The following is a 57,671-nucleotide window of genomic DNA, read 5'->3' on the forward strand; positions in this document are numbered from 1 at the left end:
AGCAAGTAACTTGGACCAGTGTTGATCATTTAGCATTGTTCGAGGCATAGCGAGTGTAAAATTGGGTTTGGCGATTTAATTTTACTATCTCGCTATTTTTTTAATCAACAAATGTCAACAGACCCTATATATTTAATAGAATACTTAAAATAGTTGCCTGTATTTTAGATAAGTCCAATCTTTTTTAATTTTCGAATAATTTTTCGATAATAAAAAAACTTAACTTTACTCACTATTTTGTTAGGAATTTTAACACCTTTTTCTTTTGCCAATTCAATTAGACTTTGTGCAAAAATATCTTTTTTTGAATCTTGAATAAGTTGTGCAATATAAAAACCTTTCACTTTTTTATACTTTTTAATATCAAAGATATTTTCATATTTATTTAGATTTCCTGAAAGATCTAAAGCAAACAAAGTTCTTAGGCATTTATTGCAAGTTGAACAATTTTCATGTGTATCATCACCACTTACACATACATTTAAATATCTATACGTTGGCTCGTAGTTTGATATATCTACTATTTTGTCAACACGTGAGTAGGCAGCACCCTCTTGATAAAACTCCGTACTTTCTGTTGATAATAAAGGTAATAAAATAGGATCACAATAAATACCAATATCTTTATCTCTATATTTTTTTGAGAAATTTATAATCTGAGTGTAATTAAATCCAGCAGATGCATAATAATATTTTGAAAAATGTTTTTGTAGTACTAGGACACCAGCACAGCCTGTCAAAGTATGTATCTTTTCATGCCCCCAGGGATGAAAAGTGTGTAAATTAGAATCTATAGGTATGTAATCAAGATTTACTTCTTTGGGATAGTTTTTAAGGTGGTTATATCTTTGCAAATATTTTACCTTTGCACTTTCCTCCTTACTGCCATGAGAACCTACATTTAAAAATAAAAGTGTATTTACTCTTAAACCTATATCATTTTGTTTAACAAATAGCTCATGTATCGCATTAAAAGAGTCTACACCACCAGAAAATCCTGTACCAATACCTGTATTATCAAAAAATTGTTCACTTAGTTCCTTCGCACTAACTTTTATTTTTTTAGCAGTAGGGCAAAATGAAATGAGTAATGGAATGACATATTTATTTATGTTAAAAATTAATTTTTTAGACACAATGCCATCAATATAAAGATCTTCTCCACACATCATTGCTGGAAAAAGCATCCCTACAAGAAATGCGTCCATTTGAGTGGTACAAACATGTTGTTCATACAATTCTGGTACAGAAAACCAAAGATTTTTAGATCCTAAGACACTACTTTCTATAGTGGCTGATAATATTAATTTATCGTTTTGGTGAGTAACCTCAATACTTTTAATATACATGTTTTTTACACTAACTATAAAGTGGCTGAATTTTATATATTTTTACTTTTTTTTACAAATAAATGTTCGCTATTTATCCATTAGTATATTAATTACTTTTTTATATCCATTGAGCATAACGGCGATTATATAAACTCTAAAGTATCTAACTTGGATCGTTTTTTTTATTTATCTGTGGGATTTAAAGCGGTTTTGGTGGTTTCAGTCTAAAAAATAAAGCCCTCAATTGAGGGCTTTATTTAGATATCAATTAATGTAGGAACCATGTGTAGTAGCCCCACAGCATAAGTGGCCAAGCGAGAAAGGGGCTAAAAAGCCATTTCCAGAACCAATGGTGTGGCGTAAAACCCACACCATGCACAAAACCACCTGAAATACCTATCATGATGAACATCAGCGCTCGATGGCTATATCCACCATTGTCATCCAGCATAACAGCAGGATGTACAAGTAACACGGCTGCCAAAGGAAAAGCTAACAGGCAGGAAATGACCATTGCAAATTTATTTGGCTTCTTTTCTACAAGTGATTTTTCTACAGCAGCATCAGTCATTTGTTATTCCTCATCTAGATCTTGATGATGTTCGATGTAAAGCGCACTAAGTACACCTGCAAAACATGCCATCAAAATACCGAGAATCCAAGCAAAATACCACATCGTCTTTTCTCCTTAGACACAGCCTTAGTATAGGCTGTGTGAATTCTCTTCAATATGTTTGTTAGTAACCACGCCCCACATTTTGTAGTAACACCAAGTTGTGTAGCACAGGATAAGTGGGACAAAAATACATGCTGCAACTGTCATCACAGTTAGGGTATTTTTACTTGATACCGCATCCCACATAGTCAAACTTACAGTTGGGTTGATGCTCGATGGCATAAGGAAAGGGAACAATGCAAAACCAGCAGTTAAGATTGCACCAATGACTGCCAAGCTTGAACCAAGGAAGCTGAAACCTGCTTTACCTTTACCTGCGGCAAGGATGATGATCAGCGCACCTAAAATAGCCATGATTGGCGCAATCATAGTAATTGGATAAGTACTGTAATTGTTCATCCAACCTGGGTTGGCATTGGTGATCACTTCTTTAGCTAATGGGTTTGCAACGCCATTAGTGTCAAACGGTTGAGCTAATGTGTAGCCTTGGATATTACCGAAGTATAACCATGCGCCTGCCAGTAAGAAGCAAACTAAGAATACGATACCCATAAGCTGGGTTGCTTTTGCAGAGCGTGCGCGCAGATCGCCGTCTGTACGAAGCATGAGCCATGCACCACCGTGAGCGCAAAGCATAGATAAACTCACGATACCGCAAACTAAAGCGAATGGGTTAAGCAGTGCAAAGAAGCTCCCTGTATAAGTCGAGCGAACAGTTTCGTCCATAGTGAATGGAACACCAAGGAACATATTACCAAACGCAACACCAAATACGAGGGCAGGAACGGCACCACCAATTGCTAAACCCCAGTCCCAAGAATTACGCCACTTGGTATTTTCAAGTTTAGAACGGTAGTCAAAACCGACTGGACGTAAGAAGAGAGCGAAGAGTACCAGTAACAGCGCCCAATACATGCCTGAGAATGCAGTTGCATATACCATTGGCCATGCTGCAAACAGTGCACCACCGGCAGTAATAAACCATACTTGGTTACCGTCCCAGTGTGGGGCAATCGTATTGATTGCCGCACGACGTTCTTCGTCTTTTTTACCTACGAATGGCATGATCGCCATTGAGCCCATATCGAAGCCATCGGTGAGGGCGAAGCCGATCAGTAGGACACCGACTAAAACCCACCAAATGATTTTGAGTAATTCATATTCGATCATGCTTGAGCCTCCTCATTTGCCTTTTTTGCAGCTTCAAGTTTCTCGAAGTGGTATTTACCAGTATGTAGAGAACTTGGGCCAAGGCGTGAGAATTTAATCATTAAGTACATTTCAATGATCAGCAGTACAGTGTAGAACGCTGCCAATGCAAGGATAGAACCCCATACATCACCTGTACTTAAGCTAGAAGCTGAAAGATGTGTAGGTAGAACTTCACCGATAGTCCAAGGTTGACGACCAACTTCGGCAACATACCAACCTGTTTGTGCAGCAATCCAAGGTAATGGTAGAGCAAACAAAGCAAATTTTAATAACCAAGGTTTGTTTTCTGCATTACGTTTACCGACAGCAAAGGTAGCAAGTACGAACAAAAGGAGCATTAAGAAACCAGAAGCAACCATTGCACGGAATGCCCAGAACAAGCTTGGAACATGTGGAATAGTGTCTTTTGCAGCAGCTTTGATTTGATCATCAGAAGCATCGACCACTTTGTCTGTGTATTTTTTCAGAAGCAGACCATAACCCAAGTCTTTTTGAGACTCAGCAAATGCTGCTTTAAGTTCAGGAGACGTATCGCCTGCACGAAGTTGTTCTAACTGTGAGTAAGCCACCATACCGTTACGAATACGCGCTTCGTGTTGTACGATCAGGTCTTTAATACCTGTCACTTCTTTATCAGTTGAACGTGTTGCGATAATCCCCATGACATAAGGAATTTTGATCGCGTAGTCAGTAGACATGGTTTCTTTATTTGGAATACCGAACAAAGTAAATGGCGCTGGAGCTGGGTGAGTGTCCCATTCAGCTTCAATCGCAGCTAGTTTAGTTTTTTGTACGTCACCAATTTCATAACCAGATTCATCACCCAGTAAGATCACCGAAAGTGTAGACGCTAAACCAAAGATAGCAGCGATGGCGAATGAGCGACGCGCAAATGGCAAGTCACGCTTTTTCAATAAGTAGTAACTTGAAATTGCCAGTACGAAAATAGCACCAGTCACATAACCTGCAGATACGGTATGCACGAATTTAACCTGAGCCACGGGGTTGAAAATCAGCGCACCGAAGTCCACCATTTCCATACGCATGGTTTCATAGTTAAAAGCAGAACCAACAGGGTTTTGCATCCAACCATTGGCTACTAAAATCCATAGTGCAGACATGTTCGAGCCAAGTGCAACTAACCAAGTTACAGCCAAATGCTGAACTTTGGATAGGCGATCCCAGCCGAAGAAGAATAAACCAATAAATGTTGATTCAAGGAAGAATGCCATCAGACCTTCAATGGCTAATGGTGCACCGAAAATATCACCGACATAGTGCGAGTAATACGCCCAGTTAGTACCGAACTGAAACTCCATGGTCAAACCAGTAGTAACACCTAATGCGAAGTTAATACCGAAGAGTTTTCCCCAGAATTTAGTCATGTCTTTATAAATTTCTTTGCCAGAAATCACATAGGTGGTTTCCATAATGGCAAGAATAAAAGCCAGACCTAAAGTCAGCGGAACAAAAATAAAGTGATACATCGCGGTCATTGCAAATTGGAACCGCGAAAGATCGACCACGCTTTCAGAAATCATCAACGTGTCTCCTTGATTTGGGAAGGACTGCCAGCAATATGCTCGGCAACTTGATTGTCAAAGTTTTTAGGGATGGTAGGGGCGTCGAACCAGATGTTCTTAATGATCATTAAAATAATCACTTTAATTATTAGTATTGCGGTTATTTCTCTGACCACACGACGATTTAAATCTTTGAATTTTAAGCTCATGGAGATAAGCCTATTCTTTAAACTTGTACTATATTATTAACAAATATACACAAAAAGCAAATAGGTTGAACAGTTAAAATAAAAATATATTATTAAAGTGTTTTAATACAATAACTTAATCGTTTTAATGATTTAAAAATAAACTAATTCTGTTATTTAAATACCTGACTAAAATACTTATATTTAAACTTTTTAAACCCGACTAAATTACTTATGTATCTAATTTAAATTCTGACTAATTTACTATATTTACTAAAATTTACATTGTGAATAATGAGAATCTTTACTAATTAAATATAAGTAGGTTAAGTCTTGAAGTGCGACACCACCTCGCTATTAAATAACCCGAATCATGAATAAGCCCAGATATATCATGATAAATTGAGGCTTGTTTTGATGTGGGCCGCATTCTTCAGTGTATAAACTTCTGTCTGCGGACATATCGCAGCAATTGCCTCAGGAAGCTTTTACGTCCATCAATGCAGGCGATCAGAATGTCTGTCACTATTCTGCAAATCTGTGAATACGCTGAACATTCATTAGCACCTTCACTTTTTGAAAGGTAAAGACCTAGCCGTTCTTTATGGTCCTCGGCATGTAATCCCAGAATGGTAAAACGGCTTTGTTGACAGAAATACCTTCATTCTTGATCTTTTTTGTTAAAAACACGACATTTTAATTGGTGAATAATACTTGTAATGAATGGTATTGAGCCACACAAATGGATATACGGCAATATCGAGAAGACGCCGTTACCAAGCATGTAATTCAGGGATTAACTTGTCTGTAATATTGGTAATGCCACCCTTGGAAAGAACCAGTGCATACATATCGGTAATTTGTTTCTGAATATTGCGGTAGCCCGTACGGAGTGCATATAGCGAAATGACTTTGTTGTCGATCTATTTATGGAGTTAGGTTTGATTTTTCTTGACGAGTTGAGGCTCAAAATCGTCAGCACGATCCCGAGGTATTTCCAGTTCAAATGAACCGTAAGATGATTTTACAGTCTTACGAGAATAGCTATTCCTACAATTGGCTAGTGGGGGCTTCTAAATTCAATTTCAGCATTTAAAGCTGCTTCTGTCAGTTGTTTGAGGGGTGGGGTTAAGATACCGTTTTCACCAGTGAGGAGGGCTTGACTGTAATTGTTTTTAAAAACAGCTTTGAAATCAAAGTTGCTTGCCATGATGTGTCATTTCTTGTTTGATTCAGTTTATTGAAATGACACAGATTTTTGAATACTATTGAAAAAGCAGGTATTTATAACGTATATAAGTCCTACTTTTGCTAATCAAAGCGCAATATTGTATACTTCTGCTTAACTCGAAGCGGGTAATGTTCCTGCTTATCTTTTTTTATTTAGCTGATTGTGATTTATCTGTATTCAAGCTTCTGACTTGAATCATATCTTTGTAACTACAGAATTATTATTCCAAACCCGATTGATTAATCTCTTTGTTCTGTCACAAAAAGCTCACATGTTGAGTAAATCTTTTGAATATTTTAAATACTTGGCAAACTGCCAAAGCCGTAAATGGCGATGAAATTAATGTAAAAATGGTGCCTTTAAAACGTCAACAAAATACCAATGCTGGTTTAATTTGGGTTGATGTTGGGCAAATGGTTGAATTAGAAACAGGCGAGACATTTAACCTGAATCTAGATGGCAAAAGCTTCTATACTGGCCCAAACCAGCTATATCGCTTAGCCTAAAAGCAAAAAACAGCAGATGATCTGCTGTTTTTTTTTTGCTTAATTTAAAGTCTACGTTTGCATGGTCTGGATGCGTATATTAATCAAATATGATGGTAAGTTTTTCTAAAGGCTAACGATTAGAAAGCTATGGACTAGTAAGACCAAATTTTTAATTTTAAATCACTCACAGATGGGTTTTCACCAATCTCTAATATTTGAGCTTGTTCTGTACGCCAGTCCCCTAAAACGATACGAGGTTTGCCATGCACATCGTGTATTTGGGGGCGGTGGGTATGTCCATGAATCAGTAGATCGGCATGCTCTAAAGCTTTTTCTACAGCTTCGGCATTTACATCCATGATTTCATAAGATTTAACTTGCTTGGTTTCTGTACTTTTTTTGCGGAAGCCATTGGCGATTTTTTGTCGAATGCTAAGCGGTAAGCTCTTTAAGAAACCTAAAAGCAAAGGATTACGAATCACTTTACGAAACTTTTGGTAAGACACATCATCGGTGCAAAGTAAATCGCCATGTTCGAGGCGAATTTTATAGTTGCTAATGTGGAGATAATCAACGTCTTGTAATAATTGACCGTGAAATTTATCTAAAAACTTTTGACCCAATGCAAAGTCACGATTACCTACTTGGAAATAAATTTGATTTCCCAAAGCAGTAAAATCTTTAAGCGCTGCAATGATTTCGTCTAACCATGGGGCAGTAAAGTCATCACCAATCCAAGCATTAAACCAATCACCTAAAATATACAGCTGGGTATTTTGAGTTTTGTATTGTTCTAACAAAGCTAAAAACCCCCGAACGAGTCGAGGGTGTTCAGGTGACAAATGTAAATCAGCGATAAACAGATAGGTCACGAATCTTTTCCTTATTCTAAAAATCCCTCCCAGCCTCCCTTTGGAAAAGGGAGGAGTTCCGACATTTATTTCATATTGAAACTCCCTCCTTTATTAAAGGGACTTGCGCAGCAATGCTACTCAGGGAGAATTTAAAAATTATTCAGAAATGATTTTAGCTGATTCGATTACAACGTTCTCTAGAGGAACGTCTGCGTGGTAGCCACGGTTACCAGTACGAACGCTTTTGATTGCGTCAACAACGTCAAGACCTTCAACTACTTTACCAAATACTGCATAGCCCCAACCTTGCGCTGTTTTACCAGTGTGATTAAGGAAAGAGTTGTTTTTCACGTTAATGAAGAATTGAGCTGAAGCAGAGTGAGGTGCTTGAGTACGTGCCATAGCGATCGTACCAACATCATTGCTTAAACCGTTGTCAGCTTCGTTTTCAATAGAATCACGAGTTGTTTTTTCTTTGAAGTTTTCATCCATGCCGCCGCCTTGGATCATGAAACCATCAATAACACGGTGGAAAATCACGCCGTCATAGAAACCATCGCGAACATACTGTAAGAAGTTTTCAGCAGTTTTAGGTGCTTTTTCAGTGTTAAGCTCAAGAACAATACGACCTTTATTGGTGTTTAATTCGACTTGAGGAAAACTCATTGTGTAATCTCCTGTACATGGACATGAAAGCCATGGGTTTTTTGGTTGTGAGAAGCATAAGCAAACTGTAAACTACAAGGCAAGTAAAAACGTTACTTTCTTTGTTAAAAATAAAGAAAAGCGTTTTAATTATCCTAATTTTATCTTTATAGAAGTGATTTTATTACCATGAAGCCAAACGATGTTGTTTCATCCCTGCCTAACAATCCGACAACCAAGAACAATGCCCCTGTCGAAGCTGCGCAGCAGGAACAACAGCCAGGCTTAGATTTTGTACGTCAAGTCATTACCGATGATTTATCTGCAGGTCGTACAGAACAAGTTGTAACACGTTTCCCACCAGAGCCAAACGGCTACCTACATATTGGTCATGTAAAAGCCATTTGTCTGAACTTTGGTATTGCTCAAGAATTCGCGGGTCTATGTAACCTCCGTTTCGACGATACAAACCCAGATGCCGAAGAACAAGAGTATGTAGATGGTATTGCCAATGACGTGAAATGGCTAGGTTTTGAGTGGAACGGCGAGCCGCGTTATGCATCGAGCTATTTTGATCAGCTTTACACTTGGGCAGTTCAATTGATTGAACAAGGTGATGCCTATGTGGATTTGCAAAGCCCTGAAGAAATCAAACTAAACCGCGGTAATTTTGTTGAGCCGGGTAAAAACTCGCCGCAACGTGATGCTAGCGTAGAAGAAAACTTAGCGCGTTTTGAACAAATGCGTAATGGTGAGTTGGGAGAAGGTCAGGCAGTACTACGTGCCAAAATTGACATGACTTCACCTAACATTCATATGCGTGATCCTATTTTGTATCGTATTTTGCATTCTGAACATCACCAAACTGGTGATAAATGGAAAATGTACCCAATGTACGATTATGCGCATCCATTATCAGATGCCATTGAAGGAGTTACGCATTCACTGTGTACACTTGAGTTTGTTGATCACCGTCCATTCTATGACTGGGTTGTAGAAAAAGTTAAATCACCATCTGTACCACGTCAGTACGAATCAAGCCGCTTAAATGTGGATTACACCATTACCTCTAAGCGTAAATTACGTAAATTGGTTGAAGGTGGTTTTGTGAATGGTTGGGATGACCCACGTATGCCGACCGTTGTGGGTATGCGCCGTCGTGGCTTTACTCCAGAAGGTCTACGTGACTTCTGCAAACGTGTAGGTGTAACGAAAGTTGATGGCAGTATCGTAGATGTTGCAATGCTTGAATACTGCATCCGTCAGTCTTTAGAAAATACTGCTTCGCGTGGCATGGCTGTGTTGAATCCACTCAAAGTGACTTTAACTAACTTGCCTGAAGCGATGGATTTGGTGCATGCACGTCATCCAAACGTAGACATGGGTGACCGTATCATTCCGTTAACTCAAGACATTTACATTGATCGTAAAGACTTTGAAGAAGTTGCACCTAAAGGCTTTAAACGTCTGATTCCGGGCGGTGAAGTGCGTTTACGTCATGCGTATGTGATTAAGTGCGATGAAGTGATTAAAGACGAGAACGGTGAAGTGGTTGAATTGAAATGTTCAATTGACCCTGAAACTTTAGGTAAAAACCCCGAAGGCCGTAAGGTGAAGGGCGTTGTACATTGGGTTTCTGCAAGCAAAGGTATTGCTGCGGAAGTTCGTATCTACGACCGTTTATTTACTGAGTCAGACCCTGAAGTGGGTGATGACTTCCTTGCTAACTTAAACCCTGAATCGCTGAAAGTGGTTCAAGCGGTGATTGAGCCTGCATTGGCAGAAGTAAAACCTGAAGACCGTTTCCAATTTGAACGTGAGGGTTACTTTGTTGCAGATCAGTTTGATCATACAGCAGAAAAACCGGTGTTTAACCGCATCCTAGATTTGAAAGACAGTTTCAAACCGGGTAAATAAAATCTTAGATTTTTAAAGGGATTCATCTTTGAATCCTATATAGATTAAGATCAAGTAGGTTAAAATTAAGCTCAACTTCGGTTGGGCTTTTTTCATGGTTGAGATGGTTCATTAAGGCAGTACAGAGGGAAAATAAGTGATCATTCGAAATAAAAATAATAGCTTTAAACTTTTATTTGCATGGCATGGCACGATACTCCCAAAAGTTATGCCTGCTTTAGCCGTCGTGGTGAGTTTGTCGGCGATTTTGGTGTATCTAAGTGCTGCGCACTACCTGAATACCCCCGAAGTTCCTGCCATCGGATTTACCATCTTTGGGGTGATTCTGTCGATTTTTTTGAGCTTTCGAAATACTGCCTGTTATGACCGTTGGTGGGAAGGTCGCAAGCTTTGGGGCTCATTGATTGCCAATACACGCCACATGATTCGTGATAGCCATGTCCTTGAAGATGAGCAAAGAACCGTGTTGATTTACCGCATCATGCTGTTTTGCAATTTGTTACGTGATCGCTTACGCCATGAATCACAAGATATTGCACATTTTAAAGATGGTGCAGCTTTGACGGATCAGCAATGGCAGCAATGTCGAGACAATATCAATGCGCCACAGTATTTACTTGAAATTATTCAAAAAGATTTAGTCAAAACTTATAAACAATGTCAGATTACAGATATTATTTACAGCACGCTTACACGTCATACTGTAGCAATGGGTGATATCCATGCAGGCTGTGACCGTATTATGACCACGCCACTACCATTTTCCTATTCGGTGCTTTTACATCGCGCGGTGTATTCATTTTGTCTGATTTTGCCGTTTAGCCTAGAGGCCAGTTTAGGGATTTGGACACCTGTTATTGTGGCTTTGATTGCATATTTATTTTTAGGTTTGGATGCGTTAAGTGCAGAGCTAGAAGAGCCTTTTGGCTTGCAGGAAAATGATTTACCGCTGGACTCGATTGTACGCAATATTGAGCGTGAAATGTTTAGCAGCCTAGAAGTTGAACTTCCGCCGCTGATTAAGACATTTAACAGTAACCTAAGATAAGTTCTTGGCCTAATTTTTAGATAAATTGGGCGATACGTACCAAGCATACTGATGCTGAAAAAAATCGTCCAAGTGTTGCATAAAGGCCTGTACTTTAGGCGGCACAAAATGTCGATGCGGAATTACCACATAGATTGCTGTGCTTTGAACAGGGATTGCAGGTAGAACTTGGATGAGTCGGCCAGATTGTAGATCGTCCTCCACATGCCAGATGGAGTGGTTCGAAATGCCTAAACCTGCAAGTGCTGCTTGGCGTACGCCTTCACCTGAGTTGATATGAAATTGCCCTGAAACAGGTATTTTTATGCTGTGTTGATCTTGGAAAAATGTCCAATGCTGCGAAACGCCCTTTGGGTATTTCTGCAAAATGCATTGGAGCATAGAGAGCTCTTCTAGAGAGCGAGGTTCGCCATGTTGTTTGATATAGCTAGGCGAGGCACACAAAATACGACGGTTTAAGCTGAGTGGTTTAGCAATCAGCGATGAGTCTTCTAGCTGTCCAATACGTATCGCAACGTCGATACCTGCGGAGACCAAATCTAAATTTTGATCGGTCTGTTCAATATCTAAAGTCAATGTTGGGTGTAGATTGGCAAAGGCTGCAAATACTGGCCCTAAGATACGATTTCCAAAAACTTCTGAACAGGTGATTTTTAATGTGCCACTGAGTTGTTGTGGTTCAGGCTGAAATTGGCCTAGCAGAGAATTAAATTGTTCGAGTAAGGGAAAACCTTGCTGCAATAAAACAGCACCCTCCTGTGTTAAATGTAGTTGCCATATAGTGCGATGAAATAAGCGCAGCCCTAAACTTTGTTCAAGTCTGTGTAGACGGCTACTAGCGACAGAAACAGAGAGATTGGCTTCTTTGGCAGCTTGACTGATTGAACCCAGTGCCGCCATTCGTGTGAATAAGTCGAAATCTTCAGTTAGCATTATCAATATAATCAAGAAAGTCTTTCTCGATATTCAGGGTTTTTCTGATAAATATCTGTGCCTATTCTGTGTATAAATTAAACACAGGAAATCACCATGAACTATCACAATCTAGGGCAATCTGGCTTACAAGTTTCAGAGTTCGGCTTTGGTGCAGGTACATTTGGCGGGCAAGGCCCTATTTTCTCTGCATGGGGGCAATCGAGTTTAAATGATGCCCAACGTATGATTGATCTGTGTATTGATCAAGGCGTGAATTATTTCGATACCGCAGATGCTTACTCAAATGGTGCCTCAGAGCAGATGCTCGGTGCATTACTTCAATCAAAACGCCAAGAGGTGATTATTTCCAGCAAAGTGGGTATCCGATTGAACGATGGAATCAATCAAGGTGGATATTCTAGAAGCTATTTAATACAAGCTGTGGAGGCGAGTTTAAAGCGTTTAGGCACAGATTATATTGATGTGCTGCAACTACATCAGTTTGATAGCACGACGCCACTTGAGCAGCTGATGCGCAGTTTGGATGACTTGGTACGTAGTGGAAAAGTTCGCTATATCGGTGCGTCGAATTTTTCAGGCTGGCAGCTCATGAAAGCTCAGTCGATTGCCCAACAGCAGGGCTATGAAAAGCTAAGTGTGCATCAAGTCTATTATTCTTTGATTGGACGTGACTATGAATGGGAGTTGATGCCTGCGCAGCATGATCAACAGATTGGTGCAGTGGTATGGAGTCCGCTAGGCTGGGGGAGATTAACAGGAAAATTTGATCGTGAGCATGCGATTCCAAAGCAAAGTCGACTACATGAGACAGCACAATTCGCACCACCAGTTCAACACGAAAAGTTATTTGCAGTGTTAGATGTAATGCAAGAAATCGCCATGGAAACAGGGCACTCTATTCCACAGATTGCATTGAATTGGCTGAAAACCAGACCGACAGTGTCTAGCATTTTGATAGGCGCACGTAATGAACAGCAACTGTTGGATAACCTTGCGGCGAAGGAATGGTCATTAAGCTTAGAGCAGTTAGCCCGATTAGACGCAGTCAGTGCAGTGTATCCACCTTATCCATACTATCCCTATTGGAATGGGCAATTTACAGAGAAGAATCCCACGCTAGTGACATCAGCCTCTATTTCAGAACATACAGCAGAATAGGGCAATAACAATTCAGTGGTAGGCAATGATCAGTTCTCTGTGCTATCACTGAATAAAATTATAATATGAAGGAATGCTGATGAGTGTCGTGATTGAAACCCAGATGTTAATTCGTAAGTCCATCAATATCGTATTTAATGCTTTTGTTGATCCTTTAATAACACAGCATTTTTGGTTTAGTGCATCGAGTGGATATCTAGAAGAAGGTAAAACGGTGCAATGGACTTGGCAAAAATATAATGCAGTCGCCGATGTAGACGTGCTGAATATTAAGGAAAACAAATTAATTCAAATACAGTGGGGAGAACCAAAAACTCAGGTCGATTTTATTTTTGAGCAAATTAGCCCGATGGAAACCTATGTCCGCATCAAAAATTCAAAGATTCCTCTGCAAGGTCAGGCATTGATTGATTTTATTATCGATAGTACAGGTGGTTTTACAACGGTTTTGGATGCAGCCAAAATTTATTTAGAACATGGCCTGCAAAGCAATTTGGTTGAAGACAAATTTCCACCTTTTAGCAATGCGAACTTTTAGCAATGTGAAGAGTGACCAAGATTAAGTATTACATCTGATACGCTAAAATAAAAAGCTTGTGTATTGGCACAAGATTTCTAAGCAATGTGCTGATGTACTGAAATTTGATAAAGCCACAGTTCAATGATGCTGCAGTGAATTAACGATTCTTATGTTCTTCACGCTTTAAATAGGTATAAACCGGCATCTGCATTTTGGCTTTTTCGCGCAGTTTCTTTTTGATATAGAACACCAGTGCAAAGCAAGTGGTGGTCACGGTCAGCATCATGCTACTCATAAAACTCATCAGAGAACTGACATACCCAATCGTGGTGAGTCGGTTCATCATACGAAACACCTGAGGACTACTTTCAACACCGGTAATGGCCCAAGTGCATAAGTGTTCACAGTTATTAATAATCAGATGATAGTTGTTTTCATGCATACGTGAGCGCATACGACGCACCACTTTACGCCCTTTAAACTTTGGATTGCTGTACGACTGAACGATGATTTTTTTGCCGTGGCTGAAATTTTCGATAGAGGTCATTTCAATCGGATGTTTTTTGAAAAGGTGTGCAAAACCCGAGTAGTGAATGACTCTACCGCGGCCGGCATATATGCCATGATGGCTATAACCGAAGTGTTTAACAATCAGATGTGTTCCAAGAGGAAAACCATCTTTCTGCACATGCATGTATTTACCAGTCCTACTTTATATCCGAATTATTTTTAAAGATTAGTCTACTTTTAATCTGTGAATTAATCGACTATTTTAGCGATGATTTAGCTAAAATTTGTTCGATTTTTAACGTGCACTATGGATAGGGTCATGCTTGGTCTTCAATCAACCTCAATGTTTAAAAAAATGCGCTTTATGATGCTGCTCGGTCTGATTTTCTCACCGACTATTTCCTATGCCAATATTCAAGCGAAACGTGTCAGTCAGCCTATTGCAGTGGATGTGGTTGAAATTTCGGATTTGAGTAAACTAGAGCTCTATTTATATGATGCAGAGCAGCAGCCATATCGAGACCTACAGCGTTTAAAGCAGTCATTAGCGCGTAAGTGTAATACGATGAACTTTGCAATGAATGCAGGGATGTATCATGCAGATTTAGCGCCTGTTGGTCTTTACGTTGAAAATGGGCTGCAGAAAAAAGCCTTGAATCGTGCAACACGAGGCTTTGGTAATTTTTTAATTCAGCCGAATGGTGTTCTGGCATGGAATGACAAGCAAGCGGTGATATTAACTACACAAAAATATGCTTCCACAGATTTTAAGGCACGTTATGCAACGCAGTCAGGTCCAATGCTGGTGGTAGATGGAAAAATCAATCCAAACTTTATCCCACAGTCAGATTCATTGAAAATCCGCAATGGCGTGGGGATCAAAAACGGCAAGTTGTATTTTGTGATCAGTCGTGAAGGGGTGTCATTTTATGCATTTGCACAATATTTTAAGCAGCAATTATCGATTAACAATGCCTTGTATTTAGATGGATCTGTGTCTAGTGCAGAAATCCAAGCGTTGAATAGACATGATTCAAGTTTGAAACCTTTAGGGCCAATTGTAGCGTATACAACAGCATCTCAATGCAAACAATAAAAGCCCGAATAATTGGACTTCATCTGTACAGTGTTTAGATTGATAGCAACTACTGTTTATTTGCCGACTAAACCTAAAAAGGTACTTTGGGTTTGGCACATTTGAATGGCTTGTTCTTTAGATTGTTTTTTAATACTTTCTTCAAACTGTTTTTTCTGTTCTTTGATTTGTTCTTCGTTTAAGCCCATTTGTTTCGACAAGGCTTCGAGTTTGTCCCAAGATTCTTCGCATTCTTTGGGAATTTGGCTACAAGCACTTAGACTAAGTATGCAGCAGGCGATTAGGCAATTTGTTAATTTATTCATGTGCATTCCTTTAGTTTTTATATCAATGCTGTTTAGAGGTCTTCGGCATCATATTTGATGCAATATTAGGTTTTATTGTCGTGTGTTTAAAATTAGATATTGCTGATTTGCCATGGAGCATAGCATAAAATTTGTAAATAGCGATGTGGCCGACTCACAAAACCTGATCTGTAAATAAGTGGCATCCTTTTGATTAGTCTAAAAATGAAAAAGGCACTCTGTAAAACAGAATGCCTTGTTTGAACATTGAATGTTCAGACTCTACTGTAGAGGTAGATGCTGGATTTCATTTAATTCCTTACGGCTATAACCGCGCGAAGCGAGTACTTTTTTAATACCGAGGATAACATCTTCATCCGTTGCCTTTGTAAGAGCAGCAATAAGCTGTTCATTGGTTTTACAAGAGCAATCATTTTCAACACAGGCAATTTGATTCTTATGCCCGTTTTGCTGTTCATTAGCGAACAACTTATGCCAAAAACTCATAGAGCCTTCATTTGCGACCTAACATAGGACGAAATATAACCAATCCAATAAATAAAGCAAGACTACTAAAGTGAAATTTTAGCCACTTGAATCATCATTTTTTCGATTGGACTTTTAAAATCTTTAACTTATTTGTTTTTAAAGCTGTTCATAAATATGCATGTGACGAGAAAATAAAGCTTTTTTAGCATATAAAAAAGGAGCTTTTAGAAAGCTCCTTTTATGACAGCAACATGACTTGAAATAATTTGTTTAAATCTTCTCAAGAAATACGCCAGACTCTACATGGTGTGTGTAAGGGAACTGATCAAACAAGGCAAATTTGCTGATTTTATGCGTTTGTGAAAGTAGTTTGAGATTGTCATGCAAAGTATCTGGGTTGCATGAAATATAGATAATGCGTTCAAAACGTTGCAACAGTTTTAGTGTTTCATCATCGATACCAGCACGCGGTGGATCGACAAATACCGTATCGAAGTTATAGCTTGAAATTTCAATCTCAGCTTCTTCAAGGCGGCGGAATGTACGTTCAGCATTGTAGGCTTGGGTAAACTCTTCAGCTGAAAGACGAGCCACTTGGATATTATCAATACCATTTTGCTCAATATTCCACTGCGCGGCATAAACTGAAGACTTGGCTAATTCGGTTGCCAAAACGCGATTAAAGCGTGTTGAAAGAGGCAGCGTGAAATTACCATTACCACAGTAGAGCTCAAGTAAGTCTTTGTCTGAGTGATCCGCAACCTGACACGCCCATTCCAGCATTTTTTGACATACGCCGGCATTTGGCTGTGTGAAGCTACTTTCAATTTGTTTATACTGATATTTACGGTCAAATACTTGGAGTTCTTCAACCACATAGTCATCAGTTAAAATCACGCGCTGACCACGACTACGACCATAAATCTTGATGTTGAGCTTTGCAGACAGGGCTTTGGCAGCAATTTCCCATTCAGCATTGAGTGGGCAACGGTAAACCAATGAAACCAGCATTTCACCTTTCAGGGTTGCTAAGAAATGAACCTCAAATAAACGGCTCGATAAGATCTCTTGTGCCTTGAGTTCATTTAATAATATTGGCATTAAGTCATTAATGCTTTTATCTGCAATAGGGAAATCTTTAATTTCTACAACTTGTTTTTCATTGTCTGCATTGCGTTCAAACATTGCATAGAACATATCATTTTCAGTATGCCAAATTCGGAATTCCGCTCGCATACGAAAGTTTTGTTCAGCAGAAGGAAAAACTTCTAAAGAGGGAGGGTTGTATTCTGAAAATTGAGCCGTAATGCGGGCAACTTTGGCATCAAGTTGTTGCTGATAAGTTGAAGTCATATGCAGTAAAAAATCGCAAACATATTAAAAAAAGTCATGTTAGCAAAATTCACCTTATAAGACTAAATTAATTCCACTTTTGGCTGTATTTATCTGTAGAGAAGATGAATCTGAATACGCTAAACAGAACTTTTATCGAGGGGAAGTTAAAAAAACGCTCAATCTTTATGGAACATTCATAAAGATTGAGCTAAGTGAGGAACTGATTAGTTGGAGTTCAATTCAGTGTTTAATTCATTGTCATTAAGCTGGCATTACCACCGGCTGCAGCTGTATTGACACTAGTTGCACGCTCAATCACGAAACGTTCTACAGGGATGTCATATTGGCCTGAAGCTAAATGCGTAATGCCAATAATTGCACCTTCACGAGACGCGATGACTTGTTGAATTTTTAATAACTCAGTTTGTTCACCATGGTGTAAAACCGCATCAAAATTGCCATGATAAATATCCGTGATCACTTTAAATTGGTCCACGAGGATTTTCGGCATGCTATTTAAGTGTTTTAACACAAAAGTATTGTCTGCAAGTACCACGGGTTGACTACCCACCGATAAAATCGCAGCAATTTGATTCAGTTGATCTGCATCATTATTGGCTAGTGAAAGTACACCTTTACGTGCCAAAATGGCATATTGGTTGTTTTCACCGGTTGGGCCTTGTAGCTCAAAACTTTGTCCAGCGGCTATGGCCTGCGGTGCTTGAATCGCAATGCCTGAAAAATGCTGCTTCGCCCAAGTGTTAAAAGCTTCATATGCAGGGAAGTGTGTAGCTTGCGTTTCTGCCTGAGCCGCATAAGGTGTAGCCAGTTTTTTCACAGACACTTGATGCATTAAACGGTAGAGATATAAAGGACCGCCCGCTTTTGGACCTGTACCTGATAAGCCTTCGCCGCCAAAGGGTTGTACACCAACCACAGCACCTACAATATTACGGTTAATGTACAGGTTACCGACTTCTGCATGACCGATAACTTTTTGAATCGTGTCATCAATACGTGTATGCAAGCCCATGGTTAAACCATAACCTTTGGCATTAATTTGTGTTAATAGGTTTTCAATCTCACCATATTTGTAGGTGATTAAATGCAATACTGGCCCAAAAACTTCGCGTTCTAAATCATTTAAATTTGGCAGTTCAATCAAAGTTGGTGCAACGAAGGTTCCCGTACTTAAGGCATTGCTATCAGCATTAAACATGATTTGATGTACTGGATAGCCTTTGCTACGCATCTTCTCAATATGTTTTTCAATATTTTGCTGTGCTTCAAGGTCGATCACTGGGCCAATGTCAGTTGCTAATAGTGCGGGATTTCCGACACGAAGTTGCTTCATCGCACCTTGTAACATGGTACGGACAACGTCCACATTATCTTCTTGTACACAGAGAATACGTAGGGCAGAACAGCGTTGACCTGCACTGTCATAGGCAGAGTTAACGACATCCAATACCACTTGTTCTGTCAATGCTGATGAGTCAACAATCATGGCATTTTGACCGCCAGTTTCAGCAATCAATACCACGCTTTCGCCAAATTGGTTTAAGCGCTGTGCCACGGTTTTTTGCAAGATACGTGCGACTTCCGTTGAGCCAGTAAACATGATGCCTTGGACACGTGAGTCCGCGCTGAGTTTGGCACCAATGGTTTCGCCACGGCCAGGAAGGAGTTGCAATACATCGAAGGGAACACCTGCTTCCCATAAAATATGTACAGCTTGAGCAGCAATCAGTGGCGTTTGTTCAGCAGGCTTGGCAATCACGGTATTACCTGCAACCAAGGCTGCAGCAATTTGACCTGTGAAAATAGCAAGCGGGAAGTTCCATGGGCTAATGCACAGCACAGTGCCAAGAGGTTCAATTTGCGTATTTTCTGCTAGATCAATCATTTGAGCTGCATAATAACGTAGGAAATCTACAGCTTCACGGACTTCAGCAATAGCATTGGCATAAGTTTTACCACTTTCACGTGACAACAACACCATGAGAGATTGCAATTGTGCTTCCATCAAATCTGCCGCACGATTTAAGCATGCTGCACGCTGATCTTTGTCTAAAGTTTTCCATGAAGCTTGGGCATTTACAGCATTATTGAGAGCGATTTCCGCTTGCTCTAGACTAGCTTCACTGACACTGCCGACCACATCACTACGGTTTGCAGGGTTTGTAATGTTGATACTTGCAGTATGAATTTCTTCTAAATTAGCGCCGATTGCACTAGCATGCCACTGGGTATGTGCATGCTGTACTGCCGTGGTATTGAGCTGAGATAAGTCGCGATCATTGGCTAAATCGAGTCCTTTTGAGTTGCGACGTTCTGTGCCATACAAATCTTGCGGAAATGGGATAGAAGGATGCTTAGCTCCAGTGATACCTTCTTTTTCAGCCGTCGCTAATATCGTCTGTCTTGGATTTTCAATTAAATCTTCAATTTTTAAATTTTTATCTGCAATACGGTTGACGAAAGAGGTATTCGCACCATTTTCCAGTAAACGTCGAACCAAATAGGCCAATAAGGTTTCATGGTTACCCACTGGTGCATAAATACGACAAGGCACACCCAGTTTGTTATCAGACTTCGAACCCACCACTTGTTCATAGAGGGGTTCACCCATGCCGTGAAGGCACTGAAATTCATACTGGCCTGGATAGTAAAGCTCTGGCTGTGCTAATTGGTAGATCGTAGCAACGGTTTGCGCATTGTGTGTTGCAAACTGAGGATAAATTTGCTCAGGTGCTGCCAAGAGTTTTTTAGCACATGCAATATAAGACAGGTCGGTATGAACTTTGCGCGTAAATACAGGATAGTCACTCATACCTTCAATTTGCGCTTTCTTAATTTCGCTGTCCCAGTATGCACCTTTCACTAAGCGGATCATTAAACGTTTTTGGCTACGCTTAGCGAGGTCAATAATATGGTCGACCACATAGAAACAGCGCTTTTGGTAGGCTTGAATCACAAATCCAATACCTTTCCAGTCTGCTAATTTAGGCTCAAAACACAGGCGCTCAAGTAGTTCCAAAGAAATTTCTAGGCGGTCAGTTTCTTCAGCATCAATGTTTAAACCAATATTGTAATGCTTAGCTAATACAGCAAGTTCTAGCACTTTGCCATAAAGTTCGTTATGTATACGGTCGATCTGTGAACGTTGGTAGCGTGGGTGTAGGGCAGACAATTTGATCGAAATACCTGCGCCGTTATAAACATCCTTACCTTCAGAGGCTTGACCAATCGCGTGGATCGCATCGGTATAGTCTTGATAATAACGTTCTGCATCAGGTTCAGTTAATGCTGCTTCACCTAACATGTCATATGAATAACGGAAGCCTTTGTCTTCTAATACTTCTGCATGTTTAAGCGCTTCATTGATGGTCTCGCCTGTAACAAACTGTTCGCCCATCATACGCATAGCCACGTCGACAGCTTTACGGATAATGCCACGTCCACTGCGTGCTAAAATACCGGTGAGTAGGCTAGACAGACTTTTTTGTTGAGGGGTTTCCATTAGTTTACCCGTCAGCATTAAACCCCAAGCAGCAGCATTTACGAACATGAGGCTACTTTGGCCAACATGATCTTTCCAGTTACCTTGGTTGATTTTATCTTTGATCAGTAAATCACGTGTTGCTTTGTCTGGAATACGGAGTAGCGCTTCGGCTAAACACATGAGCGCGATGCCTTCCTGAGAAGACAATGAAAACTCTTGTAGCAAGCCTTGCACAATGCCTGCTTTACCTGTACCGCTTTTACGTTCACGTAATGAATGGGCTAAGTCAAAAGCCAATTGTTGAATTTGATCGCTGATCGGGGAAGGGATTTCACTGTGTGCTAATAAGTTTTCAATACACTCAGTTTCAGCACGACGCCATGCTGTATTAATCGATTGTTCAAAGCTATTCTTGTCTTTAAATTCAGTGATGTAGTCATCGCTTCCCGTGACTTCAAATACTTTTCCATTCATGTTTCAATTTTCCGTGTCAAAGTTCTATGACGAGCAAATAAATCTTGAGCTTGATCCTTTATTTAATTTATCATCACAGAATATTTAGCGAATAACTCACTATAGTTTTAATAATATTTAGAGAAAAATTCAGATGAGTAGCCCATATTTGAGCTTAGACCGTATAGATATTCGAATTTTAGAGCTGCTGCAAGAAGACGGAAAATTGTCCAATATTAAGCTTGCGGAAATGGTGAATTTATCACCCACTGCGGCGTTGGCACGTGTGCAAAAATTATCGAAAGAGGGCTTTATTTTAGGCTATGAAGCACGTTTAAATCCGGTCTTACTCAACAATGGATTTGTGGTTTTTGTGGAGATTTTACTAGATAAAACTACACCCAATGTATTGGAAGATTTTTCGGATGCAGTGCGTCAAATTCCAGAAATCGTAGAATGTCACATGATCAGCGGTGGTTTTGATTTTGTGGTGAAAATACGCTGCGCAAATATGGAAGAATTTAGAAAAATTTCAGGGCAGGTACTTTGGCAATTACCTGGTATCAAGGAAACGCGTAGTTATCCTGTGATGGAAGTGATCAAAGAAAGTATGCAAATTAAGCTGAAACCTGCGGCTCGGCCGAAGTAGCTAATCATCAATAATTGAGTATAAAAAAGGGGCATTTAGCCCCTTTTTAGTGTCAAAAATTTTAGATTTCAGACATTTCTTTTTGATATTGCGCTTCGGCTTTTTCAAAGCGTTCAACCACATCCGCCTCTGGTGCTTTACCCAATAAGCTCACGACAACGATACTGATTGCAGAGAAAATAAAGCCTGGAATGATTTCGTATAAACCAAGGTGGCCTAAGTAGTTTTTCCACACGATGACAGTCACAGCACCTACGATCATGCCAATGATTGCTCCGTTAAGCGTCATACGTTTCCACAGCAATGAAAGAATAATCAGCGGGCCAAATGCAGCACCGAAACCTGCCCATGCATAAGCCACTAAGCCTAAAACTTTACTTGCAGGGTTCATTGCAAAGGTGATTGCAAATACAGCAATTGCCAAGACCATCGCACGTCCAATCCAAACCAATTCTTTTTGCGATGCATTTTTACGAATAAAACCTTTGTACAAATCTTCCGTCAAGGTTGTTGAACATACCAATAACTGACAGCTAAGTGTGCTCATCACCGCAGCTAAAATTGCGGCTAAAATAATCCCTGCAATCCACGGATTGAATAGAATTTTAGTCAATTCCATAAATACCGTTTCAGGGTTGGCATTAACGACGCTTGCCAGTTCTGAGTGAACTTGGAAGTAAGCAATACCGATATAACCGGCTGCTACAGCACCGCCTAGACATAGGATCATCCATGTCATTCCAATGCGACGTGCATTTGGAATGGTTTTAACAGAATCGGCTGCCATAAAGCGAACCAAGATATGCGGTTGACCAAAATAGCCTAAGCCCCACGCCATGCTGGATAAAATCGCAACTGTACTTAAACCTTCAAATAAATTAGAAGCTTGTGGGCGAGCTGTTTCCAAAACAGCAGCAAGATTTTGACTGTTATCACCTAAAGCAAGGTAGGCGATGATCGGTGTGATCAGCAGTGCAAAGATCATCAGACCCGCTTGGAAAGTATCGGTCCAACTGATCGCTAAGAATCCACCAATACAGACATAGCTGATGGTTGCAATTGCACCAATCCACAGTGCTGTTGTGTAGTTCCAACCGAATAAACTTTCGAAAAGTCGTGCGCCAGCCACCATGCCAGAAGCACAGTAAATCGCAAAGAACACTAAAATCACTACAGCTGAAATGATACGTAAAATCTTTTTACGGTCTGCAAAACGGCTTGTGAAATAATCGGGCAGGGTCAGGGCATTATTTTGATATTCGGTATGAACACGCAAGCGACCAGCAACGATCAGCCAGTTCAACCAAGCACCGATAATTAAGCCGATTGCAATCCAAGCTTCGGAAAGACCAGATAGATAAATTGCACCAGGGAGACCCATGAGTAGCCAACCACTCATGTCGGATGCACCTGCTGAAAGTGCAGTCACAACACTTCCTAAACTTCGTCCACCTAAAATGTATTCGTCAAAGTTATGCGTAGCTCTGTAGGCATACAAACCAATGGCAAGCATTGCAAGAATATAAAAAATAAAGGTGACTAATGTCGGGTTTAAATGGCTCATAGGCGGTTCATCCTTAATGAAAGCAAATCATCTCTGTCCTAGATGAAAATTTGTACTTCTGTCGTAAGTCGCAGATTCAAGCACGATTTAAAAATTACACTCTGTAACCTTTAAGCATATTTTATGTATGTTTTGCGTAAATGATATTTTTTCTTATTACAAATCGAATTTTTTATTGTGCTGCTGAAATGTTGTACAGAAGGGAATTTAAATTTTGAAATGTAAATCTACTTAAGACTTTTCATCACAAAAAGAGAACTAATGAAATTAGGTAAAAATTACACAATGTTACATGGTGAACAAGAAATGTGCATTTGAAATATTTGGTTGCAAATGTGCATCACATCATCTGTAGTGAGATGATTTGAACAGGTCGAATATGAGGTATGCACAGTCTTGGTGCGTAATTAGAGGGAATGCGCAGTGACAACGGTTCAAATGGAAAAAACGAGAATAGAGCATGATTTATTGGGGGATAAAGCAGTCCCGCAGTCATGTTATTACGGTATACATACATTGCGTGCCATCGAAAACTTTCAAATATCAAAGCAGCATGTCGGACAAAATTTAAACTTTGTACGCGCTATTGCTCAGGTAAAAAAAGCGTCAGCAGAAACCAATTATCAATTTAACTTAATACAAGATGATATTCGCCAAGCGATTCAGCAGGCGTGTGATGCATTGATTGTTCATCCTGAACAATGGGCAGATTCATTTCCAATTGATATTTATCAAGGTGGAGCAGGCACTTCTATTAACATGAATGCCAATGAAGTCATTGCCAATATTGCCCTTGAGTTGCTCGGAGATGCGAAAGGCAGTTATCAAAGGATTCATCCCAACGACCATGTCAATAAGTCACAATCGACTAATGATGTCTATCCAACAGCGCTGCGTCTAGCGACATATAGTGCTTTTAATGCTTTATTTGTGGTGCTAAATCAACTTATAGGAAGCTTACATCTCAAAGCTGATGAGTTTAAACATGTCATCAAAATGGGGCGTACACAGTTACAAGATGCAGTTCCGATGACTTTGGGGCAAGAGTTCCGAGCATTTGCAACATTATTAAAAGAAGATTTGAAGTTGATTGAGCAAAATCGACAGCTTCTATTGGAAATTAATTTAGGTGCGACGGCAATTGGCACTGGCGTGAATTCTCCTGCGGGTTATGCAGCCAAGGCCGTTGAAAATCTAGCTCATTTGACCGGTCTAAAATTGCAAGGTGCAGAAGACTATGTCGAAGCAACCAGCGATTGTGGCGTATTCATTTTATTATCAAGCTGCTTAAAACGTTTAGCTGTCAAACTTTCTAAAATTTGTAATGACTTACGTCTTTTAAGTTCAGGGCCACGAACAGGTTTAGCGGAAATTCGTTTACCTGAGTTACAAGCAGGTTCCTCCATTATGCCTGCAAAGGTCAATCCTGTGATCCCTGAAGTGGTCAACCAAATTGCATTTCGAGTAATGGGGAATGATTTAACCATTACTTTGGCCGCAGAAGCGGGGCAATTACAATTAAATGTCATGGAGCCGGTGATTGCATTGTCCATGAATGAATCAATTGAGCTTTTGGTGAATGCGGTGAAAACTTTAGACAGCAAATGTATTCAAGGGATTCAGGCAAATGAGCAAGCATGTTTTGATGCTGTGATGCGTAGTGTAGGAATTGTGACCTTACTCGATCCATATTTAGGTCATGCAAAATGTGATGAAATCGGCAAGCAATGTATTGCCGAAAATAAAACCATTCGCCAAGTGGTTTTAGAGCAAGAGCTGTTAACTGTAAGTCAATTGGATGAAATTTTCTCGATTGAAAATTTAGTTTCTGAAGTGACACCATTTAGTATGCCACTCGCTCAAGTGAGTTAAATGCTTATTTAAGACTTTTAAATAGCCTAATGATGAGTAAATGACGAAGGTTAATCCTTCGTTTTTTATTTGAAAATGATCAGTGGTAAATCTTGAAGACTATTCTGATGGCAGTGATGTATTAAGTATCTATTAGATACTTAAATTCTAAAAGTAAGTATTGGTTGAGAATAGAACGCTATATTTACTTAGGATAGTAATTATAGTTCTATATATAGTCATGAAGGTTTGGATGAAAAATTTAGTGCATAGATAAAGTCAGAAAAGCTTTAACTTGCCCCAAAAAGGACGTAATCGAAGTACAATAGGTTTTTATCATGTTGTAGATAGTCAGATGTTTAATAAGTTAGTCGATTTATTCAAAGGCGCTAAAGAGTCGCCTGAGCAACTTTACTTAGAACAACACCACATTCAATATGATGAAACTCAGGGCTATATCATTGAAGGCGTAGTTTTAAATACTTTGTCTGAACGTATGGAATATTTGTCGAATAGAAAAATGACAAATTTCGATGATTTAAAACAGCTCTATGCGACTGCAATGATTATCAATGAAAAAATAGACTTGGAAATTGCAAATCAACGCTTTGTTGCACGATTAGGCAATACTGAAGAAAATCTGTTGCAATTTAAACATTATGTCAAACTATTGAATGATTATTATCGTCAATTCATCCGTGATCGTAAGTAAGTGAATGGACTGCAGTGTTTGAGTTTGATGTGTGCGTTAAGGGTACTCATCAATAGAAAATACAATCACAAATCCATATTGGTTAAAACACTGTATATAGTTGCTTAAATCTCGGAATGTAAAAAGCATCGTGTTAATATGATCACTAAGTGATTAAAACATTAAAAGCTATTTACATCATGTTCCAGCAAGAAATTTCACAACTCAATCTTAAACAGCTCAAAGCTGGCGAAAAGCGGTGGGTCGGAAACTTACAAGGCTCATCTGCTGCATTATTATTTAAAGAAATTAGCAAACAATCCAAACAGTTGTTTGTGATTGTAGCACGTAATAATCAGCATCTCGGGCAGTTAGAAAGTGAGCTGGAATTTTACGGAATTAAGCCGACTATTTTCCCTGATTGGGAAATTTTACCTTATGACCGGCTGTCGCCACATCAAGACATTGTTTCTGAACGCTTGGCGATTTTGTCTAATATGCCACAGCAAGGCGTGTTGTTGGTTTCGGCAACAACCTTGGCGCAGCGAGTTGCGCCTGCATCTTGGGTATTAGGTGAACACTTTGATATTAAAGTAGGTCAAAAATTTGATATCGAACAACAAAAATTAAGATTAGTACAAGCGGGCTATCACTTGGTGGATACCGTTTATGATCATGGTGAATTTGCAGTACGCGGCAGCATCATGGATATTTACGCTTCGGGGCAAAGTTCACCGATTCGTATTGACTTATTTGATGATGAAATCGATACCCTCAAATTCTTTGATCCTGAAACTCAGCGAACCACCCAAAACTTAGATTATTTTACGGTTTTACCTGCAAAAGAATTTCCATTAAAAGAAGCACGTTCACTGTTTCGTGATCGATATGCGGAAAATTTTCCGACAGCAAATCCAAAGAAAAACCCAATTTATCAAGATGTACAAGATGGTATAGCTTCACCGGGTATTGAGTTTTATTTTCCGTTGTTCTTCTCTGAACAAGCCATGAGAGAGCAAAGCACCCTGTTTTCGTACTTACCTGAGAATGGCATTGTCATTACAGACAGAGCCATAGATGACACATTGATTCAGTTTTGGTCAGACATTGTGCGTCGTTATGAAGACCGTCGTCATAATGTCGACCAACCGATTTTGCCGCCAGAGCAGATTTTCCTACAACCAAATCAAGTGTTAGAACAATTAAATCTCTGCCGTCGTATCGTGGCTTCGCCTGAGGCTTTTGATGAACGCAATGGCGTGATCAATCTTGCAGCTGAGATTCCACCCCGTTTACCTGTCGATCCAAAACGTGAAAAGCCATTTTCTGCGGTTAAGCAATATATAGATGCGGCAAATTATCCAGTGTTATTGGTGGCTGAAAGCGCAGGTAGACGTGAAACCTTAAAAGATGCATTGCGTCCAAGTTTGGGTGATATCCCGACGGTCGAAAGTTTTGATGATTTTATGCATTCTATGCATGCGATTGCGATCACCAATGCGCCCTTAGATCGTGGTTTATTGCTAACTGACAAACTCAGTGTAATTTCTGAAAATCAGCTTTATGAACACCGTGTGGTTCAACGTCGTCGTAAACGCCAACAGGAAGTATCAGAAGAGTTTCTTGTTCGTAGTTTAACCGAGCTAAGTATTGGCGCACCTGTGGTTCATATTGATTATGGTGTGGGGCGATATGCAGGTTTAATTACCTTGAGTATCGATGACCAAGACCATGAGTTTTTGCAGTTAGACTATGCCGATGCAGCTAAGGTGTATGTCCCTGTAACAAACCTGCATTTAATTAGCCGATACAGTGGTGGTGACCCAGATCTAGCACCATTACATAAATTGGGCACAGATGCATGGTCTAAAGCCAAACGCAAGGCTTTAGAGCAGATCCATGATGTGGCGGCAGAACTTTTACATATTCAAGCCCGTCGTCACTCGAAGCCGGGTTATGGATTTGAACTAGATCAAAGTCTGTATATGCAGTTTGCCAGTGGCTTCGCCTATGAAGAAACTTTAGACCAAGCCAATGCTATTGAAGCGACACTGTATGACATGCAACAAGCGAAGCCGATGGATCGCTTGGTTTGTGGTGATGTCGGTTTTGGTAAAACAGAAGTGGCCATGCGTGCTGCATTTGTGGCAGTACAAAATAACAAACAAGTGGCTGTACTTGTGCCAACCACGTTGTTGGCGCAGCAGCACTACGAGTCTTTCAAAGACCGTTTTGCGGACTGGCCTGTACGTATTGAAGTCCTTTCACGCTTTGGTTCATCAAAATCACATACCAAAACCATTGAAGACCTCGCAGAAGGCAAAGTGGATATTGTGATTGGCACACATAAAATCTTGCAGGAAAGTGTGCAATTTAAAAATCTCGGCCTCATGATCGTGGATGAAGAGCACCGTTTTGGTGTACGTGATAAAGAGAGAATTAAAGCCTTACGTGCCGATGTTGATATGCTAACGCTAACTGCAACGCCTATTCCACGTACGCTGAATATGGCTTTTAGTGGTATGCGTGATCTATCTATTATTGCAACGCCACCTGCCCGTCGTCTTGCTGTGAAAACTTTTGTGCAAGAACACACTGGGGATTCGATTAAAGAAGCCATCTTGCGTGAACTATTACGTGGCGGGCAAGTGTATTTCTTACACAATGAAGTCGAGACCATTGAACGTACGGCAGAAACTCTACGTGAATTGGTTCCTGAAGCCCGAGTTGCGGTAGCACATGGTCAAATGCGTGAGCGTGAGCTAGAGCAAATCATGCAGCAGTTCTATCACAAAGAATATAACGTGCTGGTGTGTTCAACCATTATTGAAACTGGGATTGACGTGCCAAACGCCAATACCATTTTGATTGAGCGTGCAGATAAACTGGGACTTGCGCAGTTGCACCAATTACGTGGTCGTGTCGGTCGATCGCACCATCAAGCATACGCCTATTTACTTGTACCTTCGCTCAAAGGCTTAAAGGGTGATGCTGAAAAACGCCTAGATGCCATTTCTCGTGCATCGACTTTGGGTGCGGGCTTCATGTTGGCTACAGAAGACTTAGAAATTCGTGGCGCAGGTGAGTTGCTGGGTGAACAGCAAAGTGGCTCAATGCAAACCATCGGTTATAGCCTGTATATGGAAATGCTTGAAAAAGCCACCAAAGCCATTCAAAAAGGTAAAACGCCTAACTTTGACTCTCCATTGTCATTAACGGCTGAAATTAGCATGCACATGCCAGCCTTAATTCCAGATGATTATTTAGGTGATGTACATCAACGGTTATTGTTCTATAAACGCATTAGTAATACGGATACTCAAGAGAAACTCGATAACATTCGTATGGAGTTAATTGATCGTTTCGGCTTGCCGCCGCAAGCAGTCAAGCAATTATTCTCTGTCCATCAGTTGCGTTTAAAAGCGGAACAATTGGGTATCACAAAAATTGATATCAGCTCACATGGCGGCAGTATTGAGTTCTCGCCAGATACACCAGTTCAAGCCATATCGATCATTCAAATGATGCAAAAGCATCCGACTTTCTTCCGAATGGAAGGTGGACAGCGTCTAAAAGTGATGGTCATGCTCGAAGAATATGACAAACGCATTCAATTTATAAATGACTTATTAGACAGTTTGCTGAAGGAATTGGCGCCAAATCAATAGATTTGGCGTATAAATTGCTTGTTTATAATGAGTAGATTTTCATGCGTGTTTTTTATATAGAAGAAACGCTTGATTTTTTTGAAAAATTTATTAGAGTCATAAGCACGCAACGTTTTATTCAAATGCAGTTTATTTGTAATGAAACGTTCTGTACAGAATATTCACACCCATAAGGATGTGATAGTATTAGCCATCATTCTAATTTTGCATCATTTATAAAGATATGTTTAGTTTACATCCACAACTTGCTCAAGATACGTTTTATGTAGGCGACTTTCCTCTGTCAACATGTCGTTTGATGAATGATATGCAATTCCCGTGGCTTATTTTGATTCCACGTGTTCCGGGAATTACAGAGCTTTATGAATTAAGTCAGGCAGACCAAGAGCAGTTTTTACGTGAGTCAAGCTGGTTATCAAGCCAATTGTCACGTGTATTCCGTGCAGACAAAATGAATGTAGCTGCATTGGGTAATATGGTTCCACAATTACATTTTCATCATGTTGTTCGTTATCAAAATGATGTGGCTTGGCCGAAACCAGTTTGGGGTACGCCAGCAGTTCCTTATAACAATGATGTCTTGGCACACATGCGCCAAACACTGATGCTTGCACTACGTGGTCAAGGTGATATGCCTTTTGATTGGCGTATGGACTAATCCCGATTTACGGACAATATCAGGATAGTAGAAGAATGAGTGTCCGTATGGGGGCGATCGAGTGCCGTTAGACAATTTAATCAGCAAAGAGCCTAAACAGTTTGAATATTTTCATCGTTTGATGGGATATATCATGCTGTCTTTGGTGATTATTGTCTATCATTACACTCAGCCAGATACGCAATATCAAATCTATATTCCTGCATTTTTATTTTTTCTGATTTTAGTCGTTCCTAAGTTTTCTCATTGGTTAATTTATCGATATAGCAATCAAGTTAAGCGTAATGTGCTTTTTCTGATCGATATCATCGTTATTGCTGTACTGATGTCTGCAGTACATTTAAGCCTTGTTTTAACTTTTCTTGCGGTCTTTGCGCTGCTATATACAACCATTTATAACAAAATCAATTTCTTAATGATGTCCTTGGCCGGGATTGTAGGCGTCACTGTATTTTATTTATGTAATATTTATGTCTTTGGTTTTCAAGAATATTTTGAGTCAACCAGCAGTGAGTTAACCGTTCTAGGTTTTTTGTGCCTTATTACGTATTTCAGTGTGGGGACGTTTTATCAACATACCCAAGTTCAGTCTTTAAGCAATAAAAAGAACCATTATTATGATCAGATGAATCGTTATATGGAATTCGCTAATCAATTGAGTCGCTATGCGCCTATGCAACTTTGGCAATCGATTATGAAAGGTGAGTCTGAAGCTAAAATCGAATATAAACGTAAAAAACTCACGATTTTCTTTTCAGATATCCAAGGGTTCACAGAACTTTCTGAAACATTAATCCCAGACGATTTAGCATTTCTACTCAATGACTATTTGAGCCATATGACAGAGATTGCCAAACAGTATGAAGCGACTGTCGATAAGTTTATGGGGGATGCAATTCTAATCTTCTTTGGTGATCCACATAGCCAAGGCGTAGAGCAGGATGCAAAAACCTGTTTAGAGATGGCAATGGTCATGCGTCAGCAAATGAAGTTGCTGCGTGAACGCTGGATTAAAATGGGTTATCCGCCGCTACACATTCGTATGGGTATTTCTACCGGGTATTGCCACGTTGGGAACTATGGTGCAGCTTACCGTATGGCATATACCATCGTGGGGCGTGATGCGAATTTGGCTGCACGATTGCAAAGTGCGGCCGAAGTCGATGAAATTTTGATTTCAGATGACACGCATCATTTAGTGAAAAATGACTATTTATGTGCGCCCAAAGCACCGATCTTCTTAAAAGGTATCAAAGGCCCAGTACGTACTTGGCAAGTGATGGAAAAATACACCTCACAGAAAACAGATTATCAACGTTGGTTCGATTACGAATATAAAGGCTTTAATCTATTGTTGAACTTAGATGAGGTACAAAACTTTGAATATCCTGAACTAATACATGTTTTAGAACGTATGATTAAACGCTTACAAATTCAGCAAAAAATGACCAACTCTGCTGGTATCGTAAAACTGAATTTAGAAGACGAAGTGATCGAAGAAGTCAAAAAAACTGAATCTCACTCTTAATTTCACATATACATTATAAAAATTAGATCTAATCGTATTGCCTTAAATTGTAAAAATAACTCAATTCATTCTTTTATCAAAACGTCTTCTTTTTTTGAATTCTTGAATAGATTTATGCATAAAAAAGCCAGTTACGATGAACTGGCTTTTTGATTATAGAAAATTATCTATAAATTAATGATTTTCTGAAGCATGGTTGATGGTGTATTTAGGAATTTCAATTTCCAAATCTTCATCTTCAATTTTTACTTGGCATGACAGACGAGAGTCTGGTTCTAACCCCCAAGCACGATCGAGAAGATCTGCTTCGACATCATCCATTTCATCTAGACCATCAAAACCTTTACGTACAACCACATGGCAAGTGGTGCATGCTTTAGACATGTCGCATGCATGTTCAATTTTGATGCCGTTTTTTAACATGCTTTCGCAAAGGTTAGCATTTGATTCGACTTCAAACTCAGCGCCGTTTGGGCAGATTGTTGCGTGAGGCAGTACTTTAATACGTGGCATAATCTTGACCTATAAATTAATTTGAGTTTGACCAGTCATCGAGTTTTGTGCCTTTTAGTGCGGCATCAATGTGCTGATTCATACGAGCTGCAGCAAATGCATCGCTATGTATTTTAAGCTGTTCTACAGCATGTTCAATAGCTTTAATATCTGTCGTTTCAAGTGCAGCATCTAAAACAGTGCGTGCTGCAGTGAGGGAACTGAGTTGCTCTTGGCTGAGAAGTTGAGCATCCACTTTAAGTGCTTGATCAAGTGCTTCAAGTTCACGTTTTGCTTCCACTTTGGTTTCTTGAAGATGACGTAAGTTTTTATCTTCTTCAGCAAACTTATAACCATCAATCAGTAAGCGTTCAGTGTCGGCATCAGATAAACCATAAGAAGGTTTGATGTCAATTTGGGCATGCACACCAGAAGTGGTTTCTTTGGCAGACACCGTGAGTAAACCATCTGCGTCAACTTGGAAAGTCACTTCAATGCGCGCTTGACCCGCAGTCATCGGTGGAATACCACGAAGCACGAAACGACCTAGACTACGGCAATGTTCAACTAGATCTCGTTCACCTTGTACAACATGAATCAACATCGCTGTTTGACCATCTTGATAGGTTGTGAATTCTTGGCGACGAGCCACTGGAATAGCTGTATTACGCGAAATAAGGCGCTCAACCAAACCGCCCATGGTTTCTAAACCTAAAGAAAGCGGTGTGACGTCTAAAAGCAATGAACCATCTTTAGAGTTACCAATAAGCTGGTTCGCTGTAATCGAGGCGCCAATGGCCACAACTTCATCAGGGTTAATTGTGCAGAGTGGTTCTTGATTGAAGACATCTTGAACAGCTTTTTGTACAGCATACGAGCGGGTAGAACCACCGACCAATACCACATTTTGAATATCGCTGAGTTCAAGCTTGGCATCACGCATGACACGTTTACAAACGCTGATAGTTTTATCCAAAGCAACTTTGATGATGGATTCAAAAGTAGGGCGGTCTAAAGTCAATGATTGATCAAGAACTTTAAGCACTACAGATTCAGCCTCGGTTAGAGCTTCTTTTGCTTTACGAGCAGAAACGATGAAATGTGCATATTCAGCATCATCTAAAGTTTCAATATTCAGTTGTTTTTTTGCCCATTTTACAATCAGACGGTCTAAGTCATCACCACCAAGCGCTGTGTGGCCACCCGTTGCTAGAACTTCAAAAACACCTTGAGAGAAACGTAAAATTGAAACGTCAAAAGTACCGCCACCTAAATCATAGATCACATAGTTCTGATCGTGTGCCAGATTGGTGTCTTGGTCTAAGCCATAAGCCACTGCAGCAGCAGTCGGTTCATTTAAAAGACGCAGTACATTTAAGCCTGCAAGCTGTGCTGCATCACGCGTTGCTTGACGCTGTGCTTCATCAAAATAGGCAGGCACAGTAATGACAGCACCATTTACTGGATTGTTTAAGCTGATTTCTGCACGGTCTTTAAGTTGTTTTAAAATTTCAGCAGAAATTTCAACTGGTGTTTTGCGACCTTGTGCAGTTTCAAAAGCAGGCATTTCATTCGCTTCACCGACTAAGTTGTACGGGTGTTGGAATTTAATATCTGTCTTAGAGCGACCCATAAAGCGTTTTACAGAAACGATGGTGTTTTTAGGATCAGTCGTTAAGAATGCCTTTGCGTCGCCACCATATTGCGTAGTGGATTCGCCATAGTGTGCAATAGAAGGGAGTAACACACGACCATGTTCATCTTTAAGCACTTTCGCTTTACCAGAAAGTACCGTGGCTACTAAAGAGTGTGTAGTCCCAAGATCGATACCAATTGCGATGCGGTGTTCATGCGGCGCACTTGATTGACCAGGTTCTGCAATTTGCAAGAGAGCCATGTGTGTTACATCCTTTGAACGTCAAATATAAAAAATAAATTAAAAATCATCGTCTAAATCAAAGCTATCGTCGTCTAAGAAGCGATCTTCAGCTTTATCGATGTCAGCCATAACTTTTTGGAAGAAGCGTAATTTACGTACGGTATCACGTGCTTCTGCCCAGTCTTCGTCGTCATAATCAATCTTAAATTCACGAACCAAACCGTCTATCCATTGCTGAACTTCAGTTTTAAGTGAAGTGAGGTCATCAGCAGAGCATGCCTCATCTAACTGTTCACGAATTTCTAAGGCATCTTGTAGGAACTCAAAATCACTAATCGATTGATCAAGGTGATAATCTTGTTTTTTGAGACTTAAGAGATATGCAGCGCGGCTATCAACATTGGATAAAGCTTTAAATGCTTGATTAATCTCACTAGATTTTATCAGGGCTAGATCTTTATCTTCGGCTTTATCTGGATGATATTGTTGCTGCAACTTTAAAAATTCAGCTTTTAAAACTGCTAAATCAATATCGAGTGCTACAGGTAAGTTAAACAACTCAAAATGATTCATGGGAGATGGTGTCCGCAATAGAGGTGCAAAAAGTGTTGCTTTAAATGCAATTAAAACAGTGAATTTTACACTGTTTTAATGCGAAAAAGGAGCGTGGAAAAGGCTTAAACTGTAAACGATTCGCCGCAGCCACATTCACCTTTTTTATTTGGGTTATTAAATTCAAAACCTTCGTTTAAACCATTTTTCACATAGTCCATCTCCATACCTTCAAGATAAACTAAGCTTTTTGGGTCAACGAATACTTTTACGCCAAACTGATCGAATACTTGGTCATGTGTGTCAATATCATCGACAAACTCAAGTACATAAGCTAGACCAGAACAGCCAGAAGTTTTCACGCCAACGCGAATGCCTTCACCCTTACCGCGATTCTTGATGTAATTGCTGATATGAGTTGCAGCATTTTCAGTTAAATGAATCATGAAAACTCCGTTAATCTTTTTTAAAACACGTAAACAATTAAGCTTTTACTTTCTTGCTACGGTAGTCTTCTACAGCAGCTTTGATTGCATCTTCAGCAAGTACAGAGCAGTGTACTTTTACTGGTGGAAGTGCAAGTTCAGTTGCAATATCAATGTTCTTAATTGCTTGAGCTTCATCAAGAGTTTTGCCTTTCAGCCACTCTGTTACTAATGAGCTAGATGCAATTGCTGAACCACAACCGTAAGTTTTGAAGCGAGCTTCTTCAATTACGCCGTTGTCATCAACTTGAATCTGTAGACGCATAACATCGCCACAAGCTGGTGCACCGACCATACCTGTACCAACGTTTTCTGCATTTTTGTCTAAAACACCAACATTACGAGGGTTTTCGTAATGATCAATTACTTTTTCGCTATAAGCCATGACGCTTCTCCAAACCTCGGGGTCAGCCTTAAGATTAATATGGGGGTGAAATTACGTTAATCAATGAGATAGCCTTAAAATAAAAGCTATCTCACCGGGATGAATTAGTGTTCAGCCCATTCTACAGAATTAAGGTCGATACCTTCTTTGTACATGTCCCAAAGCGGTGAAAGATCACGTAGTTTTTCAACTGCTGCTTTGGTAATTTCAAGTACATGGTCAATATCGGCTTCAGTGGTGTATTTACCAAAGCTGAAACGAATCGAGCTATGAGCCAATTCATCTGAAAGACCCAATGCACGAAGTACATAAGATGGCTCTAAAGTTGCTGATGTACATGCAGAACCAGAAGATACTGCGCAATCTTTAAGTGCCATCATTAACGATTCACCTTCAACAAAGTTAAAGCTGACGTTTAGATAGTTTGCAACGTTGTATTCTGGGTGACCGTTCAGGAAGACTTGTTCAAGACCTTGCAAGCCATTCCAAAGTTTGTCACGAAGTACACGAATACGAGTTTGTTCGGCATGAAGGTTTTTACCTGCAAGTTCGAACGCTTCGCCCATACCCACGATTTGGTGAGTCGCTAGCGTACCTGAACGCATACCACGTTCATGACCGCCACCGTGCATTTGCGCTTTAATACGTACACGTGGTTGACGACGTACATAAAGAGCACCAATACCTTTAGGACCATAGATTTTGTGGCCAGAGAAGCTCATCAAATCAACTTTCATTGTTGAAAGATCAATTTCTACTTTACCTGCAGCTTGCGCAGCATCTACGTGGAAATAAGTTTTGTTTGCACGAGTCAATTCACCGATTGCAGCTACATCTGTAGTTGTACCGATTTCATTGTTCACCATCATCAAAGATACAAGAATCGTATCTGGACGAAGGGCAGCTTGAACCATTTCAGGTGTAATTAAACCTGTTTTTGCTTCTGGCTCAAGATAAGTAATTTCGAAGCCTTCTTCTTCAAGCTCGCGGCAAGTATCAAGAATTGCTTTATGTTCAATTTTACTTGTAATAATGTGCTTGCCTTTAGATGCATAGAACTGAGCAATACCTTTAAGCGCAAGGTTGTCAGATTCAGTTGCACCAGAAGTCCAAACGATTTCGCGTGGATCAGCTTTTACTAGATTAGCAACTTGTTCACGTGCATATTCTACTTTTTCTTCTGCCTGCCAGCCGTAAGCATGAGAACGAGAAGCTGCATTACCAAAAGTACCGTCAAACGTTAGACATTCCATCATACGTTCTGCGACTTGAGGGTCTACAGGTGTAGTTGCTGCATAGTCAAGATAAATAGGACGCTTCATGTCAAATACCTGTAACCGATAAAAGGGCTGAATCAAAGTTTGCTGAATTTTGACGAATAGATACGGTTTGAACGTTATCGCGTGCTACAAGGTCAGCAAGGGTGATTTTTGCAAGATAATCGGCAATGTGGTGGGAGAGTTCCTGCCATAAATCATGAGTCAAGCACATTGCACCATTTTGGCAGTTGCCTTTGTGGTCACAACGGGTTGCATCAACTGTTTCATTTACAGCTTCAATAATTTCCAAAACAGTGATGTCTTCAGCACTACGAGCAAGGTGATAACCACCGTTTGCTCCACGGATGCTGGAAACTAAGCCGTGACGCTTTAATTTTGCAAATAACTGCTCAAGATAGGCCACTGAAATGGTTTGACGAGCTGCAATTTCTGCAAGAGTGATCGTTTGTTCAGTTGGCTGCAAAGCTAGATCAAGTAGAGCAGTCACTGCGTAGCGACCGCGAGTTGTTAAGCGCATGATTCGATACACATGTTAAGTCTAGATGTGCAGATTTTATGAATCCTGACTAAAATAGTCAAGTTTTTTTGAGAATGTTTATTTGTTTTATTTTGTCTGAAAAATTATGTATTTATTTGAACCACATATTATACACTAATAACGTTATTAAAAGAACAGATATTAGACTAAAAGCGATATTAATCCGCTTTTGACGACGTTCGATACGCTTAATACGGTTTTTGTATTGTTTAACTTCAACTTGCAGTGTGTTGATTTTAGAGCGTTGCTGTTCGATTTTTTCTAAAAGTGGGGCAATACGTTTTTTAGACGCAACGATATCGTTTTCTTCGACAGGTTCAGACAACCAGTGTTTCCAGTCAGATAAAATTTTCGGCACACTAAATAAAGAAACCAGATCACGAAATTCATCTTTTAGAACCACATCACCATCGATACGCATGGTTTTGATGCTTTTACGATTACCAAATACAAAAATTTTTACCAAATCTATTAGTGTCGTGCGGACATCAAGGTCGATGGCTTTATCTGGAGATTTCGTGTCGAACAGAATACCGTGCTCAGTAAACTGAACATAAAAATCAAAATAAGGGATGTAGCTATTTATTTTCAGTGCGACTTTTTGATCAACAAATTTTTTAGCTTGTAATGCTACAACACGGTCATGTTTTAAAATGAAAGTAAAAATCGTTTCTAAAACAATCAGGGTCATAGTAAGCAACAAATGTGGTTGAGCTTGTGTTTGTTGCGTATCACTCATAAAAAAAATGTCCTTGTTAAAATCTGAAAGCACTGGAAACTGAGCATCCTGCTCTAGAGGAACTTAGAATATACCAAAAAGTTGGTAATTCACCAGCTTTGTAGAACAGTTTAATCAATCTATCAAGTCATATGTTTGCTATTATGTTGTTAAAATGAAGAATCACATGTTGCTGTGCACATAAAATAATCAGGAGAAGTGCGGATTATGGAAAATACAGAAAGCATAATTGACGATGCACAAGAAACATCAGAAAAGCCGGCTAAAACTCGCGTACGTAGTCATTCTGATCGTCGCTCTAAAATGGATTTTCGCAAATATACCAAACAGATTTGGTTGGCTGGATTAGGTGCTTTTTCACGTGCTGAGGGTGAAGGAAATAAGCTTTTTGACTCTTTAGTCAAAGTTGGAGAGGAGCTTGAGTCCAAAACGATTGATATTGCAGATCAAACTGTCGAAAAAGTTTCAGAAAAAGCCAAAGAATCTGTAACCGATACGAAAGATAAAGTAGAAAAAATTTTAGATAATGGTGTTAATCATTCTTTAAACCGTTTAGGATTGGTGACTGTAAAGGATTTACAGCACTTAGAAAGGCTTATACTTCAATTACATACTAAAGTTGACCAATTGGCCGAAGAAAATGCCCAACTGAGGGCCGAAATACTAAAAAAACACTAACTTTTTTACTATTATCGAATTTTCAAGGTTTTTTTCGTCAAAAAATTCTATAAAAAGAGGTTGATGAGTATTGCGTTTAACCCTAAAGCATTGCTATAAAGGCGTTATGGCGTTTTATACAAATTCTTGAACCTTAAATAAACGATATTAAGAGGACGTAATTTTCATGAATAAATCAGAATTAATTGATGCAATTGCCGAAAATGGGGGATTATCTAAGGCCGATGCCGGTAAAGCTTTAGATGCTACAATTGCTGCAGTTACCAATGCATTAAAAGCTGGTGATACAGTTACTTTAGTTGGTTTCGGTACTTTCAGCGTTAAAGAACGCGCTGCACGTACTGGTCGTAACCCACAAACTGGTGCGACTTTAGAAATCAAAGCAAGCAAAGTTCCTAGCTTCAAAGCTGGTAAAGGCTTGAAAGATTCTGTAGCTTAATCTTATTAAGCACATGAGACGCGCCATTATTTGGCGCGTTTTTTATTGGTAAATGTGATTAATTGATATATCGCATTCATTCATCTCGGGTTTTCGGTTAAAATTCACCGCAAATAAAATATTGGAATACTTATGGAATCGTTTCGTAAAGTCATTAAGGGTTGGCTGGGCAAGGTCTTGCTCGTTTTGTTTTTGACCCCTTTAGCACTTGTAGGTATTGAAGGATATTTTAGTGGTGGATCTAAAGATGCAGCAAAGACTGTAAACGGTACTGAAATTTCTCAAAAAGAACTCGAAGCACTGACGAACTCATTAAAAGAACAATATCTGGCATATGCTCAGGGTGATGAAACATTATTGAATCAAAATTTCATTAGCAATAAAGCGATGGATACTTTGGTTTCACGCCAATTGTTATTGCAACAAGCTGATAAATTAGGCATTAGCTTGAGTGATGCACAAATTGTGCAAATGATTCATCAGCAGCCAAGCTTCCAAGTCAATGGTCAATTTTCAGATGAAGCGTTTGGGAGATACCTCGAATCGATTGGTATGACAAACCGCACATTCATTGATAATTTACGTAAAGACCATGCTTTAAAAATGTTGTCTACAACATTTATGGAATATGCATTGGTGAGTAAGCTTGATATCTTGCAAATTGCGAACTTACAAACGGAACAACGTAGTATTCAGTTGGCGAGCATTAATCTTGAAAATTACAAGAAAAATGTAAAAGTATCTGATGCTGAAATTGCCGCTTATTATGAGCAGCATAAAAACAAATTTAAGCAAGCAACCAGTGTTGATGCAGATTTTGTCGTATTAACACCTGCCAATATTACTGCACCAGTAGAAGCTGCAACTGATGCTGAATTGAAAGAAGCGTATAACAGCTTTGTTGAGAATGCACAGAAGTCAGTTAAACCACTCGTTAAGCACATCATGATCACTGCGGACAATCGTTCAGATGCCGAAGCTAAAAAACTGGCTGAAAGTGTTCAAGCTAAAATTAAAGCGGGTTTAAGCTTTGACCAAGCTGCAGCGCAATTCTCTGAAGATCCGGAATCTAAAGCAAAAGGTGGTGAACTGGTTGCTTATGAAAAAGGTGTGTTTGGTGATGCGTTTGATGCTGCAGTTGAAGGTGCTCAAGCTGGTCAAGTGACTGCTCCAGTAAAAACAGACAGTGGTTATCACTTGATCGAAAAAGTGGCACCAGCTGTAAAAGTGGCTTCATTTGAACAAGAAAAAGCACGTCTACAAGCAGAAGTCGCTGCTTCGAAAAAAGCCAATGTTTTTTCTGACACTGTAAACAGCCTCAATGACATGGTCGTGAGCAGTGATGCCCTTGATGTCGTGGGTCAAGAAGTGAAAGGCGTAAAAGTACAATCATTGAATGGCTTAACATTAGCATCGCAACATCCAGTTTTAAGTGATGCAAACGTCAAAGTTAAATTGTTTAACGATGATGTTAAAAATGGTGAACGTAATGTTTCATCGAGCATTCAGTTGAAAAACGGTGATGTGGTTTGGGTGAAAGTGCGTAACTATCATGCTGCGGGTGTTCAAACTTTAGCTGAAGCGAAAGCGCATGTGAAAACTCAGCTGATTGAAAAGAAAGCGTCTGATGCTGCAAAAGCCCAAATTCAAGCGACATTAAAAGAGTTTGCTGCAAAACCTGCTGCTTCAGTTGCGAAAGGCAGTTTAAACTTTGAAAATGCGGGTACATTCACTCGTGCGGATGGTTTGTTAAAACGCGAAATTCAACGTGCTGCATTTAGTGTAAAAGCGCCGAAAGCAGGTCATTGGTCTGTTACTACGACTAATCTACCAAATGAATTGGTTGTGGTTGCTGTGACTGCAGTGAACAAACAATCTGATGCGGCATTAACGGGTGAGCAGTTAGATGAGTTAACAAAACTTTATCAACAGCTTCGTGGTCAACAAGAATTTGATGACTACACACGTTATCTAAAAGATCATGCCAAAATTAAATAATTTAGGCAGCTTTAAAAAAACCAGCTTTCGAGCTGGTTTTTTTATGTTTAAGTTTAATGCATCACACTTTAAGAAAAACTTTTAAAAACAAAGATTAAATAAAATTGACTATTTAAATAATTCTCTTAAATTGAGTTTGGGAAGGCAGTTTCCTAAAAAATATAATGATGTGATTTGAGGGTGCTATGCAAAAGATGAGAGATTTAAACAGTATTTTAAAAAATATTTTGGGACAAGTTGAAATAAAGCAGTTGCTGATTCAGGGGAAATCACAGCATCAGCATATTCCCTCAACACCAGAAGTGACAGGACTAAATGACCTTTTAACTGGCACGGCAGAGCCAAAAACATGGGTGATCATTTCGGTCGGTGAAACTTTTACACGGGTCAAAGTGGATAAACAAGGACATTGGCAGATTGAAAATCCACTTAAAGAGGGCGGAGTTGTCACAATTTATGCGGCAAATCATCATGGCTTACGCTCAGAGGCAATAATGATTGCTCCAATTGCAGAGCCAATTGTACTACCGAAGATGCCAGAAATTCTTGAAAAAGGTGAATACTTGATAGGTAAAGCTGAAGCAGGAAATACGGTAGTTGTGACCTATGGTGAGCAAGAGTTTATAACAGTTGCTGATGAAAATGGCGATTGGTCGATGCTCAATCCTTTAACGACCACAGGTGCAATAAGTGTTGTGGCAATTGATCAGGACGGTAATCGTTCTGAGGCGTTGCATACAGCGCAAATCATTTTACCGCAAGCTGTTACGATTTTAGAGTCTGGCGCGGTGATATCAGGTACTGCCGCACCAAATACGACAGTTGTGATTGAGTCGGATCAAGCGGTCTATCGTATTCAGGTCGATGAAAATGGTGATTGGTCAATAGAAAATCCAGTGGCAAATGGTGGCACGTTGATGATTGTTGTGGAAGATCAATTTGGTCAGCAATCTCCTGCGATTGGCTTGGCATTTCCATTTATTCAGACCCCGCCTGAAAATCCAAGCTATGTACTGCCAGCGCCAGAAGTGACGCTAAATAGTGAAAAACTCGAAGGTAATGTATTTCAACAGGCTAAAATCATTGTGACAGCCAATGGTCAAGAGTACGTGACGTATGCCAATGAAAGTGGTTTCTGGTCGATGGATAACCCGATTCAAAATGGCGGTTTTGCAACAATCGTGGCGGAAGACAGTCGTGGTGTTCAATCGCCTGAAATCTCAATAGCTAAACTGATACTTGCACAACCTGAATCATCAGCTGAACTTACAGAGATTTTACTGGTAAGTGATGAACTGAGTGATGAACAAACTGAAAACCAAAATGACAGTCAAATTGAGCCGATTCAATCTGTGATCAATCTAGATACGCTTTTACAGGATGCGAATGAAGTCCCAATTGTATTGCACACCGATGAACAGGATTTGATCGCATTGGGCAGCGACGTTTCAAATCCGCCCGCTATACTTCCTGCGCTTGAATATCCAAGCTTACTCATTGAAGCTCCACTGACACCGTCTGATTGGCTTGCTTAGAAATATGAACCAGCTTCCGAGCTGGTTTTTTTTGGTTTAAATTGACAGATATAATTTTTATTTAAAAGATTTGGCATATGAAATATTGACTCTAGCATCGTAGATTGGTGTTCTCAAAAAATAATATGAAAAAAATAACTCATCACAACAAAGGATTAAGCAGATGACATCTCTGTATATGCCTCAATGTAAACGTTTAAAGAACCCGTTATTGCGATGGATGGATCATTATTTTAAACACATGATACAGATGCTACTAACGATTTGCGTTGCCAGTAGTATTCAAGCTGCAGAACTAAACTTTCAAAAAGTTTTAGAGCAGGAAAGAGCTTGGGCGGGCTTGAGTAGTAAAAAAGTCAAAAATAATGAAATCGAGTGGACATATAGTGAAGGAGGAGATCCACGAAAACCGACGCTGTTATTGCTACATGGTTTGTCAGGCACGCGTGATAATTGGAACCGCGTTGCCCGTTATTTAACGCCCAATTATCATGTCATTATTCCAGATCTGCCAGCACATGGAGCACTATTGTCACAGATCAATTTGATCTATCAATTCCAAATTTAACTGAAAAATTACGACGATTTATTGATGCTGCAAAGTTAGATCCAAATTTACATATCGCAGGGCATTCGATGGGTGGTGCAATTGCCATGCTCTATAGCGCTCAGTATCCCTTAGAAGTGAAATCTTTATTGTTGGTGGATTCGGCTGGTGTCTTTAAGTCGAGCAATACAGTATATTTAAAAGATACGGCAAAGCTTGCAGAGCTAGTGGTCAGAAAAACCGGTGATTTTGATCGCGTGATGAAGATCGTGATGCAATCTCCGCCTTTTATTCCACAAGAATTAAAAATTGGGCAAGAAAAGTTGATGATAGTTCAGTCTAAACATACCAATAAAATGGTGGAACAACTGCAAAAAATGGCGACCTTGTATACGCCAGAGTCCTTTGCTTTGGCTGCACGAGGCATTGATGCACCTGTGTTTATTATCTGGGGGGAAGCAAGATCAGATTATCAATGTTGAAGTGGCAGAAGAACTGAGAAGCTTATTTAAAAAAGCCGAAAAGCCTCTGATTTTAGACCATATTGGTCATATGCCTATCTTAGAAGCGGAGCAGTTAATGGCGTTGCCATATTTAAAGTTTCTTTCAACTGTTCAATGAATCAAATCGGTAAAGTGGGTGAAAAAAAAGCGAGAAATATCTCGCTTTTTTAAACTTAATTAGATACTTTGAGTCGATTTAAGTACGTACTTTAATTTCATAGCCAGTGTATTTTCGAATATTAATCACACCGGTATCCAAAATCAGATACTGACCTTTAATCCCTTGTAATTTTCCTCGAATAATCGGTGTTTTGTCCAAATTATGCGATTTGATTTTTTCAGGATATTCATCTACCGGGTAGATAAATTGGCGTGGCAACTCATCTTCTAGCAGTTCAACGGTTTCATTAAACTCTAAATTTTGGCTAAATTCTTCACGAATGGTCTGAATTTTTGGTGCGAATTCTTCCACTAATTGGTCGCGAATTTCGATCAGGTTGATCGGTTCTGCTTCACCTTTGAGCAATTTACGCCAATCGGTTTTATCGGCCACTTGCGTACCAAACATGACTTCAAGCTGACCAGATAAACGACGTGAACCAACTTTCATAATAGGCAAAGCTTGCGTCGCACCTTGGTCTAGCCAACGTGTAGGCATTTGACCCAATCGGGTAATCCCGACTTTTAAGGCACTTGAATTGGCTAAATAGACAATATGCGGTTGAAAGCAAACTTCATGGGCAAAATCATCTTCACGGCAAGTCCCGAGATGATAATGACAGGTTTCAGGCTTCATGATGCACATATCACAAGAAGCCTTAGTCTTCATGCATTTGAAGCAATGACCTTGTGAATACGATTTAGGTGTTTTTGCGCCGCAAGAAATGCAGTAGATATTTCCAGTGGCTTCGATTTCAATTTCTTGACCAAGGCTAAACGGTAGATCAACTTCTGAGCGATCTAGAATAAATTTATACTCAACATTTGCCTTGTGTGTATGTTGATCAGTTACACTAAGGTCTTTAAGACCTGCATGCATTTTATGGCAAATGCCTTGTAGTTCCATACGAATACTCACTTCATTATTAAGGATGCGGTCAATGGCTGAACAAAATGTCATCACTTCTATGCTAGACGATTTGTCAAAAGAGCAGTCCATTTCAACCGCAATCTGTATTGGTCAGGATCTTGAACAATACAATCAATTTCATCCAATTCAATGGCAACATTTTAACGTAACTGAGTTTTTAAATCTGCCTTTTACCCAGCGTTTTGACCTTGGATTTGTGATTCTTGATACTGAAACGATGTTGAGTTTGGATCAGCAGCAGAAAACGCAGATGTTGGTAAAATTACGTGACCTATTTGCCAAACGCATCGTGGTGGTGAGTAAATTACACGATGAACAATTATTACGTGCTTTAGGCTTTACTCAGCTCATTGATAAAACCACGCATGAAAGTGATTTTGCTTTATGGCAGTTTAATATTTTGACTTATAAACACATTCCAGATTGGTTTAACTCTAAATTTTGGGCAAATCCTGAAAACTGGGATAAATTCCGTTGGTAACAAATACTTAGCCTGCGAGAAATTGCAAAAATTAACAAACATTTATGATAAAACTGTGTTTTCCCACGTATGCTGTAATTAAGTTTACTAGGTTTCACTGGGAAAAATAAAATGACAAATTTAAATAATATTGTTGAGATCTTAGCAAAGCAGGCTCTTGGTGATGCAAACAATCAAAATCAACAAGGTGGCTTGGGCGGTATTTTAGGTTCGGTGTTGGGTCAATTGGGCGCAAATGCAGGCACTCAAAATACCCAAAACAATGCTCAAAACCAAGCGGGTGGTTTGGGTGGAATTCTTGGCTCTGTGTTGGGCCAACTGGGGGGTGCAGCGCAACAGCAGCAACGTAGTAGTGGTGGTAATGCTTCAACAATTTTAGTTGCAGTGTTACCTCTGGTGCTGGCTTGGATTCAAAAACAAGGGGGCCTACAAGGTGCTTTGGATAAATTACGTGGACAAGGGTTGAGCAGTCAGGTTGATGATTGGGTATCTACAGGTCCAGGCGATAATGCTGCTGTGAATAATCAACAAGTACAAAATTTATTTGATGATGCCGAAGTGGAACAAGTTGCACAAGAAACTCAAACTCAGAAACAAGATGTGTATAGTGCGATTTCAACGGTATTGCCGCAAATTATTGATTCATTGACGCCACAAGCTGGACAAACCAATCAGCAAGAAGCGAATGCTGATATTCAACAAGTGATGAATTTGGTCTCAGGTTTTCTTAAGCGTTAATCACAATATCGTTTGATGGTATTTGATTGAATACAAGCCAGTGAACACTGGCTTTTTTATGATTTGAAAAATGATAACAATGTGACGCTAAGATGGATTAAATAAACGGTTCGACACACTGATTTTTTTGCCAATATAGTGTGATTTTTTTTGACGAATCAAAATGATTTTCGACTGAAACTCTAACTCACCAAACTCTGGCTCAACTTGCACATAATGTAGTTGACCAAACTCATCACGCACACGCGCTTGAGCCGAAAAGCCGGGACGGGCATTTCCACTTGAAATTGTGGCTAAACGACCCAGTAGGTTAACGGTTTGTTTTTTATATTTGGGCGGTACAACCTGATCCAAACAATGAATCATAAATACCGTAAAGAATATGGCAATAATCAGCGCAGGTAAAATTAAATAATAAGCGGGAACGAATTGACCTTCTTTGGCATGGATGCAAAACTGAAGTACATAGCCTGCAAAGCTAAAATTCATCAGTAGGAAGAACAAAATCAGAGTCTTGGAAAATTTGACATTTAATAATGCCAATTCTTGTATGCGCTGTGGGGCAATTCTTTTCAAAACTTGGCTAGGACTAATATTGATGTAATAGCCAATGGTTTCAACCATGCCCAATAACAGTACGGCCAATAAACTTAAATGAAAGGGTATTAAGTTATAGTCTGTTAAAAATGCGGACATGGTTGTATTCCAGTGTTTATTCTTCTGTGAGGTAGATTCCACCATCAGAATGCACGTTAATATTCACTTTTTCAAGAGTTTGACCTTGGCATGGACCAGAAATACATTCCCCAGATTCGACCATAAATAGTGCGCCATGCGTTGAGCACTCAATAAATTCTTGGTCACGATCTAGAAACTGATTTTCTAGAAATTCAAGTTCCACGTGCAAGTGTGGGCAGTTATTTTGATAAGCGTAAAACATGCCGTCGCGTTGGGTGATAAAAATCGTTTCACCTTCAGGCGTTTCGAATGATCGTGCTTCACGTTCAGGCACATCATCCGTCATGCAAATTTTAAACATTAAGCACATTCCTTTTGAAATGATTGTAAAAGCTGAGCATAGTCTTCAACTGCTAGGCGTGGACCAAACTGAGCCACAACTTCACTTGAAATCAAGATGGCCAGTTCAGCAGCCGTTTGATAGTCATGACCTGCATTGAGTGCATATAGGAAAGCACCAGCAAAAGCATCACCAGCACCATTGGTATCTACTGCGGTAACTTTACGACCTGGCACGGTAAATGTTGCGGCTTCATTATGAATTAAGGCACCTTTGGCACTTAATGTAATGACAATGTGTTTGCTTAATAATTGCAATTTCGTAAGTGCAGCATCTAAATGATCTGTTTCTGTATACATCAGTGCTTCTTGTTCATTACAGAACAATAAGTCCACGCCATCATCGAGTAATTCATCTAGACCTTGACGTGCATATTGCACCATTGCTGGATCAGATAAGGTCAATGCAATTTGTACACCATTGGCTTTGGCGATTTGGCGTGCTTGTTTTACCGCAAGGCGTGCGCTGTCTGATGTTGAAAGATAACCTTCGATATATAACCATTTCGCAGTATTTAAGCTGCCAAAATCAATTTGGCTATCAGTTAATTCAGCAGTAATACCGAGGTAAGTATGCATCGTACGTTCAGAATCAGGGCTGACTAAAACCATACATGTGCCAGTTACACCTTCACTGATTGATTGAGTTGCAGTTTGGATGCCAGCGTCGTTTAAACCATTTAGGTAAATTTGACCCAAGTCATCATTGCCGACACGACAACCATAAAATGCAGTTCCGCCTAAAGCACTAAAAGCAACCGTTGTATTTGCTGCAGAACCACCAGAAGCTTGACCTTTATATTCTTGAGTGGCTTTTAGGTTGTTATAGAGGGCTGCTTGAGTATTGCCATCTGTCAGTTGCATCGTACCTTTTTGCAGATTGTGTTGAATTAGGAATTCGTCAGAGACTTTAAATTCTTGGTCAATAAGTGCATTACCAATTGCAAAAAGGTCAACAGTTGCCATGTTGTATGTTCACATCAAAAAAATGAAAGTGCTAAGTTTACACGAATGCTCAGGATTGCTGTAGTTTGTTGAAAAAAATTCAATTAAAGGACAAGTGTGTATAAAAATCGGGCAAATCCATTATATTTTTACATTTTTTTTTGAATTAGTTGCCGTTTTAATCAGCTTTGCTATTGTGCAAATCGAAAAATTTTACTTTTATAGAGCTATAGGGTGTTCAGACTAAATCAAGATGATTTGGTCATCATAAATAGATAACAGATTAAAAGTGTGAATATATGGAAATTACGATTCGTCCAGCAGAGCAACTTCCTGCTCAAATCGAAAATATTGCTGCTTTGGCGCAGCATGAAGGCTATACATTTATACACCGTTTAATTGAAGAATATCAAAGTGGTAAAAATCGTTTTGACCAAACGGGTGAGCAATTATTGCTTGCTTATGATGGCGATAAATTAATTGCTTGTGGCGGTTTAAATCAGCAATGGGGTGATACTGGTGTAGAAGAACGGATTGGACGAGTTCGCCGTTTCTATGTGCATCCGCAGTACCGTCAGCATGGCGTGGGTAAGCAGCTATTGGTGGAATTGGAAAAGGGTGCAAAAAAACACTTTTCTGCACTGTGCTTAAATACTGAGCTTAAAAATGCTGCAAAATTCTATCAAAAACAGAATTATGTCTATGTCGAAAGTCATCCAAATTATAATTATTTTAAATATCTAGTTTAGTTTTAAATCCACAAATAGACAGTAAATACTGTAAATGAAGCATCCGATATCGGGTGCTTTTTTTCTTGTGACAATTCTAAAAAAAGAGTGCCTTATTTTAAGCAAAAATTCATTTCAGTTATCGAAGATATAAGCATCAAAATAACTGCATTGAGTGATGCATATGCATATGCAAGTGCATGAACTACAAGACTACGTTAAAAAAGTCCCCCAGATTACCGCGCTGTTTTGGTTGACCAAAATTTTTGCGACCACCTTTGGTGAAACCAGTGGTGATGCACTGTCCATGTCCTTAAATTTGGGCTATTTACTCAGTACCTTTATTTTCGCAGGCATATTTATCAGTCTGCTGTATTTTCAAATACAGTCCAAAGCCTATAAACCTTATTTATATTGGGCCACGATTATTGCCAGCACTACGGTCGGTACGACTTTAGCGGATTTTGTAGATCGTTCTTTAGGGATTGGCTACTTGGGTGGTAGTTTGCTGTTACTGAGTTTGGTGCTCGTATCGCTTTTTAGTTGGTATCGAGTCGAAGGCTCGATCAATCCAAGCGTGGTGAATTTGCCGCGAACACAGATCTTTTATTGGTTGACGATTACATTTTCTCAAATGCTAGGTACAGCTTTGGGGGACTGGACTTCCGATAGTGCAGGATTAGGCTATAGCGGTGGTATATGGCTATTTGGTGGTCTAATCGTATTGATGGCGTTGTTGTATTTTTTTAGTCGGGTCTCAAAGACGATTTTATTTTGGGCTACTTTTGTTTTGACACGTCCATTGGGCGCAGTTGTCGGCGATTTTTTAGATAAGCCCATCAGTTCAGGTGGATTGGATTTAAGTCGCTTTATGGCTTCTTTTGTATTGTTATTGGCGATTGTGATTTGCGTCTATTGGTCAACACGAAATGATAGGCAATCCATAAAATCTGTCTAAATGTTTTAGTGCGAAAACAAGTGATTTTTAAAATTAAAGTTCAAGTTGATTAAAACAGTTGGAAATGTCGTTTCGGTGAATCTAGTTGTGATTTTTTAAGGTATACTTTGCCTAATTTAAATGAATAGATTAGGAGCACACATGACTGTAGATGTCACTGAAACCATTTCTCAAACTGTACATCCCGCGTTTCAGTTGATTCGTCAACATCATGTTGAAGCTTTAGACATTTTAGTGTCTGAATATAAACACAAAGTGACTGGCGCGGTGCATTATCACTTAGCCACAAACCATGATGAAAATGTATTTTTAGTTGCCTTCCGTACGCAGCCGATGGATTCAAAAGGTGAGGCGCATATTCTTGAGCATACAGCACTGTGTGGTTCAGAAAAGTTCCCTGTACGTGACCCATTCTTTTTAATGATTCGCCGTTCACTCAATACGTTTATGAATGCGTTTACCGCAGCGGATTGGACGGCTTATCCATTTGCAACACAAAATAAAAAAGATTTCCAAAACTTGTTAGAAGTTTATATGGATGCTGCTTTTGCTGCGAATTTGAACCCGCTTGATTTTGCGCAAGAAGGGATTCGTATTGAGCTAGAAAATGGCGAAGCAGTATATAAAGGCGTGGTATTTAATGAAATGAAAGGTGCCATGAGTTCACCTTCAGATCAGTTGTATCACCAACTTGCCCATCATTTATTCCCAGAAACGACATATCATTACAACTCAGGTGGTGATCCTAAAGACATTCCTGACTTAAGCTATGAAGAGTTGGTCAGTTTCTACAAATCACATTATCACCCAAGTAATGCGGTGTTCATGACTTTTGGTAATGAGCCTGCTTATAACTTACAAGAACAGTTTGAAACGCTTGCTTTGTCAAAATTTGAAAAAGGTCAAACGCTGTATTCAAAACCTGAGCGTCGTTTAACTGCGCCTGTAACTGTAACTGAAACGTATGCAGTTGATGCTGAAGACCTCAAAGACAAAACCTATCATGTGCTTTCTTGGTTATTGCCTGAAGCAAGTAATATTAAATTACGTTTAGGTATGCGTTTGGTTGAGGGGGTATTGCTTGAAGATTCTGCTTCACCATTACGTCATTACTTAGAAACCTGTGGTTATGCACAGTCGACTGGTCCATTTATGGGCGTAGATGACTCAAACTATGAAATGACGTTCTACTGTGCAATTCAAGGTTCAAACCCTGAGCATGCAGAACAATTTAAAAATGGCGTGTTTAAAGTATTAGAAGACGTTGCGGCCAAGCCTGTTGATCCGACTTTAGTTGAGGCGATTTTGCATCAAATTGAATTGCATCAGCGTGAAATCAATGGTGATGGTACACCCTATGGCCTAAGCTTAATTCTGAATGGTTTAAGCAGTGCGATTCACCATTCAGACCCTGTGGATGTTTGGGATGTGGATACGGCCATTGAACAAGTGAAGGAAGAGTTGAAAGACCCAATGTGGTTATCTAACTTAATCAAAACATACTTGCTAGATAATCAACATCGTGTGCAATTAACTTTGGTTCCAGATGCTGAAAAAAATGCGTTGGAAGCGGCAGCAGAAAAAGCACGTTTAAAAGAAATTGATGCGAACTTAACTGAAGCGCAAAAAGCAGAGATTATTGCGCAGACTGAAGCACTGAACATTCGTCAAGATACCCCAGATGATTTGAACCTATTGCCTAAAGTAGGTTTAGAAGACGTTCCTGCACAATTACAGATTATACAAGGTCAATTACGCGAAATTATCAGTAATGGATTGGACACACCTTTAAATCTTTACCATGCAGGCACTAATGGTCTCTACTACCAACAAGTTTTGATTCAGATTCCTGATGAAGTGGTGCAATCGCCGTATTTCAACCTCTTGTCGATTTTGATGGGTGAAGTTGGTGCAGGTGAATACGACTACTTAGAGCTACAACAGTTGCAAACAGCTGTGAGTGGCGGTTTAGGTATGGGTGCGTCGCTGCGTTCAAAAGTGGACGACAAAGGTCAAATTAGTGCTTGGCTGACTCTAACCACTAAATCATTGGTGAATAATCTTGAAGCTATTCGCTTATTGAAATTGGCTTTTGAACAGCTACGTTTTGATGAAAAAAATCGTATCGTAGAGTTATTGCAACAACGTAAAGCACGTTGGCAGTCACGTGTATCTGGTTCTGGTCATAGTTATGCAATGCAAATTGCAGGTCGTCAACATAGTGCATTGGCGCTACGTGATTATCATAATACAGGCCTAGGCGCGCTGAACTGGTTGTCAGAACTTGTCAGCAAAATTGAGCAAGACGACACGGCTTATAATGCCTTGATTGATGAGCTTAAGTTAATTCATAACCGTTTGCTTAAAGCACCAAAACAATTCTTGGTGGTGTGTGAAGAACATCATTCAGACCGATTGGTTGAGGAAGTTCAAACCATTTGGGATAAAGTGGCGATTGATGATAACCCACATGCTTTAACTCAAGTGAATTTTGCAGATAGCAACAATGACGAAGCTTGGCTCATTCAAGCCAATGTTCAGTTCTGCGCTTCAGCATATCCTGCGGTGGAAGTGTCGCATCCTGATGCAGCACCTTTAATGATTTTGGCGGCTTATTTACGTAATGGCTTCTTGCATAGCGCGATTCGTGAAAAAGGTGGTGCTTATGGTGGTGGTGCAAGCTATGACGGTAATGCATGTTCATTCCGTTTCTATAGCTATCGTGACCCACGTTTAGCTGAAACGTTTAAAGATTTTGACGCAAGTGTGCAGTGGCTACTGAATGCTGAACAACAACCGCATCAGCTAGAAGAAGCGATTTTGGGTCTAATTGCCAGCATGGATAAACCGGGTTCACCAGCGGGTGAAGCCATTACAGCTTGTTATGCTTTATTGCATAAACGCACGCCAGCTTTCCGTCAAATGTTACGTGAACGTCTGTTGAATGTGACTTTGGATGATCTAAAACGTGTTGCTGTGGCGTACTTGGTTGAACAACAACCGACAAAAGCTGTGGTTGCACCGGTGGCGAAGCGAGAGGCTTTGGTTGAGCTTGGTTTCGAAATAAAACAAGTGAATTAAAACAAAAAAGGGGTTTTTATGGCGTTCAAATCTCTTGAGCGTACGACATTGCAACTGAGCCTCATTGCGCTCAGTTCAATGTATGTCAGTACTGTAAATGCACAAAATGCGGAAGTGGCTGTTAAACCAGCTACCGCTGAAGCATGTGTGGCACTTGAGTCAAATGCAGAGCGATTATCGTGTTATGACGCTTTGTTTAAAGTGCAACCTGCTGAAAAAGAAATGTTGGTTTCTGAGCGTCAAGCCGCACAAGAAATTAAACCTGAACCGACTGAAAAGTTGACATTCAAAGAAAAAGTCAGTCATGCGTTTACGGACCGTTTATTCGCTGTAGAAGCACCGAACCTTAATCCAAACCTTTCATTATTGGATAGTCGTTGGGAGCTTTCTCCAGAAAGTAAATTAGGGACGTGGAATATTCGTGGCTATCAACCTGTGTATTTAATGCCGGGATACTGGACTTCAGATAAAAATGAACGTCCATCAAGCCCGAATGAAAACAACACGGTACAAGCCGATCAGGAACAAAACCTGAAATCGATGGAAGCCAAGTTCCAATTGTCATTAAAAACCAAAGCTGTTGAAAACTTATTTGGTGATAATGGTGATATCTGGTTGGGCTATACCCAGTCTTCTCGTTGGCAAGTCTACAACGAAGATGAATCTCGACCATTCCGTGAAACCAACTATGAGCCTGAAGCCAGTCTGGTTTTTCGTACCAACTATGAACTCTTGGGTTTGAACTGGCGTATGCTGGGCTTAACTTTTAACCATCAGTCTAATGGGCGTTCTGATCCCTTATCGCGGAGTTGGAACCGTGTTATGTTAAATCTAGGATTTGAACGTGACAATTTTGCACTGATGTTACGTCCTTGGTATCGTTTCGAAGAAGATACCAAAGATGATAACAACCCAGATATTACCGATTATGTGGGACGTGGGGATTTAACAGCGTTTTATCGTCATAAAGATCATGACTTTAGTTTGATGTTGCGCCATTCACTAAAAGGTGGTGATGATTCACATGGTGCTGTGCAGTTTGATTGGACTTTCCCAATCAATGGTAAATTGCGCGGTACAGTTCAATTGTTTGATGGTTATGGTGAAAGTCTGATTGACTATAACCATCGTGCAACCTATGTCGGTGTCGGTGTGTCATTAATGAATTGGTTTTAATGATTGCTCAATAATTAATTTACGGACGTAAAAGTAATTTCGCATTTTTAAGATGCTTTTAAGTCTAATCGACGGAGTCTTATATCTAGGGATTGAATAAAGGGATTAGCCTTCGGCTGGAGGTACTTTTGTTTCGGCAAAAGTACCCAAAACCATTGTCATCCGCAAAACTCGCTCTCTAGCGTCTATTTATTTAAAGTATCGCAAAAACATTTTTGATTAGAAGTCATCCTGTCTCAAACACTTGCGGATGACCTTACCGCGTATCGTTCTTTCATTTGAATCAAATTACGCTTCTGATGTTACTATGTAACATCAGTAAATAAAAAAACCATGCTATGGCGTGGTTTTTTTATAACTGTGAGAAAATGTACAAATCAACCAATCTGAATCTCAGAAGGTGGGTGTTTTAAGCGACTCTTCTTCGGTGTGGCAATCAGATAAGCCAGTGTTAAGGGTCCAAGTCGACCTGCGAACATTAATAACATCAGGGCAACTAAACTAGCAGGTTGTAAGTCACTGGTGATGCCACGAGATAGGCCTACTGTACAGGCAGCGGATACCGCTTCGAACAACAAATCTAAAAAGCGTTTATCAGGTTCGAGAAGCAATAGACTGAAAAAGCCAATGAAAATCAACGTTACTGTAATGAAAATCACCGCTAATGCTTTAAAGGTCGTTTTTTCAGAAACAGAGTGGTTAAACACACGCAGTTCATCTTCACGTCTTAAAAAACTGACCACACTGAGTACAACAATAATAAACGTCCCGACTTTGATGCCACCAGCTGTACTGAGAGAACCACCACCAATAAACATCAGTAACATCGTGATCAGTGAAGATGCATCGCTCATGCTTTCCATGGGTAAGCTGTTAAAACCCGAAGAGCGCGGAACAGTTGCATGGAACCAAGCATTTAGGGCTTGGTCACCAAGTGACATCGTAGCTAAGGTAGCAGCATTATTAGCTTCTAATAACCAAATGGTGATGAAGGCAAAGACATTTAAACCCGCAATAGTCGATAAAATCAGCTTGCTATTGGTACTGAGTTTTTTCCAACTTTTATTGCGCTTAATGTCCATCAGTACCAAAAAGCCGATACCCCCAATAATGTAAAGCATACTGATGGTAAACGTAATGAAATAACGGTCAGCAAAGCTCATTAAACTATTGGGAAATAATGAAAATCCACCATTATTAAATGCTGAAACACTATAAAAGGCAGCATAGAACAGGGCCTGGTTAAAATTGTATTCTTGCATCCAAGCGATGGTCAAAATAACCGTTCCCACCATTTCAAAAAATAGCGAATAAAGCAGTACGCCTTTAATAGTCATGGTCACTTTGGCAAGACTGGTTTGTCCAATGGTTTCTTGAGCCATAATTTGTTGTTTTAGCCCAATTTTAGGGGACAAACTCATAGCGGCCAATATCGCAAAGGTCATAAAACCGAGACCACCGCATTGTAGTAAACCCATAATCACGACTTTACCAAACACCGTATAGGCTTCGCCGACATTCACAACTGAAAGTCCAGTAATGGTTACGGCAGAGGTCGCTGTAAAGAGGGCATTGATCCAACTTAAATCACCATGATGTGAATATGGGAGCTTTAACAGCAAGGTGCCAATGATAATGAGCCCAAGAAAACCCAATGCCAAAATACTGGGTGGGCTGAGATTAATGGTATTACGCTGTTTATTGTGCAGTTTCATGTTTTTTACTGTCATCTTGCGTGATTATGTGCAAAAGGAGCTCGACGCTGATTACAAAGTTGCTTTAAAGTGTTTAGCCAGTCGACGTAAATGTTCGAGTAAACCTTCAACCACTAAAATATCGCCTGTTTGTAAAATCAGGTTCGGATCTAAACTATATTGAAGCTCGGTGCCACGTTTATGCAAAATCGTCTTCACTTCAGGGACATGATCCATTATTTGATTTAAACGCGTGCCTTGTTGTGATTCTTTAATTTCAACTTTCACCAAATAATGGTCATCTTCGAGTACCATGTAGCGGCTCACCATTGGATAACTTAGTGACTGAGCAACACGGACACCCATATCTTCTTCAGGATGGATGATTTTGCTGATGCCTAAATGGGTTAAAATCATGTGATGCGCTTTGGACTTGGCTTTGGCCCAAATTTTGTTGATCCCCATGTTTTTAAGATGGAGCACACATAAGATGCTGGCTTCAATATCTTCACCAATTGCGACTACGACGGCTTCACAATTTTGAATATTGAGTTCATGTAAAACGTGCTCATCTGTTGCGTCAGCAATCACTGCATGGGTCAGTTGGTCCGAAATACTTTCAACAAACTTTTTGTTGCTATCGATTCCAATGACATCGTGTTTTAAACCCATGAGTTCAGTGGCTACAGTTGCGCCAAAACTTCCTAAGCCAATCACAGCGAATTGAGCCATGCCGTATTCCTAAATTATTCTAAAGTTATTGAATATGTTGATGTTAGCTTGTTCAGCCTGGAGCGGCTATGGAAATTTACATAATCCATCTAAACCGAAAAGCTCTAATTTTTAATTTCTTCAGCATTTTGATAGGCATAAAGTTCAACAATATTGGGGCAATTATCCATAACTTGTTGGTATTTAAAAATTTCATAGCCTAATTTATTTTTTAGAATGTATTGAAATTGATGCTGATCTTCTTTAATGACATTTAAGGTGGCTTTACGAACGAGCTCAGAATTGTTCTTTAAACGGTTTAAGCCATCGCATGAAAATTCACGGATGATGGCTTGAACAGGTTCGGGAGCGGTTTGATCACTTAGCTCATCAAAGCGAATATATACAATGTAATTTGGATATTGATTCAACATTTCAGCTTGCGCGGTATAGCCGTAAATATTTTCTAGATTTTGCGTACGGGACTGATTTGGAATTTGTTTCATACTTTGACGAATCTTATCTTCCTCTTGCTTAAGTTGATAAGCCGGATATGCATAAAAATATCCACCTAAACCTACAATAGCGATCATAAATAAGGCATAAAAATTCAATTTTAAATATCCATTTTGTTTTATTTTCAATGGATTATAGGGTATGGTTAAATTAACAACAATGACAGCGTTGATGAATTAATTTGATGAATTTATTTATTTTGATTCAGGAAATAGTTGATGCAAATAAAAAAGCTGGAACCTAGATCCCAGCTTTCATATAGAAATTTTACTTATTTCAAGAAACGTTGATAACCGAGGTTATTGGTAATCTCAACATATGGATAGGTAATATTTTCCAATGTTTCAATCAAACCATCTGGGTTTTGTTTCGCATCCGTTGCTTCCATACCCACCAATACACGACCTTCCGCAGCACC

At 39.7% G+C, this 57,671-nt stretch carries 54 protein-coding genes and 2 pseudogenes (1 of these 56 running past the window's edge); 23 read left to right on the plus strand and 33 right to left on the minus strand.

Annotated features, from left to right (window positions below; translation table 11 throughout):
- Positions 1-164 precede the first annotated feature (164 nt).
- The 8 genes and pseudogenes from FTT76_RS14860 to FTT76_RS14895 all read right to left on the minus strand — a co-directional run bounded on the left by FTT76_RS14860 (position 165) and on the right by FTT76_RS14895 (position 6,140).
- On the minus strand, positions 165-1,349 hold the full coding sequence (locus tag FTT76_RS14860; protein WP_180007839.1) for a hypothetical protein: 1,185 nt from the start codon (positions 1,347-1,349) through the stop codon (positions 165-167).
- Between the two features lie 250 nt (positions 1,350-1,599).
- Entirely contained in the window at positions 1,600-1,902 is a 303-nt protein-coding gene (locus FTT76_RS14865) for a cyd operon YbgE family protein (protein WP_180007838.1), read from the minus strand.
- Positions 1,903-1,905: 3 nt separating this feature from the next.
- Entirely contained in the window at positions 1,906-2,007 is a 102-nt protein-coding gene (gene cydX, locus FTT76_RS14870; RefSeq protein ID WP_002120988.1) for a cytochrome bd-I oxidase subunit CydX, read from the minus strand.
- A gap of 24 nt (positions 2,008-2,031) precedes the next feature.
- Complete coding sequence (gene cydB, locus FTT76_RS14875; RefSeq protein WP_168378622.1) at positions 2,032-3,177, minus strand: cytochrome d ubiquinol oxidase subunit II; 1,146 nt, start codon at positions 3,175-3,177, stop codon at positions 2,032-2,034.
- Positions 3,174-4,760, minus strand: a complete 1,587-nt coding sequence (locus FTT76_RS14880; RefSeq protein ID WP_168378621.1) for a cytochrome ubiquinol oxidase subunit I — start codon at positions 4,758-4,760, stop codon at positions 3,174-3,176. Before FTT76_RS14880 ends, cydB begins: the two co-directional genes overlap by 4 nt.
- The gene (cydP, locus tag FTT76_RS14885; protein WP_078188513.1) at positions 4,760-4,951 is read right to left on the minus strand and encodes a cytochrome oxidase putative small subunit CydP; all 192 of its coding nucleotides are present in this window, start codon (positions 4,949-4,951) and stop codon (positions 4,760-4,762) included. Before cydP ends, FTT76_RS14880 begins: the two co-directional genes overlap by 1 nt.
- Positions 4,952-5,703: 752 nt before the next feature.
- Positions 5,704-5,931: pseudogene (locus FTT76_RS17830) on the minus strand (transposase).
- 59 nt (positions 5,932-5,990) lie between these two features.
- A complete protein-coding gene (locus tag FTT76_RS14895) occupies positions 5,991-6,140 on the minus strand; it encodes a hypothetical protein (protein ID WP_168378620.1) in 150 nt (49 codons plus the stop codon).
- A 308-nt stretch (positions 6,141-6,448) separates the two neighbouring features.
- Between FTT76_RS14895 and FTT76_RS14900 the strand changes: the two genes are divergently transcribed.
- Positions 6,449-6,667, plus strand: a complete 219-nt coding sequence (locus tag FTT76_RS14900) for a transposase (RefSeq protein WP_168378619.1) — start codon at positions 6,449-6,451, stop codon at positions 6,665-6,667.
- Positions 6,668-6,801: 134 nt separating this feature from the next.
- On the opposite strand, the gene FTT76_RS14905 is transcribed toward FTT76_RS14900, so the two are convergent.
- Entirely contained in the window at positions 6,802-7,521 is a 720-nt protein-coding gene (locus tag FTT76_RS14905; RefSeq protein ID WP_168378618.1) for a UDP-2,3-diacylglucosamine diphosphatase, read from the minus strand.
- Positions 7,522-7,659: 138 nt separating this feature from the next.
- Complete coding sequence (locus FTT76_RS14910) at positions 7,660-8,169, minus strand: peptidylprolyl isomerase (protein ID WP_078193500.1); 510 nt, start codon at positions 8,167-8,169, stop codon at positions 7,660-7,662.
- A 168-nt stretch (positions 8,170-8,337) separates the two neighbouring features.
- On the opposite strand from FTT76_RS14910, the gene FTT76_RS14915 reads away from it, so the two are divergent.
- Both FTT76_RS14915 and FTT76_RS14920 read left to right on the plus strand, forming a co-directional pair.
- The gene (locus FTT76_RS14915) at positions 8,338-10,065 is read left to right on the plus strand and encodes a glutamine--tRNA ligase/YqeY domain fusion protein (protein WP_180007837.1); all 1,728 of its coding nucleotides are present in this window, start codon (positions 8,338-8,340) and stop codon (positions 10,063-10,065) included.
- Positions 10,066-10,201: 136 nt separating this feature from the next.
- Positions 10,202-11,113 carry a bestrophin family protein gene (locus tag FTT76_RS14920; protein ID WP_180007836.1) on the plus strand — a complete coding sequence of 304 codons (912 nt, stop codon included), beginning with the start codon at positions 10,202-10,204 and terminating at the stop codon, positions 11,111-11,113.
- A gap of 9 nt (positions 11,114-11,122) precedes the next feature.
- Here the strand turns inward: FTT76_RS14920 and FTT76_RS14925 are convergent, their stop codons facing one another.
- Positions 11,123-12,046: a LysR family transcriptional regulator gene (locus tag FTT76_RS14925; protein WP_180007835.1), complete on the minus strand. Its 924-nt coding sequence runs from the start codon at positions 12,044-12,046 to the stop codon at positions 11,123-11,125.
- Between the two features lie 96 nt (positions 12,047-12,142).
- Between FTT76_RS14925 and FTT76_RS14930 the strand changes: the two genes are divergently transcribed.
- Both FTT76_RS14930 and FTT76_RS14935 read left to right on the plus strand, forming a co-directional pair.
- On the plus strand, positions 12,143-13,207 hold the full coding sequence (locus FTT76_RS14930) for an aldo/keto reductase (protein WP_180007834.1): 1,065 nt from the start codon (positions 12,143-12,145) through the stop codon (positions 13,205-13,207).
- A 79-nt stretch (positions 13,208-13,286) separates the two neighbouring features.
- Positions 13,287-13,745: an SRPBCC domain-containing protein gene (locus FTT76_RS14935; RefSeq protein WP_180026256.1), complete on the plus strand. Its 459-nt coding sequence runs from the start codon at positions 13,287-13,289 to the stop codon at positions 13,743-13,745.
- 139 nt (positions 13,746-13,884) lie between these two features.
- Here FTT76_RS14935 and FTT76_RS14940 read toward each other — a convergent pair whose 3' ends face one another.
- The gene (locus tag FTT76_RS14940) at positions 13,885-14,421 is read right to left on the minus strand and encodes a lecithin retinol acyltransferase family protein (RefSeq protein WP_111883727.1); all 537 of its coding nucleotides are present in this window, start codon (positions 14,419-14,421) and stop codon (positions 13,885-13,887) included.
- A gap of 135 nt (positions 14,422-14,556) precedes the next feature.
- On the opposite strand from FTT76_RS14940, the gene FTT76_RS14945 reads away from it, so the two are divergent.
- Positions 14,557-15,333, plus strand: coding sequence for a phosphodiester glycosidase family protein (locus tag FTT76_RS14945; protein ID WP_257224560.1), 777 nt, complete (start codon positions 14,557-14,559; stop codon positions 15,331-15,333).
- Positions 15,334-15,389: 56 nt separating this feature from the next.
- On the opposite strand, the gene FTT76_RS14950 is transcribed toward FTT76_RS14945, so the two are convergent.
- The 4 genes from FTT76_RS14950 to putA all read right to left on the minus strand — a co-directional run bounded on the left by FTT76_RS14950 (position 15,390) and on the right by putA (position 21,420).
- Complete coding sequence (locus tag FTT76_RS14950; protein WP_180007833.1) at positions 15,390-15,638, minus strand: hypothetical protein; 249 nt, start codon at positions 15,636-15,638, stop codon at positions 15,390-15,392.
- Between the two features lie 261 nt (positions 15,639-15,899).
- A complete protein-coding gene (locus tag FTT76_RS14955; protein ID WP_168378613.1) occupies positions 15,900-16,124 on the minus strand; it encodes a hypothetical protein in 225 nt (74 codons plus the stop codon).
- 252 nt (positions 16,125-16,376) lie between these two features.
- Positions 16,377-17,459: a tRNA (uridine(54)-C5)-methyltransferase TrmA gene (gene trmA / locus FTT76_RS14960; RefSeq protein ID WP_180007832.1), complete on the minus strand. Its 1,083-nt coding sequence runs from the start codon at positions 17,457-17,459 to the stop codon at positions 16,377-16,379.
- 229 nt (positions 17,460-17,688) lie between these two features.
- A complete protein-coding gene (gene putA / locus FTT76_RS14965; protein ID WP_180007831.1) occupies positions 17,689-21,420 on the minus strand; it encodes a trifunctional transcriptional regulator/proline dehydrogenase/L-glutamate gamma-semialdehyde dehydrogenase in 3,732 nt (1,243 codons plus the stop codon).
- 133 nt (positions 21,421-21,553) lie between these two features.
- On the opposite strand from putA, the gene FTT76_RS14970 reads away from it, so the two are divergent.
- A complete protein-coding gene (locus FTT76_RS14970; protein WP_180007830.1) occupies positions 21,554-22,048 on the plus strand; it encodes an Lrp/AsnC ligand binding domain-containing protein in 495 nt (164 codons plus the stop codon).
- A gap of 61 nt (positions 22,049-22,109) precedes the next feature.
- On the opposite strand, the gene putP is transcribed toward FTT76_RS14970, so the two are convergent.
- Complete coding sequence (gene putP / locus FTT76_RS14975; RefSeq protein ID WP_180007829.1) at positions 22,110-23,612, minus strand: sodium/proline symporter PutP; 1,503 nt, start codon at positions 23,610-23,612, stop codon at positions 22,110-22,112.
- Positions 23,613-24,035: 423 nt separating this feature from the next.
- On the opposite strand from putP, the gene aspA reads away from it, so the two are divergent.
- The 5 genes from aspA to FTT76_RS15000 all read left to right on the plus strand — a co-directional run bounded on the left by aspA (position 24,036) and on the right by FTT76_RS15000 (position 32,008).
- On the plus strand, positions 24,036-25,484 hold the full coding sequence (gene aspA / locus FTT76_RS14980) for an aspartate ammonia-lyase (RefSeq protein ID WP_180007828.1): 1,449 nt from the start codon (positions 24,036-24,038) through the stop codon (positions 25,482-25,484).
- Positions 25,485-25,818: 334 nt separating this feature from the next.
- Positions 25,819-26,175 carry a hypothetical protein gene (locus FTT76_RS14985; RefSeq protein WP_180007827.1) on the plus strand — a complete coding sequence of 119 codons (357 nt, stop codon included), beginning with the start codon at positions 25,819-25,821 and terminating at the stop codon, positions 26,173-26,175.
- A 179-nt stretch (positions 26,176-26,354) separates the two neighbouring features.
- Positions 26,355-29,822 carry a transcription-repair coupling factor gene (gene mfd, locus FTT76_RS14990; RefSeq protein WP_180007871.1) on the plus strand — a complete coding sequence of 1,156 codons (3,468 nt, stop codon included), beginning with the start codon at positions 26,355-26,357 and terminating at the stop codon, positions 29,820-29,822.
- 223 nt (positions 29,823-30,045) lie between these two features.
- Positions 30,046-30,480, plus strand: coding sequence for an HIT domain-containing protein (locus FTT76_RS14995; RefSeq protein WP_067762788.1), 435 nt, complete (start codon positions 30,046-30,048; stop codon positions 30,478-30,480).
- Between the two features lie 61 nt (positions 30,481-30,541).
- Positions 30,542-32,008, plus strand: a complete 1,467-nt coding sequence (locus FTT76_RS15000) for an adenylate/guanylate cyclase domain-containing protein (protein ID WP_180007826.1) — start codon at positions 30,542-30,544, stop codon at positions 32,006-32,008.
- Positions 32,009-32,182: 174 nt separating this feature from the next.
- Here the strand turns inward: FTT76_RS15000 and fdx are convergent, their stop codons facing one another.
- The 8 genes from fdx to FTT76_RS15040 form a co-directional block, all read right to left on the minus strand.
- Complete coding sequence (gene fdx / locus FTT76_RS15005) at positions 32,183-32,521, minus strand: ISC system 2Fe-2S type ferredoxin (RefSeq protein WP_078193483.1); 339 nt, start codon at positions 32,519-32,521, stop codon at positions 32,183-32,185.
- Between the two features lie 16 nt (positions 32,522-32,537).
- Complete coding sequence (hscA, locus tag FTT76_RS15010; RefSeq protein ID WP_180007825.1) at positions 32,538-34,397, minus strand: Fe-S protein assembly chaperone HscA; 1,860 nt, start codon at positions 34,395-34,397, stop codon at positions 32,538-32,540.
- 39 nt (positions 34,398-34,436) lie between these two features.
- Complete coding sequence (hscB, locus tag FTT76_RS15015; RefSeq protein WP_180007824.1) at positions 34,437-34,952, minus strand: Fe-S protein assembly co-chaperone HscB; 516 nt, start codon at positions 34,950-34,952, stop codon at positions 34,437-34,439.
- 104 nt (positions 34,953-35,056) lie between these two features.
- Positions 35,057-35,377 (minus strand): iron-sulfur cluster assembly protein IscA, encoded by a 321-nt coding sequence (iscA, locus tag FTT76_RS15020; protein WP_078188668.1) that lies wholly within the window; start codon positions 35,375-35,377, stop codon positions 35,057-35,059.
- A 37-nt stretch (positions 35,378-35,414) separates the two neighbouring features.
- A complete protein-coding gene (gene iscU / locus FTT76_RS15025) occupies positions 35,415-35,801 on the minus strand; it encodes a Fe-S cluster assembly scaffold IscU (RefSeq protein WP_078188667.1) in 387 nt (128 codons plus the stop codon).
- 104 nt (positions 35,802-35,905) lie between these two features.
- Positions 35,906-37,123: an IscS subfamily cysteine desulfurase gene (locus FTT76_RS15030; RefSeq protein ID WP_078188666.1), complete on the minus strand. Its 1,218-nt coding sequence runs from the start codon at positions 37,121-37,123 to the stop codon at positions 35,906-35,908.
- Between the two features lies 1 nt (position 37,124).
- A complete protein-coding gene (locus tag FTT76_RS15035; RefSeq protein ID WP_078188665.1) occupies positions 37,125-37,598 on the minus strand; it encodes an Rrf2 family transcriptional regulator in 474 nt (157 codons plus the stop codon).
- A 112-nt stretch (positions 37,599-37,710) separates the two neighbouring features.
- A complete protein-coding gene (locus tag FTT76_RS15040) occupies positions 37,711-38,358 on the minus strand; it encodes a hypothetical protein (protein ID WP_180007823.1) in 648 nt (215 codons plus the stop codon).
- Positions 38,359-38,565: 207 nt separating this feature from the next.
- On the opposite strand from FTT76_RS15040, the gene FTT76_RS15045 reads away from it, so the two are divergent.
- The 5 genes and pseudogenes from FTT76_RS15045 (at position 38,566) to FTT76_RS15065 (ending at position 44,176) form a co-directional block, all read left to right on the plus strand.
- Entirely contained in the window at positions 38,566-39,036 is a 471-nt protein-coding gene (locus FTT76_RS15045; protein ID WP_180007822.1) for a phasin family protein, read from the plus strand.
- A gap of 166 nt (positions 39,037-39,202) precedes the next feature.
- Positions 39,203-39,475 (plus strand): HU family DNA-binding protein, encoded by a 273-nt coding sequence (locus tag FTT76_RS15050; protein ID WP_078188662.1) that lies wholly within the window; start codon positions 39,203-39,205, stop codon positions 39,473-39,475.
- Positions 39,476-39,607: 132 nt separating this feature from the next.
- Positions 39,608-41,473, plus strand: a complete 1,866-nt coding sequence (locus tag FTT76_RS15055; protein WP_180004653.1) for a SurA N-terminal domain-containing protein — start codon at positions 39,608-39,610, stop codon at positions 41,471-41,473.
- A gap of 185 nt (positions 41,474-41,658) precedes the next feature.
- Positions 41,659-43,008, plus strand: a complete 1,350-nt coding sequence (locus FTT76_RS15060; protein WP_180007821.1) for an Ig-like domain-containing protein — start codon at positions 41,659-41,661, stop codon at positions 43,006-43,008.
- Between the two features lie 250 nt (positions 43,009-43,258).
- Positions 43,259-44,176 (plus strand): annotated as a pseudogene (locus FTT76_RS15065) (alpha/beta fold hydrolase).
- Positions 44,177-44,254: 78 nt separating this feature from the next.
- Here the strand turns inward: FTT76_RS15065 and FTT76_RS15070 are convergent.
- Positions 44,255-45,124, minus strand: a complete 870-nt coding sequence (locus tag FTT76_RS15070) for a DUF2797 domain-containing protein (RefSeq protein WP_078189198.1) — start codon at positions 45,122-45,124, stop codon at positions 44,255-44,257.
- A gap of 34 nt (positions 45,125-45,158) precedes the next feature.
- Between FTT76_RS15070 and FTT76_RS15075 the strand changes: the two genes are divergently transcribed.
- Entirely contained in the window at positions 45,159-45,629 is a 471-nt protein-coding gene (locus FTT76_RS15075) for a DUF6231 family protein (protein WP_180007820.1), read from the plus strand.
- A gap of 111 nt (positions 45,630-45,740) precedes the next feature.
- Positions 45,741-46,367, plus strand: coding sequence for a YidB family protein (locus FTT76_RS15080; protein ID WP_180007819.1), 627 nt, complete (start codon positions 45,741-45,743; stop codon positions 46,365-46,367).
- Between the two features lie 87 nt (positions 46,368-46,454).
- Here the strand turns inward: FTT76_RS15080 and FTT76_RS15085 are convergent, their stop codons facing one another.
- Genes FTT76_RS15085 through FTT76_RS15095 form a run of 3 tightly spaced genes read right to left on the minus strand, consistent with a single transcriptional unit; the run spans position 46,455 to position 48,410 of the window.
- A complete protein-coding gene (locus FTT76_RS15085) occupies positions 46,455-47,063 on the minus strand; it encodes an OB-fold-containig protein (RefSeq protein ID WP_168378601.1) in 609 nt (202 codons plus the stop codon).
- A gap of 16 nt (positions 47,064-47,079) precedes the next feature.
- Positions 47,080-47,406 (minus strand): Rieske (2Fe-2S) protein, encoded by a 327-nt coding sequence (locus tag FTT76_RS15090; protein ID WP_180007818.1) that lies wholly within the window; start codon positions 47,404-47,406, stop codon positions 47,080-47,082.
- Positions 47,406-48,410 (minus strand): adenosine kinase, encoded by a 1,005-nt coding sequence (locus FTT76_RS15095; protein WP_180007817.1) that lies wholly within the window; start codon positions 48,408-48,410, stop codon positions 47,406-47,408. The genes FTT76_RS15090 and FTT76_RS15095 overlap by 1 nt, the downstream gene beginning before the upstream one ends.
- 278 nt (positions 48,411-48,688) lie before the next feature.
- On the opposite strand from FTT76_RS15095, the gene FTT76_RS15100 reads away from it, so the two are divergent.
- The 4 genes from FTT76_RS15100 to FTT76_RS15115 all read left to right on the plus strand — a co-directional run bounded on the left by FTT76_RS15100 (position 48,689) and on the right by FTT76_RS15115 (position 54,332).
- Positions 48,689-49,138, plus strand: coding sequence for a GNAT family N-acetyltransferase (locus FTT76_RS15100; protein WP_078188654.1), 450 nt, complete (start codon positions 48,689-48,691; stop codon positions 49,136-49,138).
- Between the two features lie 163 nt (positions 49,139-49,301).
- Complete coding sequence (locus FTT76_RS15105) at positions 49,302-50,075, plus strand: hypothetical protein (protein ID WP_180007816.1); 774 nt, start codon at positions 49,302-49,304, stop codon at positions 50,073-50,075.
- Positions 50,076-50,216: 141 nt separating this feature from the next.
- A complete protein-coding gene (locus FTT76_RS15110; RefSeq protein ID WP_180007815.1) occupies positions 50,217-53,156 on the plus strand; it encodes an insulinase family protein in 2,940 nt (979 codons plus the stop codon).
- A gap of 18 nt (positions 53,157-53,174) precedes the next feature.
- The gene (locus tag FTT76_RS15115; protein ID WP_180007814.1) at positions 53,175-54,332 is read left to right on the plus strand and encodes a phospholipase A; all 1,158 of its coding nucleotides are present in this window, start codon (positions 53,175-53,177) and stop codon (positions 54,330-54,332) included.
- A 377-nt stretch (positions 54,333-54,709) separates the two neighbouring features.
- On the opposite strand, the gene FTT76_RS15120 is transcribed toward FTT76_RS15115, so the two are convergent.
- The 4 genes from FTT76_RS15120 to ilvA form a co-directional block, all read right to left on the minus strand.
- Positions 54,710-56,047 (minus strand): TrkH family potassium uptake protein, encoded by a 1,338-nt coding sequence (locus tag FTT76_RS15120; protein WP_078188650.1) that lies wholly within the window; start codon positions 56,045-56,047, stop codon positions 54,710-54,712.
- 51 nt (positions 56,048-56,098) lie between these two features.
- Complete coding sequence (locus tag FTT76_RS15125) at positions 56,099-56,758, minus strand: TrkA family potassium uptake protein (protein ID WP_168378595.1); 660 nt, start codon at positions 56,756-56,758, stop codon at positions 56,099-56,101.
- 104 nt (positions 56,759-56,862) lie between these two features.
- Positions 56,863-57,330 (minus strand): hypothetical protein, encoded by a 468-nt coding sequence (locus tag FTT76_RS15130; protein ID WP_180007813.1) that lies wholly within the window; start codon positions 57,328-57,330, stop codon positions 56,863-56,865.
- Between the two features lie 194 nt (positions 57,331-57,524).
- A protein-coding gene (ilvA, locus tag FTT76_RS15135) for a threonine ammonia-lyase, biosynthetic (protein ID WP_180007812.1) crosses the window boundary here: on the minus strand, positions 57,525-57,671 show its 3' end. The gene runs 1,392 nt beyond the window's last position; the window shows 147 of its 1,539 coding nt (coding positions 1,393-1,539); its start codon lies off the right edge, out of view; the stop codon is at positions 57,525-57,527.

The sequence above is a fragment of the Acinetobacter sp. YH01009 genome (assembly GCF_013420765.1).
GTDB lineage: Bacteria > Pseudomonadota > Gammaproteobacteria > Pseudomonadales > Moraxellaceae > Acinetobacter > Acinetobacter amyesii.

What these genes read in the sequence shown, in the direction of transcription:
- FTT76_RS14860 (WP_180007839.1), bottom strand. Translation starts at nt 1,349, where the DNA reads ATGTATATTAAAAGTATTGAGGTTACTCACCAAAACGATAAATTAATA.
- FTT76_RS14865 (WP_180007838.1), bottom strand. Translation starts at nt 1,902, where the DNA reads ATGACTGATGCTGCTGTAGAAAAATCACTTGTAGAAAAGAAGCCAAAT.
- cydX (WP_002120988.1), bottom strand. Translation starts at nt 2,007, where the DNA reads ATGTGGTATTTTGCTTGGATTCTCGGTATTTTGATGGCATGTTTTGCA.
- cydB (WP_168378622.1), bottom strand. Translation starts at nt 3,177, where the DNA reads ATGATCGAATATGAATTACTCAAAATCATTTGGTGGGTTTTAGTCGGT.
- FTT76_RS14880 (WP_168378621.1), bottom strand. Translation starts at nt 4,760, where the DNA reads ATGATTTCTGAAAGCGTGGTCGATCTTTCGCGGTTCCAATTTGCAATG.
- cydP (WP_078188513.1), bottom strand. Translation starts at nt 4,951, where the DNA reads ATGAGCTTAAAATTCAAAGATTTAAATCGTCGTGTGGTCAGAGAAATA.
- FTT76_RS14895 (WP_168378620.1), bottom strand. Translation starts at nt 6,140, where the DNA reads ATGGCAAGCAACTTTGATTTCAAAGCTGTTTTTAAAAACAATTACAGT.
- FTT76_RS14910 (WP_078193500.1), bottom strand. Translation starts at nt 8,169, where the DNA reads ATGAGTTTTCCTCAAGTCGAATTAAACACCAATAAAGGTCGTATTGTT.
- FTT76_RS14915 (WP_180007837.1), top strand. Translation starts at nt 8,338, where the DNA reads ATGAAGCCAAACGATGTTGTTTCATCCCTGCCTAACAATCCGACAACC.
- FTT76_RS14925 (WP_180007835.1), bottom strand. Translation starts at nt 12,046, where the DNA reads ATGCTAACTGAAGATTTCGACTTATTCACACGAATGGCGGCACTGGGT.
- FTT76_RS14930 (WP_180007834.1), top strand. Translation starts at nt 12,143, where the DNA reads ATGAACTATCACAATCTAGGGCAATCTGGCTTACAAGTTTCAGAGTTC.
- FTT76_RS14935 (WP_180026256.1), top strand. Translation starts at nt 13,287, where the DNA reads ATGAGTGTCGTGATTGAAACCCAGATGTTAATTCGTAAGTCCATCAAT.
- FTT76_RS14940 (WP_111883727.1), bottom strand. Translation starts at nt 14,421, where the DNA reads ATGCATGTGCAGAAAGATGGTTTTCCTCTTGGAACACATCTGATTGTT.
- FTT76_RS14945 (WP_257224560.1), top strand. Translation starts at nt 14,557, where the DNA reads ATGCTTGGTCTTCAATCAACCTCAATGTTTAAAAAAATGCGCTTTATG.
- FTT76_RS14950 (WP_180007833.1), bottom strand. Translation starts at nt 15,638, where the DNA reads ATGAATAAATTAACAAATTGCCTAATCGCCTGCTGCATACTTAGTCTA.
- FTT76_RS14955 (WP_168378613.1), bottom strand. Translation starts at nt 16,124, where the DNA reads ATGAGTTTTTGGCATAAGTTGTTCGCTAATGAACAGCAAAACGGGCAT.
- trmA (WP_180007832.1), bottom strand. Translation starts at nt 17,459, where the DNA reads ATGACTTCAACTTATCAGCAACAACTTGATGCCAAAGTTGCCCGCATT.
- putA (WP_180007831.1), bottom strand. Translation starts at nt 21,420, where the DNA reads ATGAATGGAAAAGTATTTGAAGTCACGGGAAGCGATGACTACATCACT.
- FTT76_RS14970 (WP_180007830.1), top strand. Translation starts at nt 21,554, where the DNA reads ATGAGTAGCCCATATTTGAGCTTAGACCGTATAGATATTCGAATTTTA.
- putP (WP_180007829.1), bottom strand. Translation starts at nt 23,612, where the DNA reads ATGAGCCATTTAAACCCGACATTAGTCACCTTTATTTTTTATATTCTT.
- FTT76_RS14985 (WP_180007827.1), top strand. Translation starts at nt 25,819, where the DNA reads ATGTTTAATAAGTTAGTCGATTTATTCAAAGGCGCTAAAGAGTCGCCT.
- mfd (WP_180007871.1), top strand. Translation starts at nt 26,355, where the DNA reads ATGTTCCAGCAAGAAATTTCACAACTCAATCTTAAACAGCTCAAAGCT.
- FTT76_RS14995 (WP_067762788.1), top strand. Translation starts at nt 30,046, where the DNA reads ATGTTTAGTTTACATCCACAACTTGCTCAAGATACGTTTTATGTAGGC.
- fdx (WP_078193483.1), bottom strand. Translation starts at nt 32,521, where the DNA reads ATGCCACGTATTAAAGTACTGCCTCACGCAACAATCTGCCCAAACGGC.
- hscA (WP_180007825.1), bottom strand. Translation starts at nt 34,397, where the DNA reads ATGGCTCTCTTGCAAATTGCAGAACCTGGTCAATCAAGTGCGCCGCAT.
- hscB (WP_180007824.1), bottom strand. Translation starts at nt 34,952, where the DNA reads ATGAATCATTTTGAGTTGTTTAACTTACCTGTAGCACTCGATATTGAT.
- iscA (WP_078188668.1), bottom strand. Translation starts at nt 35,377, where the DNA reads ATGATTCATTTAACTGAAAATGCTGCAACTCATATCAGCAATTACATC.
- iscU (WP_078188667.1), bottom strand. Translation starts at nt 35,801, where the DNA reads ATGGCTTATAGCGAAAAAGTAATTGATCATTACGAAAACCCTCGTAAT.
- FTT76_RS15030 (WP_078188666.1), bottom strand. Translation starts at nt 37,123, where the DNA reads ATGAAGCGTCCTATTTATCTTGACTATGCAGCAACTACACCTGTAGAC.
- FTT76_RS15035 (WP_078188665.1), bottom strand. Translation starts at nt 37,598, where the DNA reads ATGCGCTTAACAACTCGCGGTCGCTACGCAGTGACTGCTCTACTTGAT.
- FTT76_RS15040 (WP_180007823.1), bottom strand. Translation starts at nt 38,358, where the DNA reads ATGAGTGATACGCAACAAACACAAGCTCAACCACATTTGTTGCTTACT.
- FTT76_RS15045 (WP_180007822.1), top strand. Translation starts at nt 38,566, where the DNA reads ATGGAAAATACAGAAAGCATAATTGACGATGCACAAGAAACATCAGAA.
- FTT76_RS15050 (WP_078188662.1), top strand. Translation starts at nt 39,203, where the DNA reads ATGAATAAATCAGAATTAATTGATGCAATTGCCGAAAATGGGGGATTA.
- FTT76_RS15055 (WP_180004653.1), top strand. Translation starts at nt 39,608, where the DNA reads ATGGAATCGTTTCGTAAAGTCATTAAGGGTTGGCTGGGCAAGGTCTTG.
- FTT76_RS15060 (WP_180007821.1), top strand. Translation starts at nt 41,659, where the DNA reads ATGCAAAAGATGAGAGATTTAAACAGTATTTTAAAAAATATTTTGGGA.
- FTT76_RS15070 (WP_078189198.1), bottom strand. Translation starts at nt 45,124, where the DNA reads ATGGAACTACAAGGCATTTGCCATAAAATGCATGCAGGTCTTAAAGAC.
- FTT76_RS15075 (WP_180007820.1), top strand. Translation starts at nt 45,159, where the DNA reads ATGGCTGAACAAAATGTCATCACTTCTATGCTAGACGATTTGTCAAAA.
- FTT76_RS15080 (WP_180007819.1), top strand. Translation starts at nt 45,741, where the DNA reads ATGACAAATTTAAATAATATTGTTGAGATCTTAGCAAAGCAGGCTCTT.
- FTT76_RS15085 (WP_168378601.1), bottom strand. Translation starts at nt 47,063, where the DNA reads ATGTCCGCATTTTTAACAGACTATAACTTAATACCCTTTCATTTAAGT.
- FTT76_RS15090 (WP_180007818.1), bottom strand. Translation starts at nt 47,406, where the DNA reads ATGTTTAAAATTTGCATGACGGATGATGTGCCTGAACGTGAAGCACGA.
- FTT76_RS15095 (WP_180007817.1), bottom strand. Translation starts at nt 48,410, where the DNA reads ATGGCAACTGTTGACCTTTTTGCAATTGGTAATGCACTTATTGACCAA.
- FTT76_RS15100 (WP_078188654.1), top strand. Translation starts at nt 48,689, where the DNA reads ATGGAAATTACGATTCGTCCAGCAGAGCAACTTCCTGCTCAAATCGAA.
- FTT76_RS15105 (WP_180007816.1), top strand. Translation starts at nt 49,302, where the DNA reads ATGCATATGCAAGTGCATGAACTACAAGACTACGTTAAAAAAGTCCCC.
- FTT76_RS15110 (WP_180007815.1), top strand. Translation starts at nt 50,217, where the DNA reads ATGACTGTAGATGTCACTGAAACCATTTCTCAAACTGTACATCCCGCG.
- FTT76_RS15115 (WP_180007814.1), top strand. Translation starts at nt 53,175, where the DNA reads ATGGCGTTCAAATCTCTTGAGCGTACGACATTGCAACTGAGCCTCATT.
- FTT76_RS15120 (WP_078188650.1), bottom strand. Translation starts at nt 56,047, where the DNA reads ATGAAACTGCACAATAAACAGCGTAATACCATTAATCTCAGCCCACCC.
- FTT76_RS15125 (WP_168378595.1), bottom strand. Translation starts at nt 56,758, where the DNA reads ATGGCTCAATTCGCTGTGATTGGCTTAGGAAGTTTTGGCGCAACTGTA.
- FTT76_RS15130 (WP_180007813.1), bottom strand. Translation starts at nt 57,330, where the DNA reads ATGATCGCTATTGTAGGTTTAGGTGGATATTTTTATGCATATCCGGCT.